This window comes from Melissospora conviva (assembly GCF_049523535.1).
GTDB lineage: Bacteria > Actinomycetota > Actinomycetes > Mycobacteriales > Micromonosporaceae > Melissospora > Melissospora conviva.
The window spans coordinates 182,064-236,264 of sequence record NZ_JBLLDT010000004.1; the positions used below are offsets into that span (position 1 = coordinate 182,064).

Consider the following 54,201-nt stretch of genomic DNA (forward strand, 5'->3'; position numbering starts at 1 on the left):
TGCCTACGGCCCGCCTGCCTACGGCCCGCCTGCCTACGGCCCGCCTGCCTACGGCCCGCCTGCCTACGGCCCGCCTGCCTACGGCCCGCCTGGGTACGGCCCGCCTGGACATGGTCCGGCCGGCTATGGTCCGGCGGGCCCTACGCCACCGGCCGGTGCGCCGACGTCCGTACCGCCACCGCCACCGCCACCGGCCAATCCGTGATCCGCCGGGGAGGATCCACGTGGGCTGCCGTCTCCGGGCTGCCCCTCAGCTGACCAGGCCGGTGAAGAAGTCACCGAAGCCCTGGAAGATCACCATCAACCCGCCGCCGATCGCTTTGAAGATCTGCGCGGCGCCGTCCGGCCGGTAGGCGATGTAGAAGATCACGAAGGCGAGAAACCCCCAGGTCAGCACCTTCTTGATTAGCTCCGGCATCTCGTCCTCCGCTACGGCTTCGGGGCTCGGCGCTGGCTTCCCGCAGGAGGGGGACGCAAACGCCGAATCCGGTCGAGCCGGGCGGCGGACAGGGGCCGGGCAGCCGCAGCCGCCGGCGGAGGGCGTCAGAGGTAGAGGCCGGTGGAGTCCGGCTCCACCCGCTGGGCCGCCACCGCGTGCACGTCGCGCTCGCGCAGCAGGACGTACTCGCGTCCGTGCAGTTCGACCTCGGAGCGCTCGTCCGGGTCGAAGAGCACCCGGTCGCCGGTGACGATCGACCGCACGTTGGGGCCGACGCCGACGGTGGTCGCCCAGGCGAGCCGCTTGCCCATGGTGGCGGTGGCGGGGATGACGATGCCGGAGGTGGAGCGCCGTTCGCCGTCGCTGCCCTCCATCCTCACCAGGACGCGGTCGTGCAGCATGCGGATCGGCAGGCCGGTGTCAAGGTTCTGATCGGCGGTCACACCGGAACGCTACCGCGCCCGGCGGACGAGCCGCGGGTTGCGGTCCCGGTGCTGAAATCGGACGCCGCACGGCGCGTCGATTCGCGATCGTGAAGTGGCGTTCGTGATTATGCGGATGCGCGAGTGGGCACGGTGTGGCAACCCGGGCACGCTCTGTCGGCGATGTGGTCGTCGCCGACTACCGTAGGGGAGCCCGTTCACGGCGAGGAGGTTCGTTTGAGCCGCAGAGAGCAGTTCCGCACCCGGTTCCGCCGCGCCTATGAGGCCGGCCGGGAATCGGTACGGCGCGCGGAGCGCCGGGCGGACGCACCGCTGCCGCCGCCGGCCGCCCCGGAGCCGGCGCCTCCGCTGCCGGGTCCCGAGCCGGTCAACGACGGTCATGTCTCCACCAACAGCCGGGACGACGCCGACGTGCCGCACAGCCTGCGGATCGCCGCGGCGTGGTCCTGGCGGCTGATCGTGATCGGGGTTGTCGCCTGGGGGCTGATCAAGGTCGGCGGCAGTCTGAGCATCGTGATGATCCCGCTGGCGATCGCGCTGCTGCTCACCGCGCTGATGGGCCCGGCGGTGCGCTGGCTGCTGCGGGCGCGCTTCCCCCGGTCGATGGCGACCGCCCTGGTGGTGGTCACCGGCCTGGCCGCGGTGATCGGCACGCTCACCCTGGTGGTCAACGAGTTCATCCGGGGCCTGCCGGACCTGACCCAGCAGTCATCCCGGGGCATCGAGCAGATCCAGGAGTGGCTCAAGGAAGGTCCGCTGCACCTCTCCGACGGTCAGCTGAGCAAATACATCGAGGAGGGGCAGCGCTGGGTGGAGCAGAACACCCAGGGGCTGACCAGCGGCGCCATCTCCACCGCCACCACTGTGGTGGAGGTCTTCACCGGCGCGATCCTGGTCCTCTTCGCGACCTTCTTCTTCCTGCGCGACGGCAACAAGATCTGGCGGTTCGTGGTCCAGCTCCTGCCGGTCGCCGCGCGCTGGCGCGTGGACGACGCGGGACAGGCCGCCTGGAACACGCTGGTTGCCTACGTCCGGGCGACAGTGCTGGTCGCGTTCATCGACGCTGTCGGCATCGGCGTCTTCCTCTACATCTTCGACGTGCCGTTCGCGTTGCCGCTCTCCGCGCTGATCTTCCTCAGCTCGTTCATCCCGATCATCGGTGCGACCCTCTCCGGGGCGGTCGCGGTGCTGATCGCGCTCGTCGACAGCGGCCTGGTCACCGCGCTGATCATCCTCGGTGTGGTGATCGGTGTGCAGCAGCTGGAGGGGAACGTCCTGCAACCGATAATCATGGGACGGGCGGTCGCCATCCATCCCCTGGTGGTTATCGTCGCCGTCACCAGCGGCGTGGTGCTGGCCGGCATCGTCGGCGCGCTGGTCGCGGTGCCGGTGATCGCGGTCCTGAACACGGCGGTGCGTCGGCTCAGCCGGCACCAGGTGCCGCAGGCCCCACCGGACGCGGTGGTCGTCGCAGCGACGAATCCGTGAGATGTGACCGTGGCGGCGGGACGACCCGCCGCCGCGGTCACCGCTCAGTTCTTGGCGAGCCGTTCCAGTGCGCCCCGGGCCACCTCGGGCCGGGTGGTGTACCAGAAGGGCGGCAGGCTGCGCCGCAGGAACGAACCGTAGCCGCGGGCGGTCTCCAGCCGTGAGTCGAGCACCGCGACCACCCCCCGGTCGCCGGAGGCGCGGATCAGCCGGCCGACGCCCTGGGCGAGCCGGACCGCGGCGATCGGCACACTGATCGAGGCGAAGCCGGAGCCGCCGGCGGCGTCCACGGCGGCGGCGCGCGCGGCCGCCAGCGGCTCGTCGGGCCGCGGGAACGGCAGCCGGTCGATCACCACGAGCTGACAGGCGTCGCCCGGCACGTCCACCCCCTGCCAGAGCGACATGACGCCGAACAGGCAGCTGGCACGGTCCTCGCGGAAGCGGCGTACCAGCAGCGGCAGCGCCTCTTCGCCCTGAAGCAGCACCGGCAGATCCGTCCGGGCCCGCACCAGCTCCGCGGCCTGCTGCGCGGCGCGTCGGGACGAGAAGAGCCCGAGGGTACGCCCGCCCAGCGCGTTCACCAGCGACAGCAGCTCCTCGCCGGCCGCCGCGGGCAGCCCGGAGACGCTGGGCCGGGGCAGGTGCGCGGCGACGTAGAGGATCCCCTGGCGGGCGTAGTCGAAGGGGGAACCGACGTCCATCGAGCGCCAGCCCGGCCCGTCGGTCGCCGGCTCCGCCGCCGCCGAGCCGGCGGTGCGGGCGGTGGAAGAGGCGCGGGCGGGGGCGGAGTCGCGGCCGGCCGCGGTGGCGTCGGCGAGCGCGGCCGCCGTCGGCGAGGGGGCCGGGGCAGCCGGCGGGTCGGCGAGTCCGAGCGACCGGGCCACCGTGTCGAAACGGCCGCCGAGGGTCAGCGTCGCGGAGGTGGCGACGACTGTGCGGTCGTCGTACAGGTGGGTGGCGAGGGTGCCGGCGACCGATAGCGGGGCGACCACCAGGGCCCGCCGGCCGTTGCCGATGTCGGACTTCTCCACCCAGGCGACGTCGTGCTCGGACTCCTCCAGCAGCCGCTGCGCGGTCTTGGAGAGCTCGTCGAGCACCGCCTTCGCCTGCTGCTTGCGGACCGGGTCGGGGTCGTCGGAGCGGACGTCGCCGATGCTCTCCAGGGCGCCACGGGTCGCGGAGTCCAGCAGCGTGCAGGCCTCCGTCAGCGCGGCGGGGAGCCCGGCGGTGAGCCGCCCGGCGGGGATCTCGGCCAGGCCGACGGAGAGCGCGTCGCCCGCCTCGACCAGGAGTTCGGCGGTCTCGGGCTTGAGCAGCGGCCGGGCCCGGCGGGCGGCCCGGTCGATCAGCTCGGGCACCAGCTCGGCCTGGGCGGCGGCCGAGACCCGGTCGACGAGCTCGTGCGCCTCGTCGATGACCAGCACCTTGTGCGGCGGGACGATGTGCCGGCCGGCGAGCATGTCGATGGCGAGCAGGCTGTGGTTGGTCACCACCACGTCCGCCTCCCGGGCCCGCAGCCGCGACTGCTCGGCGAAGCACTCGGTGCCGAACGGGCAGCGGGAGGCGCCGACGCACTCCCGGGCGGGCATCGAGACCAGCCGCCAGGCCTGTTCGTCGACGCCCGGGTCCAGCTCGTCCCGGTCACCGGTGTCGGTCTTGTCCGCCCAGTCCCGCAGCCGCTGCACCTGCTTGCCGAGCCGGCCCGTCTCACCCAGCCACTTCGTGCCGCCGCGTTGCACGGGAGCGTCGAAGAGGGTCTCCTCCGGCTCGTCCTCGGTCGAGTTGTCCAGCCGGGCGAGGCAGAGGTAGTGGTGCCGGCCCTTCAGCACGGCGAAGGTGGGGCGTCGCCCGAGCAGTGGTTCGACGGCGTCGGCGAGGCGCGGCAGGTCGTGCTCGACCAGCTGGGCCTGCAGGGCGAGGGTGGCGGTCGAGACCACCACCGGTCCGTCGACGGTCAGCGCCGGGGTGAGGTACGCCAGGGACTTGCCGGTGCCGGTGCCGGCCTGCACCAGGAGGTGCTCGCGGGAGGCGATGGCGGCCTCGATTGCGAGCGCCATCTCCTGCTGGCCGGGGCGGGAGATGCCGCCCGGCACCGCGCCGACCGCGGCGGCGAGCAACTCGGCCGTGCCGGGCCGCGAGCCCCGTTTCCGTCCCCGGGTCGCCGACTTCGGATAGCTGGTGAAGGTGCGGGGAGCGGTCACCTCGCAGACGCTACCGGTCGCCTCCGACGGCCGTTCCGCTGCCACACGCCGTCGTCGACGTCCCGTCAGCCGCCGGCCACTGTCCGTTTCGTTCTCGGCAGTGCACGCTGACCCGAATCGGTTAGGGTGCGGTAATGCCGAGCGACGTCGTCCGTGTCATCTACCGGAAGTACGACGGCAGCGCCCATCGTGACTATCCGGCCCGCCGGCTCGCCGAGGACGACCTGGGTGTCTGGCTCGGTGTGGTGAAGGGCACGAAGTCGGTCTACCACGGCCGGGCCTCCGTGGAGCGTATTCCGTTCGTGCTGCTGGTGCCGCACCAGGGCTGGTGGACCGCGATGTTCAACCCGCCGCCGCGTACCAGCGAGATCTACTGCGACATCACCACTCCGGCCCGCTGGGAGGGGGAGACGGTGCACCTGATCGACCTCGACCTGGACGTGGTGCGCCGCCGCGGCAGCGGCGTGGTCGAGCTGCGCGACGAGGACGAGTTCGCCGAGCACCGGGAGCGGTACGGGTATCCGCCCGAGGTGGTGGCCGCGGCAGAGGCGGAAGCACGGCGGCTCTACGCCTCCCTCGCCGACACCGAGCCCTTCGCCACCGCGTTCCGCAAGTGGCTGGCGCTCGTCACGTGAGTCGGCGGGCGGGTTAGCGGGCCACGCCGGTGGGTACGAGCACGGCGGGTCGGTGGGTGGTATCCGTCACCACGCGCCGAGCCCTGCGCCGAATTCGACGTAGCGTGAAATGGGTGGCGGCCGAAGGCACGATCCGGGCCGCTCCAGGTGGGTCAAGGTGAACAGCAGGTAAACGAGCGGTGAACCTGGCCTGGCCGGGGGTAGGCCGCTGAAAGCGGCCGATCCGGCTTCCCTAGCATTCCAGGGCGGGCTCCTGCGGGAGCCGGTCCCGTGCCCCACCGACGCGACGAGGTTTCGTCCTGTGAAGTTTTCCTTCCGTCCCACCGAGGGCGCCTTCTATGAGCTCTTCACCCGAGCCGCCCAGAACCTCGTCCGAGGCACGGAGCTGCTCAACGAGCTGGGGCTGCCCGGCGTCGACGTGCAGTCGGTCAGCGAGCGGCTGACCGAGGTCGAGCACGACAGCGACCAGATCACCCACGAGCTCTACCGAAAGATCAACTCTACCTTCATCACCCCCTTCGACCGCGAGGACATCTACGCCCTCGGGTCGCTGCTCGACGACGTGATGGACCACATCGAGGCCGTCGGCGAACTGGTCTACCTCTACGGCCTCTCCGAGCTGCCCAGCCTGCCCCGTGAGATGCACGAGATGGTCAACGTGCTCGACCAGCAGGCGCGGCTGACCGCCGACGCGATGCCCCGCCTGAAGTCGATGAAGAACCTCCAGGACTACTGGATCGAGTGCAACCGCCTCGAGAACGAGGGCGACCGCATCAACCGGATGCTCCTGGTACGGCTCTTCTCCGGTGAGTACGACGCGCTGACCGTGCTGAAGATGAAGGAGGTCGCCGACGAGCTGGAGGCCGCCTGCGACGCCTTCGAGCACGTGGCCAACACCGTCGAGACCATCGCCGTCAAGGAGTCCTGACCCCAGTGAACCTGGATCCGGAATTCATCGCCGTACTGGCGGTTATCGGCGTAGCTCTGATCTTCGACTACACCAACGGCTTCCATGACGCGGCGAACGCGATCGCCACCAGCATCTCCACCCGGGCACTCACCCCCCGGGTCGCGCTGGCCATGGCCGCGGTCGGCAACTTCATCGGCGCGCACTTCGGCGCCGAGGTGGCCAAGACCGTCGGCAGCGGCCTGGTCGATCTTCCCGGCGGTGTCTCCAGTCTCGGCATCGTCTTCGCCGGCGTCATCGGCGCGATCGTGTGGAACCTCGTCACCTGGTACTTCGGCCTCCCCTCCTCCTCGTCGCACTCGCTGATCGGCGGCCTGGTCGGCGCCACGATGGCCGCCTCCGGCACCGTGCTCTGGGGCGGGGTCGTGGGCAGCGTGATCCTGCCGATGGTCATCTCGCCGGTTGTCGGTTTCGTCCTCGGCTACATCGTGATGATCGCCGTGCAGTGGATCTTCCGGAAGGGGCACCCGGGTAAGCTCAGCCGCGGTTTCCGCTGGGCCCAGACCGCGTCGGCCGCCGCCATGTCGGTCGGTCACGGTATGCAGGACGCCGCCAAGACCATCGGTATCGTCGTGCTGGCGCTCTACGTCGGCGGTGTGCAGGGCAGCGCGACGCACATCCCGGAATGGGCGTTCTGGACCTCGGCCGCGGTCCTCGCCGCGGGTACGTACTCCGGTGGGTGGCGCATCATCCGCACCCTCGGTCGCAAGATCATCGACCTGAAGCCGCCGGAGGGCTTCGCGGCGGAGGCGGTCGCCAGCGGCGTGCTCTACTTCAACGCCCTGGTGCTCGGTGCCCCGATCTCCACCACCCACACCATCACCTCGGCGATCATGGGTGTCGGCGCCACCAAACGCCTCTCCGCGGTGCGGTGGAACGTGGCCGGCAACATCATCGGCGCCTGGATCCTTACCTTCCCGGCGGCCGGCTCGATCGGCGCGATCATGTACTTCGTGACCCGGCCGCTCTTCAGCTGACCGGCGCACCACTTCAGCCGGCGCAGACGACACAGGGGCGTCCTTCCCGACCGGAAGGACGCCCCTGTCTCATGCGTAGTCGACGCCGATCTGCGCCCGGATGTCGTCCAGCAGCCCCAGCACCTCCAGCGTGGCGCGCTGCGGCACAAGGGGGCTCTCCCGCAGCCCGGCCGCCAGACAGCGCTGCACCTCGGCCGCCTCGTGCTGGTAGCCCCATCCGCTCAGGTCGGCCCGGAGCACCTCCGGTGCGGCCCCGTCGCGGTGCAGGGTCGCGTACGGCGGACGGTAGAAGGGCGCGGGCAGGTCGATCCGGCCGGCGGTGCCGGTGACGCTCGCGACCAGCGGTGTCGCACCGACCATGCCGCAGCTGAGCGTGGCGAGGGCGCCGTCGGCGTACCCGAGGAGGATGCCGGTGTTCTCGTCGACTCCCTCCGGGCTCAGCTGCGCGAAGGCCCGCACCTGTTGCGGCACCCCGAGCAGCAGGTGCGCCAGGCCCACCGGGTACACCCCGAGGTCCAGCAGCGCCCCGCCGCCGAGGGTGCGCGCCCGCATCCGGTGCTCCGGCGGGAACGGCCCGGCCGCGCCGAAGTCCGCGGCGACCGTCGTCACCTGCCCGATCGCCCCGTCGGCGACGAGTTCCGCGACGCGCCGCAGCAGCGGATTGCAGCGCATCCACATCGCCTCCATCAGGAAGACGTCCCGCGACCGGGCCAGGTCGACCAGCTCCGCGCCTGAGCGGCGGTCCAGCGTGAAGGGCTTCTCCACCAGCACCGCGCGCCCCGCCTGCAGGCAGATCGTCGCCGCGGCGTGATGGGCGGCGTGCGGAGTGGCGACGTAGACGACGTCCAGCGAGTCGTCGGCTGCCAGTTCGGCCCAGGAGCCGTACGCCCGGGCGATGCCGTGCCGGTCGGCGAAGCGCTGCGCGCCCTCGGGTGAGCGGGAGCCGACCGCGGCCACCTCGGCGTCCGGCAGCAGCCGCAGGTCCTCGACGAAACGGGTGGCGATGAAGCCGGTGGCCAGGATCCCCCAACGTGTCATGCCGGGCACGGTAGCCCAGCCGCCGAGACTCCCGGCCGCCCGGCGGGCGCACTAGGCTCGCCGCATGTCCCTCGATCGTGGCTTCTTCCCCGCACCCCCCGCACTGGTCGAGCACGCCCGGCGGTTCGCCGACTCCGGCGGTGTCGCCGCCACCCCGAAGGTCGCCGCGACGGTCCTGCTGCTGCGCCCCGCCGGGACCGGCTTCGAGGTGTACATGATCCGCCGGCACAGCGCGATGGTCTTCGGCGGCGTGCACGCCTTCGTCGGTGGCGGGGTCGACGCCTCCGACTCCCGGACGGACCTGCGGTGGGCCGGGCCGGACGCCGCCGAGTGGGGGCGGCGGCTCGGGCTGACCCCGGAGGCAGCCCAGGCGGTTGTCTGCGCGGCGGCCCGGGAGGTCTTCGAGGAGGCCGGGGTGCTGCTGGCCGGTCCGACCGCCGATTCGGTGGTCGGCGACGTCAGCTCCGACGACTGGGAGGCGGTCCGGGCGGCGCTGGTGCAGCGCCGGCTGCACTTCGCCGATCTGCTCGCCGAACGGGAGCTGACGCTGCGCTCGGATCTGCTGCTGCCGTGGAGCCGGTGGATCACGCCGGAGTTCGAGCCGCGCCGCTTCGACACGTACTTCTTCGCCGCCCTGCTGCCGGCCGGGCAGCGGACCCGCGATGTCTCCGGCGAGGCCGACCAGACCGAGTGGGTACGCCCCGAGGACGTGATCGCCCGGCTGCACGCCGCCGAGATCACCATGCTGCCGCCGACGCTGATCACGTTGCAGCAGGTGGCTGCCGCGGGGGACCTGGACGGGGTGGCGCGGGCCGCGGCGCGGCGTCAGGTGGCCACACCGTTGCGGCCGCGGTTGGAGCAGCCCGCCGACGGACCGGCCCGGTTCGTGCTGGAGTGACCGGCAGCCCGGGCGGGTGGTGACGGCAGCAGGGAGCGCCGGACCCGGTCAGCCGAAGCGGCCGGTGATGTAGTCCTCGGTCTTCTTCTGCGCCGGGTTGCTGAAGATCTGCTGGGTGGTGTCGTACTCGATCAGCCGGCCCGGGTCACCGGTCTTCTCGATGGAGAAGAAGGCGGTCCGGTCCGACACCCGCGCCGCCTGCTGCATGTTGTGGGTGACGATGATGATCGTGTAGCGGTCCTTGAGCTGGCTCATCAGGTCCTCGATCGCCAGCGTGGAGATCGGGTCCAGCGCCGAGCAGGGCTCGTCCATCAGCACCACCTGTGGCTGGACGGCGATGGTGCGGGCAATGCAGAGCCGCTGCTGCTGGCCGCCGGAGAGCCCCGCGCCGGGCTTGCCGAGCCGGTCCTTGACCTCGTTCCAGAGGTTCGCCGCGCGCAGGGCGTTCTCGGCCGCCTCCTCCAGGATCGACTTCTTCCGTACGCCGTTGAGCTTCAGCCCGGCGACCACGTTCTCGAAGATCGACATCGTGGGGAAGGGGTTGGGACGCTGGAAGACCATGCCGATGGTGCGGCGTACCGCCGTCACGTCGACCTCGGTGTCGTAGATGTCCTGCCCGTCGATGGTGAGCGAGCCGTCGACGCGGGCACCGGGGAGCACCTCGTGCATCCGGTTGATCGACCGCAGGAAGGTGGACTTGCCGCAGCCGGAGGGGCCGATCAGCGCGGTGACGGTCTTCGGCTCGACGACGAGGTTGATGTCCTCGATCGCCTTGAACGCGCCGTAGTAGGCGCTGACGTTGGTGGCTTCGATGCGCTTGGCCATGACGGCGTTTCCTTTCATCGGCTGAGCGGGTTGCGGCGGGCCAGCAGCTTCGCGGTGACGGTCAGCAGCAGCACCAGGGCGACGAGCGTCAGCGCGGCGGTCCAGGCCCGGTCGGGCGCGTACCGGGAGGCGTCGCCGGCCTGCTGGTAGACGAAGAGGGCCAGGGACGACTGGCTCTCCTGGAAGGGGTTGAAGTTGATGGCCGCGCCGCCGCCGGCGACCAGCAGCACCGGCGCGGTCTCGCCGGCGGCGCGGGCGACGGAGAGCATGACGCCGGTGACGATGCCCGGCGCGGCGGTCGGCAGGACCACCTGCAGGATCGTCTTCCACTTCGGTACGCCGAGGGCGTAGGCGCCCTCCCGCAGCGGCGCGGGCACCAGGCGCAGCATCTCCTCGGTGGAGCGGACGATCGTCGGCAGCATCAGCACCGAGAGCGCGAGCGCCGCGGCGAAGCCGGAGAAGCCGGGGCGGCCGTCGTTGAAGACCGGCGAGACCACCAGCACCCAGAAGGCGAGGACGAACAGGCCCGCCACGATCGAGGGGATGCCGGTCATCACGTCGACGAAGAAGCGGATGGTGGCGGCGAGCCGGCCGCGGCCGTACTCGACGATGTAGATCGCGGCCGCGATGCCCAGCGGCACCGTGATCAGGGTGGCGACGCCGACCTGCATCAGGGTGCCGACGATCGCGTGGTAGGCGCCGCCGATGGCGTCCCGCGGCCCGATGTTGTTCATCGAGGTGCCGAAGAAGTTGGCGTCCAGCCGCGCCGATCCCTTCTGCACCAGGGTCCAGACCACCGAGAGCAGCGGCAGCACCGCCAGCAGGAACGCGGAGTGGATCAGGGCGCTGAAGGTGCGGTCGGTGGCCCGGCGCCGCCCTTCGACGGCGGTCGCGGCGGCGAAGAGCCCGGCCAGGTGGAGCAGGCCGGCGAAGGCGCCGGCGAGGACCAGCCCGCCGTTGTCGCCGGGACGGACCACGGCGACCGCGACGGCCAGCGCGGCGAGGGCGAGCGCCGGTACGGCGTACCGGGGCAGCCTGCGGGCCCGCAGGTCGGTGTCGGTGGTGGGGGCCGGCCGGGTCAGGGTTTCGGTGCTCATGCGGCGGTCTCCCGGAACTCGCGCCGGCGGTGGATGATCGCCCGCGCGGCGATGTTGACCAGCAGGGTGATCGCGAAGAGGACCAGGCCGGAGGCGATCAGGGCGCCCCGTCCGACGTCGTTCGCCTCTCCGAAGGCGTTGGCGATGTTGGCGGCGATGGTGTTGCCGCCGTTGGTGATCAGGTCCGCGGAGATGGTGAAGGTGATGCCGAGGGTCATCGCCAGGGCGATCGTCTCGCCGAGCGCCCGGCCCAGGCCGAGCATCACCGCGGCGATCACGCCGGGCTTGCCGTACGGCAGGACGGTGGTGCGGATCATCTCCCACTTCGTCGCGCCGAGGGCGAGCGCGGCTTCCTGGTTGGCCTGCGGGGTCTGGCGGAACACCTCGCGGGAGAGGGAGGTGATGATCGGCAGCACCATGATCGCCAGCACCAGCGCGGCCAGCAGCATGGAGCTGCCGTACGGGCCGTCGCCGGCGAAGAACGGCAGCCAGCCGGCATGGGCGTGCAGCCAGCCGGAGAAGTCCCGGACCGGGCCGCTGAGGATGTCCCGGCCCCAGAGGCCGAAGACGACGCTCGGCACGGCGGCGAGCAGGTCGATCAGGAAGCCCAGCGCGTTGCCGAGACGCCGCGGCGCGTAGTGCGACAGGTAGAGCGCGATGCCCAGCGACACCGGCACCGCGAGGAGCAGGGCGAGCGCGGAGCTGAGCACCGTGCCGAAGGCCAGGGCGCCGATGCCGAACCGGGGCTGCGGGTCGTTGGGGAACCAGCCGTTGAAGGTGAAGAAGTTCGCCGTGTTGGCGCCGAGCGCGGGGACCGCCTTGGCGATCAGGAAGCCGGCGATGGCCACGATGATGGCCAGCACCGTCAGGCCGGCGGTCAGCGTCAGGCCCTGAAATGCCCGCTCCGCGCCGAAGGCGCGCCGCCGCGGCAGGGCGCCGCCGCCGCCGAGGCCGAACCCGTCGGGGGGCGGGCTGTCGGTCGTGACTGTCGCCGTACGCGCCGAGGCGCCGGCGGTCCGGTCCTGACCAGTGGTCGGGTCCGAGCCGTCGGTGCCGGCGACGGGGGACTGGGGATCACCCATCTGCTCGCTCGCTTCGTTTCCGGGGGTGCGTCGGTCAGCTCAGGGACTCGACGGCGGTCGCGACCTTGGCACGGACCTCTTCGGGCAGCGGCGCGTATCCGAGGTCGGTCAGACCGGCCTGGGCGTCTGCGCTGGCGGCGTAGCTCAGGAAGCTCTTGACCAGCGGCAGCTTGTCGTCGGCCAGCCCGTCGCTGCAGACGATCTCGTAGGTGACCAGCACCAGCGGGTACGCCCCCGGAGTGTCGGTGTTGTAGTCGATCTTGAGCTTGAGGTCGTTGCCGCTGCCGGTGACCTCGGCCCCGGCGATGGCCTTGCCGGCGGAGTCGGCGGTCAGCTCGGCGAACTCGCCCGCGCCGTTGCCGATCCTGGCGATGGCGAGGCCGGCGTTCTCGGCGTAGGACCACTCCAGGTAGCCGATGCTGCCTTCGGCGCCGGAGACGCGGCTGGCCACACCGTCGGAGCCCTTGGCGCCGGTGCCGCCGGGGGCCTTCCACTCCTTGGCCTTGTCGAAGGTCCAGGCGTCACCCGCGGTGGCGGTGAGGAAGGCGGTGAAGTTGTCGGTGGTACCGGAGGAGTCCGAGCGGTGGATCGTCTGGATGGTGGTCGACGGCAGCTCGGCGTCGGCGTTGTCGGCCTTGATCTCGGCGTCGTCCCACTTGGTGATCTCGCCGGCGAAGATCTTGGCGAGGGTCGCGGGGCGGAGCTGGAGACCGTCCACTCCGGGAACGTTGTAGGCGACCGCCACCGGGCCGATGACCATCGGCAGGTGGATCGCGGCACCGTCGGTGCACTTCGCGTCGGCCTGCGGCTGCTCCTGCGGCTTGAGCGCGGAGTCGGAGCCGGCGAAGTCGGCGGTCCCGGCGATGAGCGCCTGGATACCGGCGCCGGAGCCGCTGGGCTCGTAGTTGATGCGGGCGCCGCCGCACTGCTGCTGGTACGCCTTGATCCACTCGGCCATCGCGTTCTTCTGGGCCGAGGAGCCCTGGGCGTTGAGGGTGCCGGTGGCGCAGTCCACGTCCGGGCCGGCCGCGGCGTCCGCGAGCGACTCGTTGTCGGACCCGCAGGCGCTGAGCACGAGTGCCGCGCTGAGCGCGAGGCAGGCGATCCCGCCGTGCCGCTGGAGCTTCACCTGTTCGGTTCCCTTCAGCTTTCGTCAAGGCTCCCGAGGGGTTCGGGGCCCGGCCGCGCAAGCGGCGCTGAAAAGGAAGCTACGGAGGCGAGGTAGCCGGTTTGCCGGGGTGAAGTGAACGGGGGATGAACAGCCCCCACCAGTCAGATGACCGAGAACCAAGCGAAGAATGTCGGTTTTGTGAACTGCTGGCCGCTGCTGCGCCGGATCGCCGGATCCGCCCCGCGCGGCCGCCCCGGATCCGCCCCGCGCAGCCGCCCCGGGTCAGCCGCGGCGGTACTCCACGTGCGCACACCAGCGGGCGAAGCCGAGCCGCTGATAGAGGGCCATCGCCGCGGCGTTGGTGTCGTCGACGTAGAGCATCACCCGGTCCAGCCCGCGCGAGCGCAGATGGGTCAGCCCCGCGGTGGTGAGCGCCCGGCCCAGTCCGCCGCGGTGGGCGTCCGGGTCCACGCCGAGCACGTAGACCTCGCCGATGGGGCGCCCGCCCGGGGTGTCGTGCACCTTCGTCCAGTGGAAGCCGACCAGCCGGCCGGTCTCGGTGGAGACGGCCAGCAGGAACCCGTCCGGGTCGAACCACGGCTCCGCCATCCGCGCGCGCAGGTCGTCGGCCGTCCAGCGCCCCTGCTCCGGATGCTCGGCGAACGCCCGGGCGTTGAGCGCGAGCCACTCCTCGTCGTCGCGGCCGGGCCGGAAACCGCGCAGCGCGATCCCCTCCGGCAACTCCGGGGCGAACAGATCGGGCAACTCGGGCGCGGTCAGCGGCCGGCGCAGCTGCCAGAGCATCCGCTCGCGGCGGAAACCGAGGTCGACGGCGAGGGCCGCCGCCGAGGGGTGGTCGCCGTGCGACCAGATCCGCAGCGGGACCTCGGTCTCGGCGCCGACCGCCGCCAGCAGTGCCCGGCCGTGCCCCTGGCCCCGGTGGGCCGGGTGCACCACGAGTTCGACGCCGATGCCCGCAGCGGGGTCGGTCAGATCCAGATTGGCGTAGCCGGCCAGCTCGCCGGCGGGTCCGCGCAGCAGCAGGTGCCGCAGCCGTGCCTGCGGCCGGCGCAGCAGGAGCAGGACGTGCTCGGCGATCGGCGCGGCCCCGTCGGTCCGCGTCGCCAGACCGGCCAGGGCGACCACCTCGTCGACCACCTCCGGACCGAGGTGGTCGAGGCGGGTCATCGGGTACGGCGCGGAGGTCTGCGGACGCATCCGTCCACCGTAGCCGTTCGAGCCGGTCGGCTCAGACGGTCACCGCAGCGGGCTCGCTGTCGGGCAGGCTCCGGCTCGGCGGGACGACGAACTTGTAGCCCACCTGCCGCACGGTGCCGATCATCGACTCGTACTCGGAGCCGAGCTTGGCCCGCAGCCGGCGGACGTGGACGTCGACGGTCCGGGTGCCGCCGAAGTAGTCGTAACCCCAGACCTCACGCAGCAGCTGGTCGCGGGTGAAGACCCGGCCCGGGTGCTGGGCGAGGAACTTCAGCAGCTCGAACTCCTTGTACGTCAGGTCCAGCGGGCGGCCCTTGAGCTTGGCCGCGTAGGTGTCGGGGTCGATGGTCAGCTCGCCGGCGCGGATGGAGCCGCCGGCCGCGGCGGTGGCGCTGGCCATCCGGCCGGTCGCCAGGCGCAGCCGCGCCTCGACCTCGGCGGGGCCGGCGGCGGCGAGGATGACGTCGTCGACGCCCCAGTCGGCGTTGAGCGCGATCAGGCCGGCTTCGGTGACGACAGCGATCAGGGGGACCCCGAGTCCGGTGGCGTGCAGCATGCGGCAGGTGGCCCGGGCCTCGCTGAGCTCGGCGCGGGCGTCGACGAGGACGGCGTCCGGGCTGGGGCCGGAGATCAGCGTGCGGACGTCGCGCGGAGCGGTCCGGACGGAGTGCGGCAGCAGGTCGAGTGCGGGCAGTACCGCAGAGGGTTCGCCGCCACGGGGGCTCACCAGCAGCAGGATTTCCACACGATCACCTCCGGTCCCACGGCCGGCGGGCCGCGGTGGCCAGCGAGGCCCGCAGTGGGCCTGGCTTTGCAGAATGCGGGGGTCCCGGCGACGCTGTCGGGGCGGTCAGCGCTGAGCGTAGCGGACGTCAACCGGCGCAAGGTCGTTACTATTTCCACATTGTCGGCTTTGTCACCCAACACGGGGATGCTTTTTACCTCACCGAAACCGGGATCCGCGCAACCCCGGTTGAATCTGGCACGATCGGGGCGTGCATCCCTCGACGCCTTCCGAGACCGGCCGCGGCTCCTGGGGCGGCGCCGGCCGCCCCGAACCCTCCGGCGCGTACCCACCGCCCGGTCGTCCGGGTCACGGCGCCCCCGAGGAGCCGTACGAGCCCGCCCTGCGCCACGACGACGAACCGGTCGACGACGACCTCGACCTGGTCGAGGAGGTGCCGGTCCGCCGGCCGCTCTCGCTGGCCGTGGCCGGCTTCTCCGCGCTGCTCGGCAGCGGCCTGATCCTCTCGGCCTTCGCCTCCGGCCCGTCCGAACGGCTCCCCCTGACGCTGACGATCTTCGCGGTCCAGGTGCTCTTCGTGCTGGCCTGGACGATGGCGGTCCGGCCGCCGGCGATGTGGCTGATCGCCGGTGTCGCCCTGGTCGTCGCGGCCGGCGCCGACTACGCCGCCGTCACCTCCGAGGTGGCGGCCCTCGCCCCGCTCGGCTACGTCGCCGTGGGCGGCTTCGCCGCCGCCGTCATCGCCCAGCTGGCCCGGCGCGCCAACCGCAGTGAGGTGACCGAGTCGATCGGCAGCACCCTGGTGATCGTGGTGGGCGTGGTGGCCTTCGCCGCGCTGATCGTGCTCAGCCGGCACCCCGCCGGCACCCAGGCGATCCTGGTCTGCCTGACCGCGGCGGCGGTGGCGCTGACCGTGGCCCGGCTCGTCGACGCGTTCTGGGCCCGCCCCCGGCTCGCCCCGCAGGTGCCCCGCGGCGCCGCCGGGGTGGTCGCCGGAGCGATGACCGGCACCCTGACCGCCGCGGTGCTCGGCAGCTACATCGTCCACCTCACCCCGACCTCCGGAGCGGTCATCGGACTGGTCACCGCCGCCGCGGCCGTGCTGGTCGACCTGAGCACCGGCTACGCCGAGGCGGGCCGGCTGATGGCCGGCGAGGCGCCGACGATGTGGCTCGCGCGGCACCTGCAGGGGCCGCTCGGCGCGTTCGCCCTGGCAGCTCCGGTCGCCTACGCGACGAGCATGATCTTCCTCTGAAACCACGGCGCCACAACGGAATCGCCGTTTCGCGGTAGGCGATTGAGCAAGGTCCGGCTCGGGTACATTCGTCTGCCCGGTCACGGATCGTTCCGTGATGCGATCAACAGGAGGCGCGCGTGTCGGAGACCCACCCGGCCCAGGCCCGGCCCCGGCGCCGCGGCCGCAAGGTGCTGATCACGCTCGTCGTCCTGGTGCTGATCCTGGGCGGGCTGCTGGTGCTCGCCGACCGGGTCGCCCTGGGGGTCGCCGAGCGGGCGATCGCCCGGCAGGCCGAGCGTGAGGTCGCCAACCAGAACGTCTCGTCCTCCCCGCCGGAGGTGAGCATCGGCGGGTTCCCGTTCCTGACCCAGGTGCTGGCCGAGAAGTACGACTCGATCACCATCGTGGCGCACGACGCCTCCGGCGAGGTGCAGGGCGAGACCGTCGAACTGCCACGGCTGGAGATCGTCGCCCGCGACGTGCACGCCTCGCTGGAGACGATCCGCTCCGGCCAGGGTGACGTCATCGCGCAGACCGTCGACGGCACCGGCGTGGTCGGCTACGACAGCGTCGCGCGCTTCGTCGACCAGCCCGGGGTGGTGCTCGGCGAGCAGAACGGCAAGCTGACCGTCACCGCCCCGGTGGAGCTCCTCGGGCAGCAGTTCACCCTCCACGGCGTCGGCGAGCTCGTCGTCGACGAGGCGGGCAAGGTGCGGATGCGCTTCGAGAACCTCACCGCCGAAGGGCTGCCCGACATCCCGGTGGCGCAGACGCTGCTGACCAACTACGCCCGGCAGCTCTCCATCCAGATCCCGCTGCCGGAGCTGCCGTACCAGATGCGGGTTACCGAGGTCCGTCCGCTGCCGGAGGGCCTGGAGGTCTCCGCCACCGCCAAGGACGTGCCGCTCAACGCCCTCTGACCGGCGCTGACCAGCACCTGCGCGCCCCCGGGGCAATCCCGGATGGTGGTCGGTCCGGTGCTGGTCACGGCGGTGGCTGGTAGCCTCCCTCGCATGGGGATGCACCTCACCAAACGGCGCGCGGTCGACCTGTGCCGCGTGGCCACCTGCCTCTGTCCCGCCGTCATCTGACGGCGGGCTGCCTCCGACCGCTTTTCTCAGCGGCTTTCGGCGCAGGGTCTTCGCACCCTCGGTAAAACCCCCTTCGGCTCGGCAGTGCCGCCGTCGCACAAAACCCCCGTGATCCGTTTCCTTCTGGGTCCGGCGCGTGGTGCGACGAAGACGTCCAGCCCTCCGCGTTTGGCTCACCACACCATCCTCTACAGGAGTGATCTGATGAGTCGCGACACCGCACTCGTTTCGGCCGACTGGGCCGAGAAGAACCTCGGCACCGACGGGATCGTCTTCGTCGAGGTCGACGAAGACACCGCCGCCTACGACCGGGGTCACCTGGCCGGGGCGATCAAGCTCGACTGGCGTACGGACCTGCAGGACCCGGTACGCCGGGACTTCCTCAACAAGAGCCAGTTCGAGGCGCTGCTCTCCGAGCGGGGCGTCGCCAACGACGACGTCGTCGTCCTCTACGGCGGCAACAACAACTGGTTCGCCGCGTACGCGTACTGGTACTTCAAGCTCTACGGTCACCGCGAGGTCAAGCTGATCGACGGCGGCCGCAAGAAGTGGGAGCTGGACGCCCGTCCGCTCACCGACGAGATCGTCACCCGCCCCGCCACCCAGTACGTCGCGAGCGAGCCGGACCTGTCGATCCGCGCCTTCCGCGACGAGGTCGTCGAGGCGATCGGCGCCAAGGCGCTCGTCGACGTCCGCTCGCCCGACGAGTTCGCCGGCCGGCTGCTCGCCCCGGCGCACCTGCCCCAGGAGGCGGCGCTGCGCGGCGGCCACATCCCGACCGCCGTCAACGTGCCGTGGTCCAAGGCCGCCAACGAGGACGGCACCTTCAAGTCCGACGACGAGCTGCGGGCGCTCTACGCCGCAGCCGGGCTGGACGAGAGCAAGGACATCATCGCCTACTGCCGCATCGGCGAGCGCTCCTCGCACACCTGGTTCGTCCTGCGGGAGCTGCTCGGCCACACCAACGTCAAGAACTACGACGGTTCGTGGTCCGAGTACGGCTCGCTCATCGGCGTGCCGATCGTCCTCGGCGACGAGCCCGGGGAGGCGTGAGCATGGCTGCCGTCAACGTCTCCGGCTGCGCGGCCCCGGACCAGGCCGCCCCGCTGCCGGCGGGTATCGACCTCGAGAAGGAAACCGTCATCACCGGCGTCGTCAGCGCGACGACGGGGGAGACGGTTCCCGGGGCGTACGTCCGGCTCCTCGACGCCACCGGCGAGTTCACCGCCGAGGTGGTGACCTCCCCGGAGGGACAGTTCCGCTTCTTCGCCGCCCCCGGCGACTGGACGCTGCGGGCGCTCTCGCGGCACGGCAACGGCGACACCGCCGTCAGTGCCGAGCGTGGACTGAACCAGATCGGCGTCACCGTCGGCTGACCTGCCGATGCAGGTTGAAACGGCCGGGCCCTCTTCATCGAAGGCCCGGCCGTTTCGTGTCGTTCTCCTAGCTCGACCGCCGATTCATCTCAGCGGTCGATCGTGCCCGCCTAGATGCCGCCGTACGAGCTGAAGCAGCCCGACACGGGTTCCAGGGTGAAGTTGACCGTCGCCACGAACCCGGCGTCCACCTGGGTGCGCTGCACCTCGGGGACCCAGCCGTCCTTGGCGGCGATCACGTCGTAGCGCCCCTGCGGCACCCAGTACGTGAACTTGCCCTGGGCGTTGGCGGTGAGGGTGTAGCCACGGTTGCCGGAGTTGAGCCGGATCGTGGCCTGGACCGGGCCGGTGGCTCCGGCGCAGGTCTCGCCGATCACCGTTCCCTGCACCTTGCCCCAGGTCGCCGGCGGAGCGACGTTCATCTCCACCTGCACCGAGGGCGTCGGGTACGGGGTGTCAGCCCGCAGCCCGAGCTCCGCCGTGTACTTGCCGGGCTGGTCCACCCCGGCCGCAGCGGTCGCGGTCAGGGTCACGGTCACCGCCCGGGAGGCACCCGGGGCGAGGGTGAACGTGGTCGGGTCCGCCGAGAGCCACGGCACGTCCCGCGCCTCGTCGCAGAGCTCAAGACCGCCGAGCCGCTCGGTCTCGTTGGAACCGACGAAGGACGTCGGCGAGCCGCCGATCTTGTACGCCCCGCAGGACGCCGCACCCCGGTACCGGGCGAACTGCGCGTTCGGCAGGTCCCGCCACGCGCCGGCCGCCGGGTCGTACCCGATGGTCCGGTTGGTGACGGTGGTGGAGGCGGCGGTGACACCGCCGGCGAGGACCAGCAGGCCACCGGCGGCGGCGTACTGGGAGCCCCACATGTCCACCGGCATCGCCGGCAGCGCCGACCACTGGTTGGTGGCCGGAGAGTACGACCAGGCGTCGTTGTACTCGCTGGCCGCGGTGCCGCCGGCGCAGTAGACGGTCGCGCCGATGCCGCCGCATGCCATCCAGGAGACGGTGTGCGGGTAGTTGGCGCCGGTGCTGAACGTCCCCGACGCCGGGTCGAAGATGACCAGCTTGTTCGACTGCGTGCAGGAACTGTCGGTGCAGCCGCCGGTCAGGTAGACCTTGCCGTCGACCACGGCGGTGCCGGCCGCCGAGACCGGCGCCGGGTTGGTGGCGCCCAGCGTGCTCCAGGTGCCGCCGGCGATGTCGAAGACGTCGACCGTGGCGACCGGCACGCCGCCCGCGGACCAGCCGCCGATCACGTAGATCTTGCCGCCGACCGCCGCCGCGGAGGCCTTGGCCCGTGCGGTCGGCATGTTCGGCAGCGTGCTCCACGCGTCGGTGTCCGGGTCGTAGACGAACGCCTTCTGCTCGTTGCCGCTGCCGCTACCGCCACCGATGGAGTAGACCTTGCCGTCGACGGTCACCGCGGTGTTGTCGAAGACCGACGCCGGCAGGTTCGCCAGCCGCGTCCAGGCGTCGTCGACCAGCGGGGCCGCCCGGTTCACCGCAGCGTCCGCAGTGGCGGCCACCCCGGTGTGGGCGGTGCTGATCGCCTTGGTCTTGTGCTCGACCAGCTCGGCGCCGGAGCGGGAGAGCAGGTCGAAGCCGCCGGGCCGTTCCAGCACCTCCACGTTCGCCGGCGCGTTGCCGGTGTTCTTGACCGTCACCCGGGTGGTGCGGGTGCTGCCGTACGGCTGGTGCGACTCGATCTCCGTCGGGGTCACCGTGAGCCGGCCCGCGCGGAGCGCGAAGTCGAGCTTCTTGGTGCCGTCGGCGACCACCGTGGTGGTCTTGGTCAGCGACTCGTACGGGGCCTTCGACGCGGTGAACGACTGCTCGCCGACCGAGCTGGTGAAGAGCCAGTAGAAGCCGTCCGGGATCGCCTCGTCCTCCGGCGTGGCGGCGGAGACGCCCCGCTCGGCGGGGTTGGCGTCGGAGCTGACCGTCACCCCGTTGAGGGGCTCGCCGGCGAGGCGGTCGGTGGTGAAGCCGACGACCAGGCCACCGGGGATCGGGGTGCAGACCCGGTTGACGACCGAGACGTTGTCGACCTGCCACCACCAGTCGTAACCACCCTGGTAGCGGAAGCGCAGCTGCGCGGTGGCGGAGCCGGCCGCCGGGGTCAGCGGTACCTCCTCCAGCACCGGGCCGCGCCGGCTGGCGTTCTGCCGCCAGACGTTCTCCCAGGTCGTACCCCCGTCGACGGTGACGTCGATGTCGATGACGTCGCCGCTGAAGTAGCGGTAGTCGCTGTTGAAGCGCAGCGTCGGCGCGACCACCCCGGTCAGGTCGAGCACCGGGCTGATCAGGTCGCTGTCCTGGGTCTGGCCGCTGCCGAGCCGGTCACTGTCGACGATGGCGAAGCCGCCACTGCCGCCGGTGAGGTTGCCCCGGTTGCCGGCGTCGGTGAAGGTCCAGCCGCCACCGGCGGTGCGGTTGACCACCGACCAGCCGGCCGGCGTCTCGCCGCTGTCGAAGGTCTCGGTCAGCAGCGGGTCGCCGAGCACTGCGCTGTAGCCGGCGGCGTCGCAGGCGGCATCCACCGGGACCGCGATGTTCACGGTGCGGTTGGCGGCCGCGAGGGTGACCTCGGTGGTCACCGTCTGGTAGCCCGGGTACTGGGCGGTGGTGGTCAGCCGGTAGGTGGCGTTGCCCGGCACGGTCACCGAGTAGCGGCCGTTGACCGGGTTGGTGAAGATCGGGGCACCGGGTCGCCCGGCCACCTCGATCTTGGCGTAGAGCGGCCAGCCGTGTCCCGAACCGTCGGTGACCCGGCCGGAGATCGTGACCGTGGGCGCGGCGACCAGCGTGAAGTCGAGGGTCGCCGTTCCCGCTTCCGGCACCGTCACTGTCGCCGTCTGCGAGTGGTACCCGTACGCGGACACGGTCACCTCGACCTCGCCGGCGGGCAGGGTCAGGGCGTAGCGGCCGTTGTCGTCGGTGGTGGTGCCGCGGCCGCCAGAGGTCACGGTCGCGCCCTCGATCGGGCTGCCGTCGGCGGCGGTGACGGTGCCGCTGAGCCGGCCGGCCGCGCCGCGGGGCGCGGCGGTGACCGCCTGGTAGGCGTTGAGCCGTCCCTCACCGAAGACGTTGTTCTTTTCGATGGTGCCGCCGCAGGTGAGGGCATCGACGTTGGTGGCGGTGCTGTCGAGCAGCGCCGCGGTGGCGTTGATGTCGCTGCGCAGGCTCGGGGCCGCCGACCAGACCAGCGCCACGGCGCCGGCGACGTGCGGTGCCGCCATCGACGTGCCGTTGTAGGTGGCGTAGCCGCCGCCCGGAATGCTGGAGCGGACCGCGCTGCCCGGGGCGGCGATGTTCGGCTTGATGCCGCCGTCCACTGCGGAGCTGCCCCGGCTGGAGAAGCTGGAGATGTTGTTGTTGATGTCGTACGACCCCACCGCGTACGAGCCCGGGTTGTCGCCGGGGCTGCCGGCGGTGTTGCAGCTCGGGCCGCTGTTGCCGTTGGAGAAGACCGGGAAGATCCCGGCCGCCCGCCAGGCGTTCACGGTCTCCTCGTACCAGCGGTCGCCACCGCCACCGCCCCACGAGTTGTTGACGATGTCGGGGCGCAGCTCCGGTCGCGGGTTGTTGCCGTTGACATCGGTCGGGGCGAGCACCCACTGGCCGGAGGCCATGAGCGAGGAGAAGGAGCAGCCGCTGGTCTCGCAGCCCTTGGCGGCGACCCACTGCGCGGCCGGGGCCACGCCGATCTGGTTGCCGGCACCGTCGTCGCCGACCATCGTGCCCATGGTGTGGGTGCCGTGGCCGTTGTTGTCGCAGGGCGTGCCCGCCGGGCAGAGGCCGGACGGGTCGAACCAGTTGTAGTTGTGCTCGAAGCTGCCGCCGCCGAGGTTGCCCCGGTACTTGCCGACCAGCGCCGGGTGGTCGTACTGCACCCCGCTGTCGATGTTGGCGACGACGACGCCCTCGCCGCGGACGCCGTACTCGTCCCAGGCGCGTGGGGCCTCGATGTTGCCGATGCCCCACTCGACGGCGTCCGTGCCGGCCTTGGCCGGCTTCACCGGCTCGGGCTTGGCCAGCTCATAGCTGCCGACCGGGCTGATCCGCTCCACATCGGAGCGGCTCGCGATCGCGTCGATCAGCTTCTCGTCCCCGGTCACGATGAGGACGTTGGAAATCCAGAAGGTGTCGTAGGAGACCTTGCGCTGGTCCAGGTCGGCCCGCAGGCTCTGCTGGCTGCGCTCGGCGGTGCTGCGGAGTTCGGTGAAGACCTTCGCGGCGCGGTCGTCGGCGTCACGGACCTTCGCGGCGGCGCTGAGTTCGGCGCGCTCGGTCAGGTAGACCATGAAGGTGGCGCTGCCCTTGGCAGCGGCCTCGGCCCGGACCTGCGGGTCCACGGCGGCGGCACCGGCGGCCGGCGCGCCCAAGGCGAGCGAGGGCAGTGCGGTCGCGCCGAGAACCATTGCCACCAGTACGGCGAACGAACGCCATAACAGTGACCGGTCGGCTGGTCGTTGGTGCATGTGTTGCCTCCCCACATCGTTGTCGCCGCCGAGAGGTCGGCGGCGGAGGCGCGGATGCCGGGTCACCGGATGAGCACCCCGGTGCGGTGAGGCTGGTGATGACGGATGGTGACGGTGGCATCCGCTTCGGGTCATGCTGCCGCCGAACGGGTGAGTGATCAATGGAAGTATTCGGGCAGTATTCGGTCAATCGCGAAGGGCGCGGCAAGAAACCGCCGTCCTCGCATCTATCGATCCTCATCTTTGGTTGACTGTCTGAGGTGGAGGGAGTTTGCTGGGCGGGCAAGGGCCATTCGGGGGAGGGGCGCGATGACCGATGTGACGATGCCGCTGCTGGTCTGCGTCTCGCCGGACGCGGCGCTCCGGGAGCTCATCGGCGCGCGACTCGACGACCTCGGGCAGCTGCTGCTCTGCGCCGACCTGGGCGAACTGCACGACCGGCTCTTCGCGACCCCGGCCCCGCCGCTGGTCGCCACCCCGGCCCGGCCGGTCTCCGACAACGGCCCAGCCCACCCGCTCTCCGACACCGGCCCCGGCCGGCCGGGGCCGATCCGGTTCGGCGCGCTCGCGGTCGACATCGCCGGGCACCGCGTGACCTGGCAGGGCCGCCCACTGGAGGTGACCCGGCTGGAGCGGCGGCTGCTGGCCCGGCTCGCGAGCCCACCCGGACGGGTCTGGAGCTACGAGCGCCTCTTCGCCGCCGTCTGGGGCGGCGCCTACCTCGGCGACACCGCGATCCTGCACTCGGCCGTCAAACGGCTGCGCCGCAAGCTGCGCGCAGTGGAGGCCGGCCCGCAGGTGCAGACCGTACGCGGCGTCGGCTACCGGCTCGCCCTGCCCGACTGACCGACTTCCCGGCGGCGAGCAGGCCGCGGACGACCTCGACGTCGCGGATAGCTGCCCGGCTTTCCCGGCGGCTGTCCGGCTTTCCCGGCGGTTGTCCGGCGCGGCTGCCTGCCCGGGTGGCCGCCCGGCCCGGTCGTCGCCCGGCCGCTCCCGGTGGCCCGGAGGTGCCGGATCGCGCCGTCATGCCACCATTGCCGTCGTGGACGTACCCGCTCCGGCTCCCGAACCGACGTCGGCACCGCCGAAATGGCGCCGGCCCGCACTGGTGGCCGCCTCCGCCTGCTGGGCGTTGCTGCTGGTCGTACTCACCGGCCTGTCGATCCGCGACGACGAGCCGACCGTGCGCGAACAGCGCGACATCGTGCAGGCGATGCCCGTCGTGGAGCGCACTCTCGGGCACCTGGTCGCCGCAGCCGCCGGCCCGGAGGCCGTACTCGAACTCGGTGATCTCTGGCACGAAGAGTGCAAGGTCAACCCCGTGCTGACCGGCGCGCGGCTGCGCGGCGAGCTGATCGTCCGCACCGCCGGCGAGGACGTACGTCCGGTGCTGGAGTCGGTCGCGCGACGGCTGCCGGCGGAGTACCGGGCGGGCGTGGGCAACGGCGTCAACGGGGTGCGGCTCCGGGCCGACGCGGGGGAGTTCGTCAGCGTCCGCGGCGTGCCGGACGGGCCCGGCCGGGCCATTTTCAGCGTCGACACCGGCTGCCGGGTGGTCCCCGCCGACGCCGACCTTGACGCGCACCTGCTGCCCGACACGGCGCGGGAGGGCGATCTGTGGATGGCGCTCTGGACTCTGGACCGCGACAGCGCCGAAATTGGAGCACGGGTATGGGTGCCCTGCCCGGATCCGCGAACCACCGTCAGGAGGCAGCACCTGTTCGTTGCCGGCGACCCGGTGACCGCCCCCGGGGTCGCCCTGGCCGCGCTGCGCACCGCCGAGACCACCGTCGTCGTCGACGAGCCCGACCTGTACGCGGCGCGCACCGGCCCGGTCAACCTGGTGGCCCGGACCGTCGACGGTCAGACCCGCCTCAGCGTCACCCTCGACTGCACCCAGCCGATGGACTGAGCGGGGCTCAGTAGACGAGCGCCTGCGCCCCGTTGGCCATGCACTCCTCGACGAAGACGGCCGCGCCGGCGATGCGTACCCCCGGCAGGACGTCGTCCTGGCCGAACTCACGCCGGGCCGCGCACTGGGTGCAGACGGTCACCCGGCCGCTGCTGAGAATGACGTGCAGCAGTTCCGCCAGCGGCGCCGAGTGCGCCAGATCGAACTCCTGCGCCCGCCCCGGCAGGGCGTACCAGGCCGACTCGCCGGTGAGCCAGAGCGAGACGTCGACGCCGGAGGCGGCCGCGGTCGCGGCGACGGTGAACGCCTGCGAGCAGCGCTCCGGGGAGTCAGCCCCGGCAGTGGCTTTGACGACAAGAGTGCGGGCCATGTGAGCCAGCATAGGATGACCTTGTCATGGTTACCGAGATTGGGTTCGTCAGCCTGCTCGTCGCGGGTTTCGGCGTGCTCGCCGGTGGCCTGATCTATCTGGCTGTACGCATTTCGAGAGGACGTTGGTGAACCAGCAGTGAGCGAGAATCCCCTCGAGCCGCCGCCGTGGCTGACCGCTCCGCCGGTCGATCCGTACCCGTACGAGGAGAGCCACGACCTGCGGGTCGGTCCGCGGCTGCACCCGGCGCTGGACGGCCTGCTGCCCTACATCGGCATCTGGCGTGGCCGGGGCGTCGGCGGGTTCCCGACGATCGAGGACTTCGACTTCGCGCAGGAGATCCGGATCAGCCACGACGGCCGGCCGTTCCTGCACTACGAGTCGCGGGCCTGGCTCCTCGACGAGCAGAGCAAGCCGGTGCGTCCGCTCGGCCGCGAGGTCGGCTTCTGGCGCCCGGTGATGGACGGCGACAAGGCCACCGACGAGCTCGAGATCATGATGATGACGCCGGCCGGGGTGATGGAGCTGCACCTGGGCAGGCGCACCGGCACCCAGCTGGAGATGGCGACCGACTCGGTGCTGCGGACCGCCACCGCCAAGGAGGTCACCGCCGGCAAGCGCCTCTTCGGCATCGTCGAGGGCGCGCTGCTCTACGCCCAGGAGATGGCGGCGATGGGGCACGGGCTCTCCCCGCACCTCTCCGCCCGCCTGCTGCGCGTCGCGGGTTGAAGCTCTCAGACCGGAAAACCGAGCAGTCGCCGCAGTCCCGGGGTGTGCGGGGAGCGGGACAGTGCGGCGCCGTCGAGGGCGGTCACCTCGGCGGGGCCGCGTACCGATGAGAGCAGCCAGACCCCGGCGGCGCCGGACAGCTCCGCCGGGGTGACCATCCGCTCCTCGCCGCGTAGCCCCAGCTCGCCGGCGTGGGCGAGCAGCCAGTTCGTGGTGACGCTCGGCAGGATGCCGGTCCGCGCGGCCGGCACCGTGCAGAGGGTGTCCCCGTCGCACCAGACCAGGCTCGAGGTCGGACCCTCCAGGGCGTACCCGTCGGTGGAGATCCAGAGGATGTCGTCGAGGTCGTGGGCGGCGGCCCAGCGGGCGGCGGCGGTGCTCGCCCCGTACGACAGGGTCTTCATCCCGGCGGGCAGCCAGTCGAGGTCGGTCCGCGCGGTGGCCGCGACGCCGAGGCTGAGGGTGCCGACCCGGACGCCCTCGGCGCGTTGCCACAGGGCGCGCGGCGCGACAGCGGTGATGGTGGCGTAGATCGTCGGCGGGCCGCCGTGCTCCGGTCCCCGGGTGCAGACCAGCCGCAGCGCCGCCTCGGTCTCGGCCGGCCAGCCGTCGCAGGCCGCATCGAGCAGTTCGGTCAGGGCCGCCGCCGGTGGCAGTTCGAGCGCGATCGCCGCGGCGGAGCGGGCCAGCCGGGCCAGGTGCTCGGCGACCAGCCAGGGACGCCCGGCGCGCACGTGCATCGTCTCGAAGAGGCCGTCGCCGCGGAGCACACCGAGGTCGTCGGCGCGGATGAGCGGCTCTTCCCGGCCGATGACCCCACCGCCGGGAACGAAGACCTTCGCAGCTGGGTTCACCCCAGCAGGGTAATGGCGGCGGGGTGATCTGCGAGGCCCGCAGGCCGGGGCGGCCGACGCGCCCGGGACGGTCGCCGCCGCGACGGCCTATTATCGGACGATGTCCGATTCCTCGCTCGCCGAGCTGCTGCGCTCCCGTGGTCTGCGCCTGACCGCGCAGCGTCAGCTGATCCTGGAGGCGGTCTCGGAGCTGGGGCACGCGACTCCCGAACAGGTGCACAACGCCGTCAAGGAGGTCGCGGCCGGGGTCAACATCACCACCATCTACCGCACCCTTGAGCTGCTGGAACGCCTCGGCCTGGTCACCCACACCCACCTGTCGCACGGCTCGCCGACCTATCACGCGGCCGGCGCGAACGAACACGTGCACCTGGTCTGCCGACAGTGCGGCGCGGTCGACGAGATCGACCCGGAGGTGGTGGCGCCGCTGGCGGGCCGGCTCGCCGATGAGCGGGGCTTCCAGGCGGACATCGGGCACATGGCGATTTTCGGGATCTGCGGCGACTGCCGGAACGGGGACATTTCATGATCGAGGTTCCGGGCGCGGTGGCCACCGAGGCCATCGACGCCGAGACCCGTGACCAGCCGGAGCCGGCGCACGCCGCGGCCGGGGTCGCGCCGGTGGCGGCGCACTACGGCGATCCGCTGCGCGAGCAGCGGCTGCTCGACACCGCCGTCGGGCTGGTCGACCGCTCCCACCGCGGTGTCATCGCGGTGCCGGGCGAGGACCGGATCGGCTGGCTGCACACCATCACCACCCAGCACCTCAGCGAGCTGCGCGACGGGCAGGGCACCGAACTGCTCGTCCTCTCCCCGCACGGGCACATCGAGCAGCACGCCATGGTCGCCGAGGAGGGTGGGACGACCTGGCTGGACACCGAGCCGGGCGACACCGGTGCGCTCCTGGAATACCTGCAGAAGATGGTCTTCTTCAGCCGGGTGGCGCCGCGCGACGCCACGATCGAGTACGCGATGCTCGCCCTCGTCGGCCCCGAGGCCGACGCCGCGCTGGGCGCCCTCGGGGTCACCGGCCTCGCCGCGCCGGACGTGCTGCCGGTGCCGGGCCCGAAATTCGCCGCCGGCTCGGTCCCGGCCCGACCGGGCATCCGGTACGACGTACGCGCGTTGCCGGCCGGCGGCTGGGCGCGCCGGGTGGCGCTCGGAGTGGACCTGATGGTGCCGAGGGCCCAGCTCGCCGAGGTCGTCGGCGAGCTGCGCGGGGCGGGCGTGCCGCCGGCCGGGCTCTGGGCGTACGAGGCGGTGCGGGTGGCGGCCCGCCGGCCGAGGATCGGCGTCGACACCGACCACCGCACCATCCCGGCCGAGGTCGGGCTGGTCGGTCCGGCGGTGCACCTGGAGAAGGGCTGCTACCGCGGGCAGGAGACCGTCGCCCGGGTGCACAACCTGGGGCGTCCGCCGCGGCGGCTGGTGCTGCTGCACCTGGACGGCGTGGCGAGTGACCAGCTCCCCGCCGCCGGCACGCCGGTGACGGCGGATGGCCGCCAGGTCGGCCGCGTCGGCAGCGCGGTGCAGCACCACGAGCTGGGGCAGATCGCGCTGGCGGTGCTCAAGCGCAACGTGCCCGACGACGCCGCGCTGATGGTGGGGGAGTCGGCCGCCGCGATCGACCCGGACTGACCCGGCCGGGCTAGGATCCGGCCATGACGACAGGGACGTTGATCACGGTTGCACCCACCGGCGCGGAATCGGCCAAGGCGGACGTACCGGCCTTGCCGGTCACCATCGACGAGCTGGTGCTGACCGCCAAGGAGTGCGAGGCGCTCGGCGCGGCCGTCATCCACGTCCACATCCGCGACGACCAGGCAAAGCCGACGCTCGACCAGGGGCGGCTGCGGGAGACCGTCGCCGCGCTGCGCGAGAACAGCAACCTGATCGTGCAGCTCTCCACCGGCGGCGCGGTCACCGACCCGGAGGCCGACCGGCTCGCCGTGCTCGACGCCGGCCCCGACATGGCCTCCTGCACGATGGGGACGGTCAACTTCGGCGACGACGTCTTCCTCAACCGCTGGAGCTTCATCGTCGACCTGCACACCCGGATGCAGGAGCGGGGCATCGTCCCCGAGTACGAGATCTTCGACCTCGGTCAGCTCACCTCGCTCGCCCGGCTGCTGGACAGGCACGGGCTGCCGCACGGCGGGCACGTGCACGTCGACTTCGTGATGGGGGTTCCGGGCGGGATGCCGGGGACCACCGAGGCGCTGGTGGCGTGCCGCCAGGCGTTGCGGGACCTGCCGGAGGGCACCACTTTCTCGGCCACCGGCATCGGGCGCAGCACCATCCCGGTGATGCTCGCCGCGCTCTCGGCCGGCGGTCACCTGCGGGTCGGGATGGAGGACACCGTCACGTACGCCAAAGGGCGGCCGGTGGAGTCGAACATGCAGCTGGTGGCGCGCGCCGTCGGTTTCGCCCAGCTCGCCCAGCGCACCCCGCTGACGCCGGAGCAGGCCCGGACGCTGCTCGGCATCTGAGCCCTGATCTGAGTACCGTTCACCTCGTGGGAATGACGTACTCGGGCGGAGTGCCGCTCGTCGAGGTGGTCCGCTCCGGTTTCGCCGAGGGGCTGCACCGCGGTTCGGTGGTGGCGCTGGACGCCACCGGTACGCCCGTCGCGGCGGCCGGGGACGTCACCGCGCCGATCTTTCCCCGCTCGTCGAACAAGCCGATGCAGGCGGTCGGGATGCTCCGGGCCGGGCTGCGGCTGAGCGACCCGGGGGACCTGGCGATGGTGGCTGCCAGCCATTTCGGCGAACCGGCCCAGCTGACCCGGGTCCGCGCGCTGCTCGACTCCGGCGGGTTCACCGAGGCCGACCTCGGCTGTCCGCCCGAGCTGCCGATCGGCGAGGACGCGTGCGCGGCGCTGCTGCGTGCCGGCGGCACCGCTTCGCGGCTGGCGATGAACTGCTCGGGCAAGCACGCCGGAATGCTGCTGACCTGCCAGGCGGCGGGCTGGCCGGTCGAGAACTACTGGGCGCCGGCGCACCCGCTGCAGCAGCGGCTGCGTGCGGCCGTCGAGGAGTGTGCCGGCGAGCCGGCCGCCGCGGTCGGGGTGGACGGCTGTGGCGCCCCGGTGCTGGCGATCTCGCTGACCGCCCTGGCCCGGGCCTTCCTCCGGTTGGTCGAGGCGGACCTGGGCACGCCGGAGCGGGCGGTCGCGGACGCGATGCGGGCCCATCCGGAGCTGGTCGGCGGCACCGGAGGTCAGGACACCCGGTTGATGACCGCGGTGCCGGGACTGCTGGCGAAGGTGGGCGCGGAGGGGGTCTTCGCGCTGGCGGTGCCGCAGGTCGGGGCGGTGGCGCTCAAGATTGACGACGGTGCGGTCCGCGCCCGCCCGGCGGTGCTGGTCTCCGCGCTGCGCCGGCTCGGGCTGGACACGCCCGCCCTGGCGGAATTCGGCCGGGTGCCGCTCCATGGCCGCGGCGAACCGGTGGGAGCCCTCGCGTCGCTCTGGTGACCGGCGAGGGCGCGAGTTGCCGGCTGAACCGCGAGGCGAGTGGCGGAGGTCATAGGCCTTGATCTCAGATAGCGCTAACTCTCGCTAGCATTCCGCTTGCTGGAGCAAGCGCAGCGGGATACGTTGGGCTCATGGCCACTCCGAAGGATCTCCCCCGCGACATCGGCGGATTCATCCGCGATCTGCGCAACAACGCGCAGATATCGCTGCGGCAGCTCGCGGAACAGGCCGGTGTCAGCAACCCCTACCTGAGCCAGATCGAGCGAGGGCTGCGCAAGCCCAGCGCCGAGGTGCTCCAGCAGCTCGCGACCGCGCTGCGGGTCTCCACCCCCGCGATGTACCTGCGGGCCGGCCTGCTCGACGACAAGGAAGGGCAGGGCGTGCTCGCCGCCATCGCGGTCGACCCCGGCCTGACCATGGCGCAGAAGCAGTCGCTGACCCAGATCTACGAGACGTTCCGCCGCGAGAACGAACGCCTGGCGGCCGAGGCGGAGACCGGCACCGGGACCGCCGACGAGACCAGCACCACCGAAACCACCACCGGGACCGCAGACGACGTCACGTCCGCGGCCACGGCCGGAACCGGCGCCACCCCGGCGCCGGCGACGAAGCCGGCAGCGAAGCCGGCCCGTAAGCGCAGCACCCCCGCAGACCGGGCCGCCACCGCGGCCGAGGAGGAGAAGCAGTCATGACCGCCCAGAAGCAGTCCACCCGGATCCCGACCCCGCTCTACGCCGTCGCCGGAGTCGGCGCGCTCGCCTACGAGCAGCTGCGCAAGCTCCCCGCCGTGCTGAACGAGCTCAGCGACAAGGCCGCCGTCACCGGCGCCGAGCTGCGGGTGAAGACCGAGGAGCGGCTGCGTACCGCGAACCTCACCGCCGCCGAGCTGCGGGAGAAGGCCGAGGAGCGGCTGCGCGCCGCGAACCTCAGCGCCGCGGTGAAGGAGAAGAAGACCGTCGTCGACCTCGACGCCGAGAAGCTGCGCGAGCTGGCCGGCCGCAACGCCGCCGCGCTCGCCGCCGGCGCCCAGGTCGCACAGGAGCGCGCCCTGGCCGCCTACAAGGCGCTCGTGGCCGAGGGCGAGCGGGCCGTCGGCGCGGGGGTCGTGCAGGCCGCCGACACCGTCAACGCCGACATCGAGGTGACCGAGCCGGCGACCACCCCGGCCGCGGTCGAGGCCACCCCGGCCACCGTTGCCGAGGTCGTGGAGGCCAAGCCCAAGGCGGTCCGGCCGCGCAAGGCCGCCCCGAAGCCGCGCGCCACCACCGGCGAGACCGCCAAGCCCAAGAGCACCGCGAAGAAGGCCCGTCCGGCCGCCGAGTGACCCTCGCGGGTCGCCACCGCGCGGCCCGCACAGCTGCCGAGCCCCGGTACGTCTCGCGACGACCGGGGCTCGTCGGCATAAGCTTGCCTACATGGCCTACGCCGCGCCGATCTTTTACGACGATGTCGTCGCCGTCATCACGCTGATCCTGCTCGTCTTCGCGCTGATCATCCAAGCCGTCGCCCTGGTGCACGCAGTGACCCAGCGGGCCGAGGCATTCCCCGCGATCGGCACGCTCTCCAAGGGCGCCTGGATCGCGATCCTCGGCATCTGCTTCGTGCTGACCCTCTTCCTCAGCGGGCCGATCAACATCGCCAGCCTGATCGGCATCGCCGCCGCCCTGATCTATCTGCTCGACGTCCGGGTCGGGCTGAAGGAGCTGGGCGACGGCCGAGGCGCCTGGTGAGGGACTTCCGCTGGCCGCCACCACCCGACGGCGGCCCCCGCACCTACGGCCCGGGACCGAGCGCGCCCCGTACCGGCCGCCCGGCCCTGCCGGAACCGGAGACCGAGCTGGTCGCCACCCCGCACGGCGTGGCACTGGAACGGCTCACCACCGGGGTGGGCGAACCGGTCACCGTCTTCGCGCACGGGCTGGCGAACGGCATCGCCAACACCCGCCCCTTCGGCAGCGGGGTGACCGGGCGGAAGGTCTTCTTCCAGTTCCGTGGACACGGCCGCTCCGACTCCCCCGAAGGCGAGTGGACGTACGCCGATCTCGCCCGTGACCTGCGGGCGATCGCCGACCTGAGCCGGGCGACGCGGGCGTTCGGGGCGAGCCTCGGCGCCGGGGCGCTGGCCCGGCTGCTCACCGAGAGCCCGGCCCGCTTCGAGCGGGTGGTCTTCTTCCTCCCCGCCGCGCTGGACCAGCCCCGACCCGACGTGGCCGGACAGCGGCTCACCGCGCTGCTGGAAGCGGTCGAGGAGGGCGACGCCTCCGCGATGGCCGAGGCGGTCGAGCTGGAGATGCCGCCGGCGGTGCGGAACACCCCGGCGGGCTGGTCGTACCTGCGGCAGCGGCTCGACCAGCTGATGCGCGACGGGCTCGGCGCGGGACTGGCGAGCCTGCCGGAGCACGCGCCGCTGGCCGACCGGGCCGCGCTGGCCGCCGTCGACGTCCCGGCCCTGGTGATCGCCAACGCCGGCGACGAACTGCACCCCGTCGAGGTGGCAGAGGAGCTCGCCGCCGCCCTGCCGCAGGCAACCCTGCACGTCTACGACAAGCCGGGTGTCCTCTGGACCGACCGCGCCGACCTGCGCGAGCGCCTCACCACCTTCCTCAACCCCTGACCCGCTGGCGCCCCGCGCCGACGCGTACCCCAAGCTCCGCGACCCCAGCGTCCCCCGCGGGCCGGCCCTCGCCAAGATCCACGCCCCCGGCGTCGTGCTGGCCAAGATCCACGCCCCCGGCGTCGTGCTGGCCAAGATCCGCACCTCCGCCGCCGACGCGCTGGCCAAGATCCGCACCTCCGCCACCGACGTGCTGGCGAAGATCCGTGCGCTCCCGGCGACGTGCTGGCCAAGGTCCGTGCGCTCCCGGCGTCCCGCGCGCACCCCGACGCACGCCAAGATCCGCGCAACTTCAGGGATGTTGCTGTGTCCGGGGGCGTTGAGGCAGCAATATCCCTGAAGTTGCGTCCTGGGGAGAGGGCGCGGGAGAGGGCGGGGGGAGAGGGCCCGGGAGAGGGCGCGGGAGAGGGCGCGGGGGAGAGGGCGGGGGGAGAGGGCGGGGCACGGCGGGGCCGGCCGGGTGGGGACGGGCGGGTGGGGGACGGCCGGGTGGGAGATGGGTACGGGTCAGGGGGTCGCGGGGAGGTGGGCGGCGCGGACGGCGAGGAGCCAGCGGTCGATCGTGGGCTCGTCGGGGTGGCTGGGCAGCGGGGTGCGGATGCGGGCGAAGTCGGCCTCGGCGTCGGCCAGCAGCACCTGGGCACGGGCGAGGTCACCGTCGGCGACCTGCTCGCCGAAGTCGAGGAACCATCCCGGATCGGCCAGCCGGATCGGCAGCACTCCGCTGGCATAGAGGACCCGCCCCTGGTGCAGCAGCCGGGCGAGGTGACGGGCGTGCTTGGCCGTACGCCGACGGGTGTCGGACGAGAACGTGCCGTCGCCGCGGGAGACGAGCTTGCGGAACTGCTGCCCCGCATAGCCCAGGTACGCGTCGCGGACCCGGGGTGCGCTGAGGAACGCCGTACGGATTCCGATCAGCTCGTCGCCGAAGCGGGTGCGGGTGAGATAGAGGTCGTCGGGGAGCCAGACGAGTTCGCTCGCGGTCGGGTTGCCGCTCATCGCCAGCCGGCACCACTTCGCCGCCTCGTGCAGCGTGACATCCGGCGCGGTGGTGACGATGGATTCCTTCGGCCGGTGCAGTCCGTGGAAGGCGACGGTCGGTGCGGCGAAGACCCCGACGCGGTCCACGTCGGAGCCCGGCCCGGCCAGCCCGTACGCGACCGATCCGACAATTCCCTCCAGCAGCACCTGCACCCCGAGATGATCTCAGCATCGCCCCGGCGCCCGCCCCCGGATTAACGGTGCCCGACCGATGATGTGCGGTGCCCGGCCAATGATGTGGTGCCCGACGGCGGTGCGTTCCGCACCGCCGTGCGGTTCCTGACCCGCACCGGGGAGGGCGGCCGAGGTTTTCCGGAAATCGGACAGCTGCTGTCAGGTATGCCTGTCAGGGTCGAGGGATGAGTGGAGAACTGAATGGCAGGGTGGCGCTGGTGGCCGGGGCGACCCGCGGCGCCGGCCGGGCGATCGCCGTGCAGCTCGGCGCGGCCGGCGCCACCGTCTACGCCACCGGCCGCAGCACCCGCGCCCAGCGCTCGGAGATGGACCGGCCGGAGACCATCGAGGAGACCGCCGAACTGGTCACGGCGGCCGGCGACACCGGCATCGCCGTACAGGTCGATCATCTGGTGCCGGAGCAGGTCCGGGACCTCATCGCCCGCATCGACGCCGAGCAGGGGCGGCTGGATGTGCTCGTCAACGACGTCTGGGGCGGCGACCCGCTGGTCACCTGGCACAAGCCGATCTGGGAGCAGCCGCTGGAGAAGGGCTTCCGGCTGCTGCAGCTCGCCGTGCACACCCACATCATCACCAGCCACTACGCGCTGCCGCTGCTGATCCGCCGCCCCGGCGGGCTGGTCGTGGAGATCGGTGACGGGACGCGGGCGTACAACGAGAAGAACTACCGGATGTCGCTCTTCTACGACCTGGCGAAGACCTCGGTCAACCGGCTGGCCTTCAGCCAGGCGCACGAGCTGCGCGAGCACGACGCCACCGCGGTGGCCGTCACACCGGGCTGGCTGCGGTCGGAGATGATGCTGGAGATCTACGGAGTCACCGAGGAGAACTGGCGCGACGCCATCGCCAAGGAACCGGACTTCGCGGTCTCGGAGACCCCGGCGTACGTCGGGCGGGCCGTCGCGGCGCTCGCCGCCGACCCGCAGCGGGCCCGCTGGAACGGCAAGTCCGTCGACAGCGGTGAGCTGGCGACCGCGTACGGCTTCACCGATGTCGACGGCAGCCGTCCACAGGGCTTCCGCTACATCACGGAGGTGGTCGAGGGCGGCAAGAAGGCCGACGTCAGCGAGTACCGCTGACCCGGACACGGCGCACTCGGCGGGCAGCCCGTCTGGTCAGTCCCGGTAGTGGGCGGCCAGCCGCCGCGCCGCGCCGGCCATCAGGTCGCGCAGCGCGGCGGGGGCCAGCACCTCGACCTCCGGCCCGAGTCGCAGCAGCACGTGGTACGCCACCTCCACCGACTCGACCGGCAGCTCGGTGACCACCCGCCCCTGGCTGTCCGGCGGGGCGGCGGCCGCCAGGGCATGCGCGTACGCGAAGGGCGCGTCGACGGCGTACCGAAGGTCGTGCAGCCCGACGTGGCTCAGCCGCACGGTGACCCGTTCGGCGAGCATGCCGCGGACGAAGCCGTCGGCCGATGCCCGCCAGTGCGCCACCAGGTCGAAGCTCTCGTCGCGGGTGAAGCCCGCGCCCGCGTCGCGGACGTCGCGCACCCGGTCCACCCGGTAGGTGCGGTAGTCATCGCCGACCTGCCCGGTCAGGTACCAGACGCCGTTCTTGAGGACCAGCCCGTACGGGGCGACGGTCCGCGCCACCTCGCGGTCGCCGCGCCGGTAGCGGAACTCGACCAGCCGGTCCCGCCACACCGCTCGCGCCAGATCGGCCAGCCACGCCGGCCGGTCCGCGGTGTCGAACCAGCCGGGTACGTCCAGGTGGAACCGCTGTCCGGCCCGATCCGAGGCGTCCCGCAGCGGGGCGGGGAGGGCGGCGAGCACCTTGAGCTGGGCGCTAGCCACCGCCTCGGCGAGCCCCATGTCGCCGGCGGGCCCGGGGAGTCCGGAGAGGAAGAGCGCCTCGGCTTCCGTACGGCTCAGCCCGGTCAACCGGGTCCGGTAGCCGCCGAGGAGCCGGTACCCGCCGGCGCGTCCACGGTCGGCGTAGACGGGGATCCCGGCGGCGTTGAGCGCCAGCACGTCCCGGTAGATCGTGCGCTCGGAGACCTCCAGTTCGGCGGCGAGTTCGGCGGCGGTCATCGTCTCCCGGGACTGCAGCAGCAGCACCAGTGAGATCAGTCGGGCGGCACGCACCCGGTCATCCTGCCGGGCCGGTCCGACATCGGAAGCCGACGCACGCGGCGACTGCATGGCATTACGATTCCCCGTCGTGAACGTCTCGCAGGTAACCGCCCCCGTCGTCGGAGCGGGTAACCAGTTCTTCGCCGGTGCCCGTCTCTTCGCCCGCGGTGTCGGGCTCTGCTTCCGCAACCCGCGGCTGATGCTGCTCGGGATGATCCCGGCGCTGATCACGGGGGTGCTCTACCTCGCGGCTTTCGTGGCCCTCGCCTGGAACGTCGTCGATCTCGCCGCCTGGCTCACCCCCTTCGCCGACGACTGGTCGGCGGCTGCCCGGAGTCTGACCCGGGTGGTCGCGGGGGCGGCGGTCTTCGGGGTGGGGCTGCTGGTGGGGGTGCTGACCTTCACCACGGTGACCCTGGTGATCGGCGACCCGTTCTACGAGTCGATCTCCGGGCGGATCGAGCGGGGGTGCGGCGGCACTCCGGACGAGGTCGAGACGTCCTTCTGGACGTCGCTGGGGCGCGCCATCGTGGACGCGCTGCGGCTGATCGGGCTCTCCGTGCTCTTCGGTGTGCTGCTCTTCATCGCCGGCTTCATTCCGATCCTGGGCCAGACGGTGGTCCCGGTCCTCGGCGCGATCGTCGGTGGCGGGCTGCTCGCGCTGGAGCTGACCGGTTCGCCCTTCTCCCGGCGCGGCAAGCTCTGGGCCGAGCGGCGGCAGGTGCTGCGCCGCAACCGCACGCTGGCGCTGGGCTTCGGAGTGTCGGTCTTCGTGGTCTTCCTGATCCCGCTCGGCGCGATCCTCTTCATGCCCGCGGCGGTGGTGGGCGCCGCCCTGCTCACCCGCCGCTGCCTCGGCCAGCCGATCCCGGACCAGATCGTCGTGGCACCGAAGCCGAGCAGCGCATGAAGGCCACCCTCGTGCGGGCCGTCCCCGTGCCCCCGGCGTGGACGGCGTTTCGACCGCACTAACCTCTGGCGATGCGACACCCCACCGCCGAAGCAGGCACCGTCACCACGGCCGAACGTGCGATCGATGCCCGCTTCCGCGTCGCGCTGGCCCGGCTGCCGCGGCACGGGCCGGGCGGGTGGCTGACCGAGTTCCTGGCCTTCGGGCTCAAACAGGCATGGGCATGTGTGTTCGGTGCTGCCATGCTCGCGGTCATCTGCGCCGCGCACCTGTGGTATCCGGATGACGCCGCGCTCGCCCGAAACGATGCGCTCACCATCGCCGCCGTCGGCATCCAGGTCGCGATGGTCGCCGGGCGCCTGGAGACCCTGCGCGAGCTACGGGTGATCGTCCTGTTCCACCTTGTCGGCACGCTCATGGAGCTGTTCAAGACCCAGATCGGTTCCTGGGTCTACGAGCCCGACGGCGTGCTGCGCATCGGTGGAGTGCCACTGTTCAGCGGATTCATGTACGCCGCGGTCGGCTCCTACCTGGTCCGGGTGGACCGGTTGTTCGACCTGCGCTTCACGCGCTACCCGAAACGCTGGGTGACGGCCGTGGTGGCGGCTGCGATCTATCTCAACTTCTTTGCGAACCACTACCTGCAGGATCTGCGGTGGCTGCTCATCGCAGTCGTCGTGCTCGTGTTCGGACGCTGTGTCATGCACTTTCGCATCTTCCGGCAGCGGTGGCGGATGCCTCTGCTGCTGGCCTTCCTCCTCGTCGCCTTCTTCATCTGGCTCGCGGAGAACATCGCCACCTGGTCGAACGCATGGCTCTACCCGGGTCAGGTGGGCGGATGGGAGCCGGTGTCACTGGCGAAGCTGGCGTCGTGGTTCCTCCTGATGATCATTTCGGTCGTGCTGGTCACCTGGATCTCGCCGCCGCAACCGCCCGACGACCGGCAGCCGCCACCACCGGCCCGACACGGAGCCGGCACCGAGACCGGCAGCCCACATCAGATTGGCGCAGTCCGGCGGGTGGCGGCTCAGCCGACGCGCAGCCCGTCGATCAGGTGGCGGTCGCCCTGGACCCCCAGGCTGTCGAGGCCGACCCGGCCGTAGAGGGCAAGCAGCAGGTCACTGGCGGTGCCGGTCACCTGGACCAGCGCCGGGTGGGCGTGGTTGTCGAGGATGGTGCCGGTGTCGAGGAGGGCGACCCCCCTGCCGCGCAGCCGGACGTACCACTCCTGGTGGGCGTCGGTGGAGGTGAGGCGTACCAGGCCCTGCCATTCGCCCTCGGCCCGGCGGTGGCCGGCGGGCAGGAAGGTGTCCAGGACCTCGGTGATGCCGTCTGCGGCGAGCTTCGTCTCGATCGGCTGACCGGCCGCGATCGCCATCTCGGCGTCCCAGCGGTGGATCGCCGTTTCGTGCGCCATGCGCCGCGCCCAGAAGGCAACCTTCTTCGGCTGGGGCGCCCAGTTCCAGGCGGGCTGTTCCGGGTCGACGCGCTCGAGCAGTTCGAGGAGCCGGTCGTACTCGCGCTGCCAGAACTCCAGGGCGGTCAGCCCGTCGGGGATCTGCGCGCTCTCCGGGGGCGCGGGACGCTGAGCGGGCGCGGTGGTGTCGGCCCGGTCCGCGACGGAGACGACCCAGGCGTAGAGGGTCGCCAGGTGGGTGGTGAGGTCGGCGATTGTCCAGCCCGGACAGGAGAGCACCGGTGTGTCGGGCGCCGCCTCGGCGACCGCCGCCCGGAACGCCGGGCCCTCGGAACGCAGCGCGCCGATCCAGAAGTCCTTGCTGCCGTGCACTCTGTTCATCCCGATCTCCTCCGGGGTCACCAGCCGACCTGCGGGCGGCGGCGTTGTCTTTCAGCCTAGGGTTGACGGCGTGTCAGACGTTAGTGCCCAGTCGGCGACCGCAAATATCCCGCAATCGCATTCTCTGGCGAGTTATACGACTTTGCGACTCGGAGGACCCGCCCAACGAGTGATTTCTGCCGTCAATCAAGATGAAATCATACGATTTGTGCGCGAAGCGGAGGAACGGCGTGAACCCCTCCTCCTCCTGGCCGGTGGCAGCAACGTCGTCATCGGCGACGACGGCTTCGCCGGCAGTGTCCTGCTGATCCGCTCCCGGGGTACCGAACAGCTCCCCGCCGACCCAGCCGAGCCCGATCAGGTCACCGTGCGGGTGCAGGCCGGCGAGCCCTGGGACGAGTTCGTCGCCGGCACCGTCGCCGCCGGGCTCTCCGGGCTGGAGTGCCTCTCCGGCATCCCCGGGTCGGCCGGCGCCACCCCCATCCAGAACGTCGGCGCGTACGGCCAGGAGGTCGCCGAGACCGTCGCCGCTGTCGAGGCGTACGACCGCAGCACCGGCGCCGTCACCCGGATGACGGCCGGGGAGTGCGACTTCGCGTACCGCTCCAGCGTCTTCCGGCACAGTGACCGCTACGTGGTGCTCAGCGTCGACTTCCGGCTCACCCGTTCGCCGCTGTCGGCCCCGGTGCGCTACGCCGAACTGGCCCGCAAACTCGGCGTCGAGGTCGGCGACCGGGTGCCGCTGGCGCAGGCCCGCGACGCGGTCCGGGCGCTGCGCGCCGGCAAGGGAATGGTCCTCGACCCGGACGACCCCGACACCCGCTCGGCCGGATCCTTCTTCACCAACCCGGTCCTCGACGCCGCCGGCTGGGAGCGGCTGCGGGAGCGGGCCGGCGAGGCGGGGGAGCCCCCGCACTGGCCGCTGCCCGACGGGCGGGTCAAGGTCAGCGCTGCCTGGCTGATCGACAAGTCCGGCTTCGGCAAGGGCTACCGCAGCGGCGGTGCCGCCATCTCCGGCAAGCACACCCTGGCGCTGACCAACCGCGACGCGCACTCCACCGCCGAGCTGATCGCGCTGGCCCGGGAGATCCGCGACGGCGTACGGGAGCGTTTCGGGGTCACCCTCCACCCCGAGCCGATCCTGATCAACTGCGTGATCTGACCGGCCGGGCCGGGCGGCGCCGCATGCGCGCCGGGCGGCACCGCACGGCCGGTCGGTGAAGTCCCGTCGTGGATGTCAGAGCGGGGCGACCGCCGCCCACGGCACGGTCACCTCGCCGAGCCGCCAGCGCCCCGGCCGGTCCCGTACCGGCCAGCCGGCGTCGCGTACCGCCGTCACCGCGCGCACCCAGCGCTGCCGCGGCCCGAAGGTCGCGTACGGCGCCGCCGCCTGCCAGGCGTCGTCGAGCGCGGCGATGAAGGCGTGCACCGGCTGGCCGGGCACGTTGTGGTGGATCAGCGCCTTCGGCAGCCGTTCGGCGAGGGTGGCCGGGGTGTCCAGGGTGGCCAGCCGGGCGGCCAGGGTCAGGGTGTGCGGGCCGGCCCGGTCCAGCAGGAGCCAGGACGCCAGCCGCCCCAGCTCGTCGCAGGTGCCCTCGACGAGCACACCGTCGGGGGCGAGCGCGTCGGTGATCGTCTCCCAGGCGGCGCGGACCTGCCCCTCGTCGTACTGGCGCAGGACGTTGAAGGCCCGCACCAGCACCGGCCGCAGCCCGGCCAGCTCGAACCCGCCGCGGGCGAAGGTCAGCCCCGGTGGATCGGCGGCGTACGCGGCGGCGGCGACCCGGGCCGGGTCGATCTCCAGCCCGACCACCCGGACGTTCGGCACGGTACGCGCCAGCCGGGCCCGCAGCTCGACGGCGGTGACCGGGGTGGCCCCGTACCCGAGGTCCACCACGAGCGGATCGGGCGCGGCGCGCAGCAGGTCCGCGCAGTGCACCGCGATCCAGTTGTCGACCCGGCGCAGCCGGTTGGGGTTGGTGGTGCCCCGGGTGACGACGCCCAGCGGGCGGGGCGGTCCGCCCCGCGGCCGCCGGCCGGTGCCCGTCACGCCCCGGGCGTCCGGTGCACCTTGTGCTGCGCGGCCTGGGCCAGCGGCCGGACCACCATCCGGTCGATGTTGACGTGGTGCGGCCGGGTGGCCGCCCAGGCGACGCAGTCGGCGACGTCGTCGGCGACGAGCGGGTCGGCCACCCCGGCGTAGACATCGGCGGCCTGGCCGGCGTCGCCGCGGTGACGGACCAGCGCGAACTCGTCGGTCTTCACCATTCCCGGGTTGATCTCGACGACCCGGACCGGCCGGCCGCAGAGCTCCAGGCGCAGGGTCTCGGTCATCGCCGTCTCGGCGTGCTTGGCGGCGGTGTAACCCCCGCCGCCCTCGTAGACGACCAGCCCCGCGGTCGAGCTGATCATGACGAGGGTGCCCGCGCCGGAGGCTTCCAGGGCGGGCAGCAGGGCCTGGGTGACGCGCAGCGTGCCGAGCACGTTCACGTCGTACATCCACTGCCACTCGTCGATCCGGCCGCGCTCCACCGGGTCGGAGCCCTTGGCGCCACCGGCGTTGTTGACCAGCAGCGTGACGGGCCCGCCGGCGGCGGCGGCCGTGGCGGCCAGCGCAGCGACGGAGGTGTCGGAGGTGATGTCACACTCGACCGCGGTGGCGGCGCCACCCGCGGCGGTGATCTCGGCGACCAGGGCGGCCAGCCGGTCGGTACGGCGGGCCGCGGCCAGCACGTGGAAGCCCTCCCGGGCGAGCCGGCGGGCGGTGGCCGCCCCGATTCCGCTGGAGGCGCCGGTAACGATCGCGACAGGGGTCATGGGGTGATTCTCGCCGATCGGCCCGGCGCGGCGGCCGGGTCCCCCGCCGGAGCAGGTCGCGACGGCCGGTGGGGCGGCATGAAGTGGATCACCTTCGGCGCCACGGGGTGGTGCATGTGACATCCACGATCGGGAAGATGTGAGCCGGCGGGGAGGTTCTCCTCTCCAGGCGCCGGTAGTGCGGTCGCGCTCTCCATGGCTGAAGGAGTGGATGTGTCGGAATTGCACACCGGTGTGGCGCGTCAGCGGACGGGATCGCCCCTGCCCCGCCGGATCGCCACCCTCTCCGTGCACACCTCTCCGCTGCACCAGCCGGGCACCGGCGACGCGGGCGGCATGAACGTCTACATCCTGGAGGTCGCCCGCCGGATGGCCGACGCCGGCGTCGAGGTGGAGATCTTCACCCGGGCCACCTCCGGGGACCTGCCGCCGGTGGTGGAGGTTGTCCCCGGCGTGCTGGTCCGGCACGTGATGGCCGGCCCCTTCGAGGGGCTCACCAAGGAGGAGCTGCCCGGACAGCTCTGCGCCTTCACCGCCGGGGTGCTGCGCGCGGAGGCGGCCCGGCCGCCCGGCTGGTACGACCTGGTCCACTCCCACTACTGGCTCTCCGGTCAGGTCGGCTGGCTCGCCAAGGACCGCTGGGGCGTGCCGCTGGTGCACACCGCCCACACCCTCGCGAAGGTGAAGAACGCCCGGCTGGCCGCGGGTGACCGGCCGGAGCCGAAGTCCCGGGTGATCGGCGAGGAGCAGGTGGTCGCGGAGGCGAACCGGCTCGTGGCCAACACCACCGTCGAGGCCGGCGATCTGATTGCGCGCTATCAGGCCGACCCGCGGCGGGTGTCGATCGTCGAGCCCGGTGTGGACCTGGAACGCTTCCGTCCCGCGTACGGCGACGCCGCGAAGGCCCGGCTCGCCGCCCGGCGGCGCCTCGGCCTGCCCGAGCAGGGGTACGTCGTCGCCTTCGTCGGCCGGATCCAGCCACTGAAGGCCCCCGACGTGCTGGTACGCGCGGTGGCGGCGCTGCGTGAGCGCGATCCCGCCCTGGCCGAGGAGGTCACCGTCGTCATCGCCGGCGGACCCAGCGGCAGTGGCCTGGACCGGCCGACGGCCCTGATCGAACTCGCCGCCTCGCTCGGTGTCGACGACCGCGTACGGTTCCTGCCGCCGCAGACCGGGGAGAACCTGCCGGCGCTCTACCGGGCCGCCGATGTGGTCGCCGTGCCCTCGCACAACGAGTCCTTCGGGCTGGTGGCGCTGGAGGCGCAGGCCTGCGGCACGCCGGTGCTGGCCGCGGCCGTCGGCGGTCTGGTCACCGCTGTGCAGGACGGGGTCAGCGGTCTGCTGGTCGACAGCCACGACCCGGTCGACTGGGCGCGGATGCTGGCCCGGTTGCTGCCGGCGGCCGGCCACCGGGCGGAGCTCTCCCGGGGCGCGCTGGGCCACGCCCGCAACTTCTCCTGGTCGCGTACGGTCGCCGGGCTGCTCGCCGTCTACCAGGAGGCGATCGCCGAGCGCCGCAGCGACCTCGCGGCCCGCTTCGCCGGCGACGCCGTCGTCTCCTCCTGACCGCCGTCGGGTCAGGCCCTCGTCTTGTCCCGACCGCCGTCAGGGCGGCTGCCCCCGGCGTCGCGTCGCCGGGCACAGGCGATCGACCGGCCGTAAAGTAGGGGCGATGAGCCGGATGAGTGAGATCGGGGCCCTGATCGAGTCGGTCTGCGCCGAGCGGGAGCTGCCCTGCGAGCCGACCGGGGAGCACTCCTACGCGATCACCCTGCCCGGGACCCACAAGCTGAAGACGGTCTGCAACCTGATCGTCGGCGAGCACGCGCTGCGGGTCGAGGCGTTCGTGATGCGCCAGCCCGACGAGCGGCGTGAGGAGCTCTGGGCCTGGCTGCTTCAGCGCAACGCCCGGATGTACGCCGTCGCCTTCTCCATCGACAGCGTCGGCGACGTCTACCTCACCGGCCGGGTCAACCTGACCGGTGTCGACGCCGACGAGCTCGACCGGCTGCTCGGCGCGGTGCTCACCTACGCCGACGAGTCCTTCGACACCATGCTGGAGATCGGGTTCGGCAGCTCGATCCGCCGGGAGTGGGAGTGGCGGGTCAAGCGGGGCGAGTCGACGGCGAACCTCGCGGCGTTCGCGCACCTCTTCGAGCCCTCCGGCGCGGGTTCGGCCGCTGCCGCCGCCGGTGACGCGGAATCGTCGTAGGCGGCGGGTTCAGAGCCTTTCGTTGGGGTAACCGCCGCCGGTGCGGCGCTGCGCCGCGCATCCGAGGAGACCACTTCGAGGAGCGTGAGCACTCATGGTTCAACGGAACAGCACCGGTCGCGGCGCCACGCGGACCGCGACCAAGAACCGGCCGGGCAACCAGACGCCGGGCACTCCGCGTGTGGCCGAGTCCGACATCAGCCGGCTGCGCGTGGACGAACTGCGTGGACAGCTGCGCGATCGCGGGGTGCGCGGGACCTCCGGGCTGCGCAAGCCCGAGCTGGTGCAGACCCTGGTACGCACCCTGCGCACCGAGCAGCGCCGCGGCGACCAGCGGCGTCCCTCCGGGCGGGAGTCGTCGGCGCGTACCGACCGGCGTACCTCGGCGGGCCGGTCCCGTTCGGAGACCCGGTCCCGCTCCGAGGCCCGCTCGCGGCCTGAGAGCCGGTCGCGGACCGCGGAGAGCCGGTCGCGGACGGCGAGCAGGTCACCGGCGGAGAGCCGCTCGCGAGCCGCGAGCCGACCGCGCACCGAGAGCCGCGCCCAGGTCGAGAAGCGGGCGCAGGCCGAGCGGGCGCGGGTCGAGAAGCGGACCCAGACCGAGCGGGCGCGGGTCGAGAAGCGGGCCCAGGCCGAGAAGCGCTCGCAGGCACAGAAGCGGGCGCAGGCGCAGAAGCGTGTGCAGGCCGAGAAGCGCTCGCAGGCGCAGAAGGCGTCGCAGTCTCGGGCGCAGACCCGCAAGCGCGCCGAGAGCCGCAAGGCCGCGCCGGCCGCCCGGTCGACTACCTCGCGCGGCAAGGCCGAGAGCCGGGCGCCGTCGACGCGGGCCGTGAGCCGGGCGCCCTCGGCGCGGGCCGCAGGACGGTCGCCGTCGGCCCGTTCGGCGTCGTCACGCCGGGAGGGTGCCCGCGAGGGCGGGGCGTCGTCGCGCTCGCTGCGGTACGCCCAGACGATCACGTCGCCGCAGGACCGGCCCGAGCGTCCCGGGCGCAGCCTGGTGACCACCAACCACGACGTGATCCAGCGCTGGGCGCGGGAGCGCAAGGCGAAACCGTCCACGATCGCCGGTACCGAACACGACGGTCACGCGGGCGTGCTCACCTTTGATTTCCCGGGCTACAGCGGCAGCCGCCGGCTGCAGCACATCACCTGGGCGCAGTGGTTCCAGGCCTTCGACGAACGCGAGCTGAACCTGATCTATCAGGAGACGCTGCGCAGCGGCCGGCAGAGCAATTTTTTCCGTACGGAATCCCCGAATCGGGAGGATGGATGACCTCATATGGGGAATGCTCGACCCGTACGGAGATGTTGCTCATGGCATCATTGGTCACCCTCCGGTTGTTACCGAACGGTGTGACCAGCAAGACAGCCGGTGAGCTTGTTTCCGCAAAGTGGTACAACTAGCTTTATTGCACCACGCTGCGTTCGGAAACGTTCGGGGGAGCGGCGGATCGATCAGATCCGTACACCGAGCGGAGGCGTGGGGACAGGTGGATTGCTGTTGGGGGACGGCGTCCACCTGTTGACCGGCGGCGCGAGCGGGCGACGCTTACGGGGGTGAGTGTCGCCCGCCGCCGCCGGTGCCTGAGACAGCCGCGGATGTGCCCCGGGATCAGTTCCCGGAGGCCGCCGCGGCTTTCGTCTGTGCGGCTCCGGGGATCGGCACCTGCGGCAGCGTCGCCGTGCCGAGTGCGGCGGCCCGCAGTTCGGCGGCGCGCCGCTCGCGGGCCGGGCGGGCCAGCAGGTGCCCGAGCGAGACGAGCGCGGTGAGCACGAAGCAGCCGAGCCAGAGCGTGGCGTCGCCGGCGGTCTCGCGCACCAGGCCGCCGAGGGTCGGGGCGAGCGCCCCGGCGAGCTGCCAGGAGAGCGAGAAGACGCCCTGGTACCGGCCGCGCAGCGCGGCCGGCGAGAGGGTCGCGACCAGGGTGGAGTTCGACGGCGAGTTGATCATTTCGCCGAGCGTCCAGATCAGCACCGTGAGGGCGTAGAGCCAGGCCAGGTCGGCGAAGGCGGTCAGGCCGAAGCCGACGCCGGAGAGCAGCACGCCGAGCGCCACCACCCGGGAGTGGCTGCTGCGGCCGATCAGCCGGGGGACGAAGAGCTGTCCGGCGACGATGAGCACCCCGTTGAGGGCGATGATGTAGCCGTACGTGGTGGCGTCCAGGCCGTCGTCGGTCATCGCGATCGGCAGCATGGAGCTGGCCTGGAGGAAGACCAGGGCGCTGAAGAGGTTGAGTCCGGTCAGGCCGAGGAAGACCCGGTCGCGCAGGATCGTCCGCAGGGCGCCGACCGGGGCCGGGCCGCCGCCACCGGCCGGTACGACGGGCGGCAACGCCCCGCGGCGCCCCGGATCGACCTCGCGCACCTTCACAAAGATGATCACGGCGGTGATCACGATGGTTACCGCGTTGATCAGGAAGAGCAGCAGGTAGTCGATCCGGGCGGCGAAACCGCCGAGGATGGCGGCGGCGGCGAAGCCGACGTTGACCGCCCAGTAGTTCAGCGAGAACGCGCGCACCCGGTCCCGTTCGGGAACCACGTCGATCATCATCGCGGAGAAGGCGGGCCGGGCGGCCTCGGCGAAGAGGCCGAGCAGCAGCGCGCAGCCGGCGAGCGTCGGCAGGTCGCGGGCGAAGCCCATGGCGACCATCAGGGTCGCGGCCCCGAGGTGGGCGGTGAGCAGGGTGGGGCGGCGTCCCCAGCGGTCGGCGAGGTAGCCGCCGAGCAGGCTGCCGGCCGCACCGCCGGCGCCCCAGAGCCCGATCACCAGGCCGGCCCGGGCGTCGGAGAAGCCGCGCTCCTGGGTCAGGTAGATGGCCATGAAGACCAGCACGGCCGAGCCGAGCCGGTTGATCAGCGAGCCGGTCCAGAGGTACCAGAAGGCGCGCGGCAGCCCGCCGATGAGATTGTCGAGTACCCGCCGCGCCGAACCCATCCAGTCGCTCCCCTGTGTAATGATCGCTCTCGGAGCGAGACCTTACATCCAGGGGGTGACGGCAGCACCCGGATATCCGGGTCCCCAGTGGCGCCGATCACCGGGACTTCCCGCGTGTCCGGCGCCCGGTTCCGGCAGGATGAGGCCATGACTGAGAGCCCCACGAGCGCGTCGGCCGTCGGCACGGCGCAGCAGCCCACGGTCGGCACCCTGGTCCTGCTCCGCCACGGCGAGAGCGACTGGAACGCCAAGAACCTCTTCACCGGCTGGGTCGACGTCGACCTCACCGCCAAGGGCGAGGCCGAGGCCCGCCGCGGCGGCGAGCTGATGCTCGCCAACGACCTGCTCCCCGACGTGGTGCACACCAGCGTGATGCGCCGCGCGATCCGCACCGCGGAGCTGTCCCTGAACGCGGCGAACCGGCACTGGATCGCGGTGCGGCGCAGCTGGCGGCTCAACGAGCGGCACTACGGCGCGCTGCAGGGCAAGAACAAGAAGGAGACGCTGGAGGCTTACGGCGAGGAGCAGTTCATGCTCTGGCGCCGCTCCTACGACGTCCCGCCGCCGCCGATCGCCGACGACGCCGAGTGGTCGCAGGTCGGCGACCCGCGCTACGCGCTGCTGCCGCCGGAGCTGATGCCGCGCACCGAGTGCCTCAAGGACGTCGTGCACCGGATGCTGCCGTACTGGTACGACTCGATCGTGCCGGACATCCTCGCCGGCCGGACCGTGCTGGTTGCCGCGCACGGCAACTCGCTGCGCGCCCTGGTCAAGCACCTCGACGGCATCTCCGACTCCGCGATCGCGAAGCTGAACATCCCCACCGGCATTCCGCTGCGTTACGACCTGACGCCGGAGCTGAAGCCGGTCACCGCCGGCGGCACGTACCTGGACCCGGACGCGGCCCGCGAGGCGGCCGCCGCAGTCGCCAACCAGGGCCGCTGAGCAGGGGTCGCCAACGAGGGCCGCTGAGCGGCGTCGGCAAGCCCGGTCGCGCGCCGGGGCCGTTGACCGCCGGCCGGCAGCGCCGAGCCCGCAGAAACGACGGCCCGGCCGGGGAACCACCCGGCCGGGCCGTCGTCTGTTCGCCGCGCTCAGCCCACCGGCTCGCCGGTGATCAGGTAGACCACCCGCTGCCCGGCGCTGACGGCGTGGTCGGCGTAGCGCTCGTAGAAGCGGCCCAGCAGGGTGGCGTCGACGGCGGTCTCCACCCCGTACGGCCAGTCGGGGGCCAGCAGCAGGGTGAAGAGGCTGCGGTGCAGTTCGTCCATCGCGTCGTCCTCCAGGTCCAGCCCGGCGGCCAGGTCGGCGTCGGGCTTGGACAGGACCGTGGTGATGAGCCCGGCGATCCGGTCGGCGACGGCGGCCATGTCGGTGAAGACCGGCCGCAGCTCGGCCGGCACGGCCGGCGACGGGTGCCGGCGCAGCGCGGTCTTGGCCACGTGGTCGGCCAGGTCGCCCATCCGCTCCAGCGACGCCGCGACGTGCAGCGCGGTGATCATCGCGCGCAGGTCCTTGGCGACCGGCGCCTGCCGGGCGAGAACGTCCTGGACACGCTCCTCGACCTGCCGGTACCGGCTGTCGATCTCCTCGTCGTGGACGATCACCGCCTCGGCGGCCCGCCGGTCGGCGGTCAGCAGGGCCCGCGTCGCGTCGCGCATCGCGGCCCGGCTCGCCTCCGCCATGTCGACCAGCAGCTGGCTCACCACGTGCAGTTCGGCCCGGAAATCGTCGCGCATCGTTACGTCCTGTTGGTCTCGGTGTGCCGCGGCGCCGGGGCGCGGCCCGCGGTCGGGGTGGCGGGTGCGTGCCGGGCAACCGTAGATCCGTCAGGCGGCCCCCAGGTGAACGCCGGTGAACGTCAACCGGCCGGAAAGTGAATTCTCTCCCTACCGTGCCGGATTTGTCCTTTCCGAGGGCTGTCGCGTCCGATCCTGACCCTACGATCGCCACGTGGACCTGGGGATTGTCGTCGGCATCTGCGCCGGACTGCTGGCGGGCATCGGCATCACGCTGCTGCCCGCGACGCGCCGCGCCGTACGCCGGGCACCGGGGCTGATGCGCCGCGGCGCCGACCAGGGCGGTGGTGCCCTCCTCGGCCAACGGGTGATCGACCACCTCTCCGCCGGCGTGGTCGTGCTTGATGACGCCGATGTGCCGATTCTGGTCAACCCGGCGGCCCGGAGCCTGGCGCTGCTGCGCGCCGGCACCGAAGCCGGCACGGTGATCGCGCATCCGATGATCCGTACCCTCGCCGGCCAGGTGCGCCGCACCGGCGTGCGCCGCCAGGTCGAGCTGGAGCTGCCCCGCAACCACGCCGGCGCCGACGCGGAGCCGCTCGGGGTGCAGCTGCGCGCCGCCGGGCTGGGCGGCGGGTACGTGGTCGTGGAGGCCATCGACGCCACCGACGCGCACCGGCTGGCCCGGGTCCGGCGGGACTTCGTCGCCAACGTCAGCCATGAGCTGAAGACTCCGATCGGCGCGCTGCAGCTGCTCGCCGAGGCGCTGCTGGACGCCACCGAGATTCCGGCCGGCGGTCCGGGTGCGGTGCCGGCCGAACGGGCCGAGGAGGATCTCGCCGCCGCCCGCCGTTTCGCCCAGCGCATCCAGCACGAGTCCGGCCGCCTCGGCCGTCTCGTGGAGGAGCTGCTGGAGCTGACCCGGCTACAGGGCGCCGACTCGCGGGCGATCTACGAGCCGGTGGCGGTGGACTGGGTCGTCGCCGAGGTGCTGGACCGCACCCGCACCACCGCGGCCGCGGCGAAGATTGGCGTTCTCACCAGCGGCCAGCCGGGGCTCAAGGTCTATGGCGACGCCAACCAGATCGCCACCGCACTGGGCAACCTCGTCGGCAACGCCATCAAGTACTCCGGCGCCGGCACGACCGTCACCGTCGACGTGGCCGGCGTGGACGACTACGTCAAGATCGCGGTGACCGACCAGGGCTCCGGAATCGCCCCCGACGACCTGCCGCGCGTCTTCGAACGCTTCTACCGCACCGACCAGGCCCGCTCCCGGGCGACCGGCGGCACCGGCCTGGGTCTGGCCATCGTCAAGCACATCGCCGGCAACCACGGCGGTCGCATCGAGGTCGCCAGCACGCTCGGTGGTGGCACCACCTTCACCCTCAGCCTGCCGGTGCGCCCGCCGGAGGAGCTGCTGGCCGCGGTGGTGCCGGACTGGAACGAGCTGCCCGGCGATACCGGGGCGCACCCGCAACGAGGAGAGGAAGCCAGTTGAGCCGAGTTCTGGTGGTCGAGGACGAGGAGTCGTTCTCCGACGCCCTGTCGTACATGCTCCGCAAGGAGGGTTTCGAGGTGTCGGTGGCGGCGACCGGCAGCGCGGCCCTGACCGAGTTCGACCGCTCCGGCGCGGACATCGTGCTGCTGGACCTGATGCTGCCGGAGATGTCCGGCACCGAGGTCTGCCGCGAACTGCGGCAACGCTCCACTGTGCCGATCATCATGGTCACCGCCCGGGACACCGAGATCGACAAGGTCGTCGGGCTGGAGATCGGCGCCGACGACTACGTGACCAAGCCGTACTCGCCGCGGGAGCTGGTCGCCCGCATCCGCGCGGTGCTGCGCCGGCGCGCCGGCGAGGGCGGCGAGGACAGCGCGGCGATGCTCAGCGCCGGCCCGGTCCGGATGGACGTCGAGCGGCACGTGGTGACCGTCGCCGGCACCCCGGCCCAGCTGCCGCTCAAGGAGTTCGAGCTGCTGGAGCTGCTGCTGCGCAACGCCGGCCGGGTGCTGACCCGCGGGCAGCTGATCGACCGGGTCTGGGGCGCGGACTACGTCGGCGACACCAAGACCCTCGACGTGCACATCAAGCGGTTGCGCTCCAAGGTCGAGCCGGAGCCCTCCGCCCCGCGGCACATCGTCACCGTGCGGGGACTGGGCTACAAGTTCGAGCCGTGACCGGTGTCGTCGCCCCCGGCGCTCGCCGGGTGCGGCGCCACCAGGCCGGTCCGCTCCCGCGCCACGCAGAGTTCGACGAGCCGGTCGTACGCGTCCTGGCCGATCAGCTCGGTCAGCTCGGCGGCGTAGGAGACGTACATCGGTTCGGTGCCGACGTGTGCCTCCGGCGAGGAGGTGCACCACCAGTGCAGGTCGTGCCCGCCGGAGCCCCAGCCCCGGCGGTCGAACTCGGTCAGCGTGCTGATCAGGATCTTGCTGCCGTCGGGGCGCTTGCTCCACTCCTGGTCGCGGCGGACCGGCAGCTGCCAGCAGACGTCCGGCTTGTAGCGCAGCGGGTGCACGCCGTCGCGTAGCGCCTGGGCGTGCAGGGCGCAGCCGCCCCCGCCGGCGAAGTCGAGGTCGTTGAGGAAGACACAGGGCCCGTCCTCGCCCTGGGTGGCGGTACGCCGCGCCGGGCTCTTGCCGTCGATGGTGTCCTGCTCGGTGTAGTTGGCGAAGCCGCGCCGGTAGTGCTGCCAGGTCGCCGGGCTGAGCTTGCCGGCCGCCGCCCGGACCCGCTTCTCGTCGTCGGCGTCGGTGAAGAAGGCACCGTGTGTGCAGCAGCCGTCGGCGGCCCGGCCGGCGGCGATGCCGTGGCAGCCGCGGCCGAAGATGCAGGTCCAGCGGGAGAGCAGCCAGGTCAGGTCGGCGCGGACCAGGTGCTCGGAGTCGACCGGGTCCAGGAACTCCACCCACTCGCGGGGAAAGTCGAGGTCGACCTCCCTGCTGCGCGGATCGTCCTCGAACGGATCGTCCGGCTCATCCCCATTAGCGCCAAGATCAACCATTACGTGTAGTTCGCCAGCCACCCGGCCAGCGTACGCCGGGTGACGCGCCGCGGCCCGGTGGCGGCGCAAATGGGCATGTGCCACCGGTGTTCGCCGGCCGCGACCTCTAGGGTGCTCAGCATGCGCCTCGGGGTGATCGACGTCGGTTCCAACACCGTCCACCTGCTGATCGTCGACGCCCACCACGGCGGACATCCCTGGCCGGCCCACTCGGAGAAGGTGGCGCTGCGGCTGGCCGAGCGGATCGGCCCCGACGGCGCCCTCACCCGCGACGGCGCCGACGCGCTCGTCGAAACGGTACGGGCCTTCCGGGAGTCCGCGGCCCGGCACGGCACCGGCGAGCTGCTCGCCTTCGCCACCTCCGCGGTCCGCGACGCCACCGACGCGACCGCCGTGCTGACGCGCGTACGCGAGGAGACGGGGGTGCCGCTGGAGGTCCTTCCCGGCGCGGACGAGGCCCGCGCGACCTTCCTCGCGGTCCGGCGCTGGTGCGGCTGGTCCGCCGGCCGGCTGCTGACGATGGACATCGGCGGCGGCTCGCTGGAGCTGGCCTCCGGATTCGACGAAGTGCCGACGGTGGCGCTCTCCCTGCCCCTGGGCGCCGGGCGGCTGACCCGCGAGCACCTCGACGTGACACCGCAGACCGCCGAGCCGGTGCCCGCCCAGACCGTCGACGCGCTGCGGGCGTACGTGCAGGAGCAGTTGGACCCGGTGCTCGGGCAGCTCGCCGCGGACGGCTGGGACCGGGCGGTCGCCACCTCCAAGACCTTCCGCATGCTGGCCCGGCTGGCCGGGGCGGCGCCGGCCAAGGCCGGACTCTGGACACCGCGCAGCCTGACCCACCGCGGGGTGCGGCAGGTCCTCGGCTTCATCCGGCACATCGCCCCGGCCAAGCTCGGCGAGCTGGAAGGGGTCGGCACCTCGCGGGCACACCAGCTGCTCGCCGGGGCGCTGGTCGCCGAGACACTGCTGCGCCGCCTGGAGATCGACTCGGTCGACATCTGCCCGTGGGCGCTGCGCGAAGGGCTGATCCTGCGCCGACTCGACCAGCTCGCCGACAACGGAGCGTGACGCGGCGCAGGGCCCTTGTCGTCTGCGCTCCGGGTGCGGGGGGCGGACGGAAGCTACCCTGATGGATGTGACTTCCGCTGTGCCCGTGCTCCTGTCCAGCTCCTCGGTCTTCCCCGAGCCCACCTCCGCGACCTTCCAGCTCGCCGCCGAGCTGGGCTATGACGGCATCGAGGTGATGGTCTGGACGGACGCGGTCAGCCGGGACGTGGGGGCGCTCGCCGGGCTCGCCGAGCACTACGGCGTACCGGTGCTGTCGGTGCACGCCCCCTGCCTGCTGGTCACCCAGCGGGTCTGGAGCCCGGACCCATGGGTACGGCTGCGCCGCTCGGCGGAGCTCGCCGAGGAGCTCGGCGCGTCGACCGTGGTGGTGCACCCGCCCTTCACCTGGCAACGGGACTACGCCCGCACCTTCAGCGAAGGGCTCGCCGAGATCGGCGAACGCTTCCCGGGCATCCGTTTCGCCGTGGAGAACATGTTCCCGGTCCGGATGGCCCGGCGCGAGTTCGTCCCGTACGCGCCCGGCTGGGACCCGACCGATACCGGGTACGCCGCGTACACGCTCGACCTGTCGCACTGCGCGGCGTCCCGCACCGACGCCCTGGCGCTCGCCGACCGGATGGGGCCGAATCTGGCGCACGTGCACCTTGGCGACGGCACCGGCGAGCACCGCGACGAGCACCTGGTGCCGGGGCGGGGCAATCAGCCCTGCGGTGAGCTGCTCGCCTCCCTGGCCGGCCGGGGCTTCACCGGCTCGGTGGCGGTGGAGGTGGCGACCCGGGGCGCGGCGAGCCGGTCGGCGCGCGAGGCGGACCTGCGGGCCGCGCTCGATTTCGCCCGCGAGCACCTGAGCGCCGCCACCCCGGTCCAGGCCTGATCCCGGTCCCGGCCTGATCCTCGGCCCGAACCTGATCCCTGGCCCGGACCTGGTCCCCGGCCGGGTCTGGTGTCCGGCCGGGGACTGGTCTGGTCTCCGGTCAGGAGACCGATGCCAGGTTTTCCTGCTGCGGTGCGGCTTCGGCGGTGTTCCGGTCGTCTCCGGCGGCCCGCTTGCGGGCCCGGTGCGCGGCCACGTGCGAGCGGGTCGCGCAGCGTTC

The 54,201-nt window shown here is 72.3% G+C and carries 57 protein-coding genes (1 of these 57 cut by a window edge); 35 read left to right on the plus strand and 22 right to left on the minus strand.

Annotated elements, in window-relative coordinates; translation table 11 throughout:
- Window positions 1–250: 250 nt before the first annotated feature.
- Window positions 251–418 carry a hypothetical protein gene (locus ACK8GG_RS12195; protein ID WP_440349421.1) on the minus strand — a complete coding sequence of 56 codons (168 nt, stop codon included), beginning with the start codon at window positions 416–418 and terminating at the stop codon, window positions 251–253.
- A gap of 125 nt (window positions 419–543) precedes the next feature.
- On the minus strand, window positions 544–882 hold the full coding sequence (locus ACK8GG_RS12200; RefSeq protein ID WP_440349422.1) for a GroES family chaperonin: 339 nt from the start codon (window positions 880–882) through the stop codon (window positions 544–546).
- 162 nt (window positions 883–1,044) lie between these two features.
- On the opposite strand from ACK8GG_RS12200, the gene ACK8GG_RS12205 reads away from it, so the two are divergent.
- The gene (locus ACK8GG_RS12205) at window positions 1,045–2,370 is read left to right on the plus strand and encodes an AI-2E family transporter (protein ID WP_440353324.1); all 1,326 of its coding nucleotides are present in this window, start codon (window positions 1,045–1,047) and stop codon (window positions 2,368–2,370) included.
- Window positions 2,371–2,414: 44 nt separating this feature from the next.
- On the opposite strand, the gene ACK8GG_RS12210 is transcribed toward ACK8GG_RS12205, so the two are convergent.
- Window positions 2,415–4,571: an ATP-dependent DNA helicase gene (locus ACK8GG_RS12210; protein ID WP_440356339.1), complete on the minus strand. Its 2,157-nt coding sequence runs from the start codon at window positions 4,569–4,571 to the stop codon at window positions 2,415–2,417.
- 134 nt (window positions 4,572–4,705) lie between these two features.
- Here ACK8GG_RS12210 and ACK8GG_RS12215 point away from each other — a divergent pair, with 134 nt between their 5' ends.
- From ACK8GG_RS12215 to ACK8GG_RS12225, 3 genes are all read left to right on the plus strand, one after another.
- Complete coding sequence (locus ACK8GG_RS12215; protein WP_440356340.1) at window positions 4,706–5,206, plus strand: DUF402 domain-containing protein; 501 nt, start codon at window positions 4,706–4,708, stop codon at window positions 5,204–5,206.
- A 301-nt stretch (window positions 5,207–5,507) separates the two neighbouring features.
- A complete protein-coding gene (locus tag ACK8GG_RS12220) occupies window positions 5,508–6,134 on the plus strand; it encodes a DUF47 domain-containing protein (RefSeq protein ID WP_440349425.1) in 627 nt (208 codons plus the stop codon).
- 11 nt (window positions 6,135–6,145) lie between these two features.
- On the plus strand, window positions 6,146–7,150 hold the full coding sequence (locus ACK8GG_RS12225; protein WP_440349805.1) for an inorganic phosphate transporter: 1,005 nt from the start codon (window positions 6,146–6,148) through the stop codon (window positions 7,148–7,150).
- 69 nt (window positions 7,151–7,219) lie between these two features.
- On the opposite strand, the gene ACK8GG_RS12230 is transcribed toward ACK8GG_RS12225, so the two are convergent.
- Complete coding sequence (locus tag ACK8GG_RS12230) at window positions 7,220–8,188, minus strand: Gfo/Idh/MocA family protein (RefSeq protein WP_440356341.1); 969 nt, start codon at window positions 8,186–8,188, stop codon at window positions 7,220–7,222.
- Between the two features lie 64 nt (window positions 8,189–8,252).
- On the opposite strand from ACK8GG_RS12230, the gene ACK8GG_RS12235 reads away from it, so the two are divergent.
- A complete protein-coding gene (locus ACK8GG_RS12235; protein WP_440356342.1) occupies window positions 8,253–9,086 on the plus strand; it encodes an NUDIX hydrolase in 834 nt (277 codons plus the stop codon).
- 48 nt (window positions 9,087–9,134) lie between these two features.
- Here ACK8GG_RS12235 and pstB read toward each other — a convergent pair whose 3' ends face one another.
- From pstB to ACK8GG_RS12265, 6 genes are all read right to left on the minus strand, one after another.
- On the minus strand, window positions 9,135–9,911 hold the full coding sequence (gene pstB, locus ACK8GG_RS12240) for a phosphate ABC transporter ATP-binding protein PstB (protein ID WP_440349428.1): 777 nt from the start codon (window positions 9,909–9,911) through the stop codon (window positions 9,135–9,137).
- A gap of 14 nt (window positions 9,912–9,925) precedes the next feature.
- Complete coding sequence (pstA, locus tag ACK8GG_RS12245) at window positions 9,926–11,008, minus strand: phosphate ABC transporter permease PstA (RefSeq protein WP_440356343.1); 1,083 nt, start codon at window positions 11,006–11,008, stop codon at window positions 9,926–9,928.
- On the minus strand, window positions 11,005–12,090 hold the full coding sequence (gene pstC / locus ACK8GG_RS12250) for a phosphate ABC transporter permease subunit PstC (protein WP_440356344.1): 1,086 nt from the start codon (window positions 12,088–12,090) through the stop codon (window positions 11,005–11,007). Before pstC ends, pstA begins: the two co-directional genes overlap by 4 nt.
- 34 nt (window positions 12,091–12,124) lie before the next feature.
- Window positions 12,125–13,219 carry a phosphate ABC transporter substrate-binding protein PstS gene (gene pstS, locus ACK8GG_RS12255; protein WP_440356345.1) on the minus strand — a complete coding sequence of 365 codons (1,095 nt, stop codon included), beginning with the start codon at window positions 13,217–13,219 and terminating at the stop codon, window positions 12,125–12,127.
- 264 nt (window positions 13,220–13,483) lie between these two features.
- A complete protein-coding gene (mshD, locus tag ACK8GG_RS12260; RefSeq protein ID WP_440349432.1) occupies window positions 13,484–14,419 on the minus strand; it encodes a mycothiol synthase in 936 nt (311 codons plus the stop codon).
- 31 nt (window positions 14,420–14,450) lie between these two features.
- Window positions 14,451–15,164: a winged helix-turn-helix transcriptional regulator gene (locus tag ACK8GG_RS12265; RefSeq protein WP_440349433.1), complete on the minus strand. Its 714-nt coding sequence runs from the start codon at window positions 15,162–15,164 to the stop codon at window positions 14,451–14,453.
- Window positions 15,165–15,414: 250 nt separating this feature from the next.
- Between ACK8GG_RS12265 and ACK8GG_RS12270 the strand changes: the two genes are divergently transcribed.
- The 5 genes from ACK8GG_RS12270 (at window position 15,415) to ACK8GG_RS12290 (ending at window position 18,868) form a co-directional block, all read left to right on the plus strand.
- Window positions 15,415–16,419 (plus strand): hypothetical protein, encoded by a 1,005-nt coding sequence (locus ACK8GG_RS12270; protein ID WP_440352423.1) that lies wholly within the window; start codon window positions 15,415–15,417, stop codon window positions 16,417–16,419.
- A 119-nt stretch (window positions 16,420–16,538) separates the two neighbouring features.
- A complete protein-coding gene (locus tag ACK8GG_RS12275) occupies window positions 16,539–17,321 on the plus strand; it encodes an LmeA family phospholipid-binding protein (protein ID WP_440349435.1) in 783 nt (260 codons plus the stop codon).
- Window positions 17,322–17,420: 99 nt separating this feature from the next.
- Entirely contained in the window at window positions 17,421–17,492 is a 72-nt protein-coding gene (locus ACK8GG_RS12280; RefSeq protein WP_440349806.1) for an Ms5788A family Cys-rich leader peptide, read from the plus strand.
- A gap of 204 nt (window positions 17,493–17,696) precedes the next feature.
- Complete coding sequence (locus ACK8GG_RS12285) at window positions 17,697–18,545, plus strand: sulfurtransferase (RefSeq protein ID WP_440356346.1); 849 nt, start codon at window positions 17,697–17,699, stop codon at window positions 18,543–18,545.
- Between the two features lie 2 nt (window positions 18,546–18,547).
- A complete protein-coding gene (locus ACK8GG_RS12290) occupies window positions 18,548–18,868 on the plus strand; it encodes a DUF1416 domain-containing protein (RefSeq protein ID WP_440349437.1) in 321 nt (106 codons plus the stop codon).
- A 110-nt stretch (window positions 18,869–18,978) separates the two neighbouring features.
- On the opposite strand, the gene ACK8GG_RS12295 is transcribed toward ACK8GG_RS12290, so the two are convergent.
- Window positions 18,979–23,349, minus strand: coding sequence for a S8 family serine peptidase (locus tag ACK8GG_RS12295; RefSeq protein ID WP_440356347.1), 4,371 nt, complete (start codon window positions 23,347–23,349; stop codon window positions 18,979–18,981).
- Window positions 23,350–23,658: 309 nt separating this feature from the next.
- Here ACK8GG_RS12295 and ACK8GG_RS12300 point away from each other — a divergent pair, with 309 nt between their 5' ends.
- Complete coding sequence (locus ACK8GG_RS12300) at window positions 23,659–24,195, plus strand: winged helix-turn-helix domain-containing protein (RefSeq protein ID WP_440349439.1); 537 nt, start codon at window positions 23,659–23,661, stop codon at window positions 24,193–24,195.
- A gap of 199 nt (window positions 24,196–24,394) precedes the next feature.
- A complete protein-coding gene (locus tag ACK8GG_RS12305) occupies window positions 24,395–25,264 on the plus strand; it encodes a hypothetical protein (RefSeq protein WP_440356348.1) in 870 nt (289 codons plus the stop codon).
- 7 nt (window positions 25,265–25,271) lie between these two features.
- Here the strand turns inward: ACK8GG_RS12305 and ACK8GG_RS12310 are convergent, their stop codons facing one another.
- Window positions 25,272–25,646: a DsrE family protein gene (locus tag ACK8GG_RS12310; RefSeq protein WP_440356349.1), complete on the minus strand. Its 375-nt coding sequence runs from the start codon at window positions 25,644–25,646 to the stop codon at window positions 25,272–25,274.
- Window positions 25,647–25,660: 14 nt separating this feature from the next.
- Here ACK8GG_RS12310 and mtfM point away from each other — a divergent pair, with 14 nt between their 5' ends.
- Together mtfM and ACK8GG_RS12320 are read left to right on the plus strand one after the other, a co-directional pair.
- On the plus strand, window positions 25,661–25,765 hold the full coding sequence (gene mtfM / locus ACK8GG_RS12315; RefSeq protein ID WP_440349442.1) for a small membrane protein MtfM: 105 nt from the start codon (window positions 25,661–25,663) through the stop codon (window positions 25,763–25,765).
- Between the two features lie 7 nt (window positions 25,766–25,772).
- On the plus strand, window positions 25,773–26,363 hold the full coding sequence (locus ACK8GG_RS12320) for a heme-binding beta-barrel domain-containing protein (protein ID WP_440356350.1): 591 nt from the start codon (window positions 25,773–25,775) through the stop codon (window positions 26,361–26,363).
- 5 nt (window positions 26,364–26,368) lie between these two features.
- On the opposite strand, the gene ACK8GG_RS12325 is transcribed toward ACK8GG_RS12320, so the two are convergent.
- Window positions 26,369–27,217 carry an aminotransferase class IV gene (locus ACK8GG_RS12325; RefSeq protein WP_440356351.1) on the minus strand — a complete coding sequence of 283 codons (849 nt, stop codon included), beginning with the start codon at window positions 27,215–27,217 and terminating at the stop codon, window positions 26,369–26,371.
- A gap of 100 nt (window positions 27,218–27,317) precedes the next feature.
- On the opposite strand from ACK8GG_RS12325, the gene ACK8GG_RS12330 reads away from it, so the two are divergent.
- The 9 genes from ACK8GG_RS12330 (at window position 27,318) to ACK8GG_RS12370 (ending at window position 33,646) form a co-directional block, all read left to right on the plus strand.
- Window positions 27,318–27,746 carry a Fur family transcriptional regulator gene (locus tag ACK8GG_RS12330; protein WP_440349445.1) on the plus strand — a complete coding sequence of 143 codons (429 nt, stop codon included), beginning with the start codon at window positions 27,318–27,320 and terminating at the stop codon, window positions 27,744–27,746.
- Complete coding sequence (ygfZ, locus tag ACK8GG_RS12335; protein ID WP_440356352.1) at window positions 27,743–28,855, plus strand: CAF17-like 4Fe-4S cluster assembly/insertion protein YgfZ; 1,113 nt, start codon at window positions 27,743–27,745, stop codon at window positions 28,853–28,855. The genes ACK8GG_RS12330 and ygfZ overlap by 4 nt, the downstream gene beginning before the upstream one ends.
- A gap of 23 nt (window positions 28,856–28,878) precedes the next feature.
- Entirely contained in the window at window positions 28,879–29,706 is an 828-nt protein-coding gene (locus ACK8GG_RS12340; protein ID WP_440349447.1) for a beta-keto acid cleavage family enzyme, read from the plus strand.
- A 32-nt stretch (window positions 29,707–29,738) separates the two neighbouring features.
- A complete protein-coding gene (locus ACK8GG_RS12345; RefSeq protein ID WP_440356353.1) occupies window positions 29,739–30,692 on the plus strand; it encodes an asparaginase in 954 nt (317 codons plus the stop codon).
- Window positions 30,693–30,823: 131 nt separating this feature from the next.
- Entirely contained in the window at window positions 30,824–31,384 is a 561-nt protein-coding gene (locus tag ACK8GG_RS12350; protein WP_440356354.1) for a helix-turn-helix domain-containing protein, read from the plus strand.
- Window positions 31,381–32,016 carry a hypothetical protein gene (locus ACK8GG_RS12355; RefSeq protein WP_440356355.1) on the plus strand — a complete coding sequence of 212 codons (636 nt, stop codon included), beginning with the start codon at window positions 31,381–31,383 and terminating at the stop codon, window positions 32,014–32,016. The genes ACK8GG_RS12350 and ACK8GG_RS12355 overlap by 4 nt, the downstream gene beginning before the upstream one ends.
- Window positions 32,017–32,107: 91 nt before the next feature.
- Entirely contained in the window at window positions 32,108–32,422 is a 315-nt protein-coding gene (locus ACK8GG_RS12360) for a DUF2516 family protein (protein ID WP_440349450.1), read from the plus strand.
- Entirely contained in the window at window positions 32,419–33,306 is an 888-nt protein-coding gene (locus tag ACK8GG_RS12365) for an alpha/beta fold hydrolase (protein WP_440349451.1), read from the plus strand. The genes ACK8GG_RS12360 and ACK8GG_RS12365 overlap by 4 nt, the downstream gene beginning before the upstream one ends.
- A complete protein-coding gene (locus tag ACK8GG_RS12370) occupies window positions 33,245–33,646 on the plus strand; it encodes a hypothetical protein (protein WP_440356356.1) in 402 nt (133 codons plus the stop codon). Before ACK8GG_RS12365 ends, ACK8GG_RS12370 begins: the two co-directional genes overlap by 62 nt.
- Window positions 33,647–33,813: 167 nt before the next feature.
- On the opposite strand, the gene ACK8GG_RS12375 is transcribed toward ACK8GG_RS12370, so the two are convergent.
- Window positions 33,814–34,500, minus strand: a complete 687-nt coding sequence (locus ACK8GG_RS12375) for a nucleotidyltransferase domain-containing protein (protein ID WP_440356357.1) — start codon at window positions 34,498–34,500, stop codon at window positions 33,814–33,816.
- A 206-nt stretch (window positions 34,501–34,706) separates the two neighbouring features.
- Here ACK8GG_RS12375 and ACK8GG_RS12380 point away from each other — a divergent pair, with 206 nt between their 5' ends.
- Complete coding sequence (locus ACK8GG_RS12380; RefSeq protein WP_440356358.1) at window positions 34,707–35,621, plus strand: SDR family oxidoreductase; 915 nt, start codon at window positions 34,707–34,709, stop codon at window positions 35,619–35,621.
- Between the two features lie 36 nt (window positions 35,622–35,657).
- Here ACK8GG_RS12380 and ACK8GG_RS12385 read toward each other — a convergent pair whose 3' ends face one another.
- The gene (locus tag ACK8GG_RS12385) at window positions 35,658–36,629 is read right to left on the minus strand and encodes a helix-turn-helix transcriptional regulator (protein ID WP_440356359.1); all 972 of its coding nucleotides are present in this window, start codon (window positions 36,627–36,629) and stop codon (window positions 35,658–35,660) included.
- 55 nt (window positions 36,630–36,684) lie between these two features.
- On the opposite strand from ACK8GG_RS12385, the gene ACK8GG_RS12390 reads away from it, so the two are divergent.
- Both ACK8GG_RS12390 and ACK8GG_RS12395 read left to right on the plus strand, forming a co-directional pair.
- A complete protein-coding gene (locus ACK8GG_RS12390; protein ID WP_440356360.1) occupies window positions 36,685–37,527 on the plus strand; it encodes an EI24 domain-containing protein in 843 nt (280 codons plus the stop codon).
- A gap of 71 nt (window positions 37,528–37,598) precedes the next feature.
- Window positions 37,599–38,630, plus strand: a complete 1,032-nt coding sequence (locus ACK8GG_RS12395; protein ID WP_440356361.1) for a DUF817 domain-containing protein — start codon at window positions 37,599–37,601, stop codon at window positions 38,628–38,630.
- Here ACK8GG_RS12395 and ACK8GG_RS12400 read toward each other — a convergent pair.
- On the minus strand, window positions 38,555–39,325 hold the full coding sequence (locus tag ACK8GG_RS12400; RefSeq protein ID WP_440349456.1) for a maleylpyruvate isomerase family mycothiol-dependent enzyme: 771 nt from the start codon (window positions 39,323–39,325) through the stop codon (window positions 38,555–38,557). The two genes, ACK8GG_RS12395 and ACK8GG_RS12400, sit on opposite strands and share 76 nt — an antisense overlap.
- Before the next feature lie 70 nt (window positions 39,326–39,395).
- Here ACK8GG_RS12400 and ACK8GG_RS12405 point away from each other — a divergent pair, with 70 nt between their 5' ends.
- The gene (locus ACK8GG_RS12405; RefSeq protein WP_440356362.1) at window positions 39,396–40,487 is read left to right on the plus strand and encodes a UDP-N-acetylmuramate dehydrogenase; all 1,092 of its coding nucleotides are present in this window, start codon (window positions 39,396–39,398) and stop codon (window positions 40,485–40,487) included.
- Between the two features lie 75 nt (window positions 40,488–40,562).
- Here the strand turns inward: ACK8GG_RS12405 and ACK8GG_RS12410 are convergent, their stop codons facing one another.
- Both ACK8GG_RS12410 and ACK8GG_RS12415 read right to left on the minus strand, forming a co-directional pair.
- Complete coding sequence (locus tag ACK8GG_RS12410) at window positions 40,563–41,375, minus strand: class I SAM-dependent methyltransferase (RefSeq protein WP_440356363.1); 813 nt, start codon at window positions 41,373–41,375, stop codon at window positions 40,563–40,565.
- Window positions 41,372–42,142 (minus strand): SDR family oxidoreductase, encoded by a 771-nt coding sequence (locus tag ACK8GG_RS12415; protein ID WP_440349459.1) that lies wholly within the window; start codon window positions 42,140–42,142, stop codon window positions 41,372–41,374. Before ACK8GG_RS12415 ends, ACK8GG_RS12410 begins: the two co-directional genes overlap by 4 nt.
- Before the next feature lie 213 nt (window positions 42,143–42,355).
- Here ACK8GG_RS12415 and mshA point away from each other — a divergent pair, with 213 nt between their 5' ends.
- The 3 genes from mshA to ACK8GG_RS12430 all read left to right on the plus strand — a co-directional run bounded on the left by mshA (window position 42,356) and on the right by ACK8GG_RS12430 (window position 45,627).
- Entirely contained in the window at window positions 42,356–43,708 is a 1,353-nt protein-coding gene (mshA, locus tag ACK8GG_RS12420) for a D-inositol-3-phosphate glycosyltransferase (protein ID WP_440352438.1), read from the plus strand.
- A 106-nt stretch (window positions 43,709–43,814) separates the two neighbouring features.
- On the plus strand, window positions 43,815–44,354 hold the full coding sequence (locus ACK8GG_RS12425; protein WP_440349461.1) for a type III secretion system chaperone family protein: 540 nt from the start codon (window positions 43,815–43,817) through the stop codon (window positions 44,352–44,354).
- A gap of 94 nt (window positions 44,355–44,448) precedes the next feature.
- The gene (locus ACK8GG_RS12430) at window positions 44,449–45,627 is read left to right on the plus strand and encodes a hypothetical protein (RefSeq protein ID WP_440356364.1); all 1,179 of its coding nucleotides are present in this window, start codon (window positions 44,449–44,451) and stop codon (window positions 45,625–45,627) included.
- A 339-nt stretch (window positions 45,628–45,966) separates the two neighbouring features.
- On the opposite strand, the gene ACK8GG_RS12435 is transcribed toward ACK8GG_RS12430, so the two are convergent.
- On the minus strand, window positions 45,967–47,289 hold the full coding sequence (locus ACK8GG_RS12435) for an MDR family MFS transporter (RefSeq protein ID WP_440356365.1): 1,323 nt from the start codon (window positions 47,287–47,289) through the stop codon (window positions 45,967–45,969).
- A 147-nt stretch (window positions 47,290–47,436) separates the two neighbouring features.
- Here ACK8GG_RS12435 and ACK8GG_RS12440 point away from each other — a divergent pair, with 147 nt between their 5' ends.
- On the plus strand, window positions 47,437–48,234 hold the full coding sequence (locus ACK8GG_RS12440) for a phosphoglyceromutase (protein ID WP_440352442.1): 798 nt from the start codon (window positions 47,437–47,439) through the stop codon (window positions 48,232–48,234).
- A gap of 149 nt (window positions 48,235–48,383) precedes the next feature.
- Here the strand turns inward: ACK8GG_RS12440 and phoU are convergent, their stop codons facing one another.
- A complete protein-coding gene (gene phoU, locus ACK8GG_RS12445) occupies window positions 48,384–49,028 on the minus strand; it encodes a phosphate signaling complex protein PhoU (RefSeq protein ID WP_440349465.1) in 645 nt (214 codons plus the stop codon).
- 214 nt (window positions 49,029–49,242) lie between these two features.
- Here phoU and ACK8GG_RS12450 point away from each other — a divergent pair, with 214 nt between their 5' ends.
- Together ACK8GG_RS12450 and ACK8GG_RS12455 are read left to right on the plus strand one after the other, a co-directional pair.
- Window positions 49,243–50,529, plus strand: coding sequence for a sensor histidine kinase (locus ACK8GG_RS12450; RefSeq protein ID WP_440356366.1), 1,287 nt, complete (start codon window positions 49,243–49,245; stop codon window positions 50,527–50,529).
- Window positions 50,526–51,209, plus strand: a complete 684-nt coding sequence (locus ACK8GG_RS12455; RefSeq protein WP_440349467.1) for a response regulator — start codon at window positions 50,526–50,528, stop codon at window positions 51,207–51,209. Before ACK8GG_RS12450 ends, ACK8GG_RS12455 begins: the two co-directional genes overlap by 4 nt.
- Here the strand turns inward: ACK8GG_RS12455 and ACK8GG_RS12460 are convergent.
- On the minus strand, window positions 51,191–52,036 hold the full coding sequence (locus ACK8GG_RS12460; RefSeq protein WP_440349808.1) for a DUF3109 family protein: 846 nt from the start codon (window positions 52,034–52,036) through the stop codon (window positions 51,191–51,193). The genes ACK8GG_RS12455 and ACK8GG_RS12460 overlap by 19 nt on opposite strands.
- 120 nt (window positions 52,037–52,156) lie before the next feature.
- On the opposite strand from ACK8GG_RS12460, the gene ACK8GG_RS12465 reads away from it, so the two are divergent.
- Complete coding sequence (locus ACK8GG_RS12465) at window positions 52,157–53,107, plus strand: Ppx/GppA phosphatase family protein (RefSeq protein ID WP_440356367.1); 951 nt, start codon at window positions 52,157–52,159, stop codon at window positions 53,105–53,107.
- Window positions 53,108–53,174: 67 nt separating this feature from the next.
- Window positions 53,175–53,981: a sugar phosphate isomerase/epimerase family protein gene (locus tag ACK8GG_RS12470; RefSeq protein ID WP_440349469.1), complete on the plus strand. Its 807-nt coding sequence runs from the start codon at window positions 53,175–53,177 to the stop codon at window positions 53,979–53,981.
- A 100-nt stretch (window positions 53,982–54,081) separates the two neighbouring features.
- Here the strand turns inward: ACK8GG_RS12470 and ACK8GG_RS12475 are convergent, their stop codons facing one another.
- A protein-coding gene (locus ACK8GG_RS12475) for a CGNR zinc finger domain-containing protein (RefSeq protein ID WP_440356368.1) crosses the window boundary here: on the minus strand, window positions 54,082–54,201 show its 3' end. It continues 453 nt past the right edge of the window; 120 of the gene's 573 nt are visible here — the last part of the coding sequence; its start codon lies off the right edge, out of view — the gene reads right to left on this strand; the stop codon is at window positions 54,082–54,084.

Excerpts from the sequence above, each read along its gene's own strand:
- ACK8GG_RS12195 (WP_440349421.1), bottom strand. The coding sequence starts at position 418 with ATGCCGGAGCTAATCAAGAAGGTGCTGACCTGGGGGTTTCTCGCCTTC.
- ACK8GG_RS12205 (WP_440353324.1), top strand. The coding sequence starts at position 1,045 with ATGTGGTCGTCGCCGACTACCGTAGGGGAGCCCGTTCACGGCGAGGAG.
- ACK8GG_RS12215 (WP_440356340.1), top strand. The coding sequence starts at position 4,706 with ATGCCGAGCGACGTCGTCCGTGTCATCTACCGGAAGTACGACGGCAGC.
- ACK8GG_RS12230 (WP_440356341.1), bottom strand. The coding sequence starts at position 8,188 with ATGACACGTTGGGGGATCCTGGCCACCGGCTTCATCGCCACCCGTTTC.
- ACK8GG_RS12235 (WP_440356342.1), top strand. The coding sequence starts at position 8,253 with ATGTCCCTCGATCGTGGCTTCTTCCCCGCACCCCCCGCACTGGTCGAG.
- pstB (WP_440349428.1), bottom strand. The coding sequence starts at position 9,911 with ATGGCCAAGCGCATCGAAGCCACCAACGTCAGCGCCTACTACGGCGCG.
- pstA (WP_440356343.1), bottom strand. The coding sequence starts at position 11,008 with ATGAGCACCGAAACCCTGACCCGGCCGGCCCCCACCACCGACACCGAC.
- pstC (WP_440356344.1), bottom strand. The coding sequence starts at position 12,090 with ATGGGTGATCCCCAGTCCCCCGTCGCCGGCACCGACGGCTCGGACCCG.
- mshD (WP_440349432.1), bottom strand. The coding sequence starts at position 14,419 with ATGCGTCCGCAGACCTCCGCGCCGTACCCGATGACCCGCCTCGACCAC.
- ACK8GG_RS12285 (WP_440356346.1), top strand. The coding sequence starts at position 17,697 with ATGAGTCGCGACACCGCACTCGTTTCGGCCGACTGGGCCGAGAAGAAC.
- ACK8GG_RS12290 (WP_440349437.1), top strand. The coding sequence starts at position 18,548 with ATGGCTGCCGTCAACGTCTCCGGCTGCGCGGCCCCGGACCAGGCCGCC.
- ACK8GG_RS12295 (WP_440356347.1), bottom strand. The coding sequence starts at position 23,349 with ATGCACCAACGACCAGCCGACCGGTCACTGTTATGGCGTTCGTTCGCC.
- ACK8GG_RS12300 (WP_440349439.1), top strand. The coding sequence starts at position 23,659 with ATGACCGATGTGACGATGCCGCTGCTGGTCTGCGTCTCGCCGGACGCG.
- ACK8GG_RS12310 (WP_440356349.1), bottom strand. The coding sequence starts at position 25,646 with ATGCTGGCTCACATGGCCCGCACTCTTGTCGTCAAAGCCACTGCCGGG.
- mtfM (WP_440349442.1), top strand. The coding sequence starts at position 25,661 with ATGGTTACCGAGATTGGGTTCGTCAGCCTGCTCGTCGCGGGTTTCGGC.
- ACK8GG_RS12330 (WP_440349445.1), top strand. The coding sequence starts at position 27,318 with ATGTCCGATTCCTCGCTCGCCGAGCTGCTGCGCTCCCGTGGTCTGCGC.
- ygfZ (WP_440356352.1), top strand. The coding sequence starts at position 27,743 with ATGATCGAGGTTCCGGGCGCGGTGGCCACCGAGGCCATCGACGCCGAG.
- ACK8GG_RS12340 (WP_440349447.1), top strand. The coding sequence starts at position 28,879 with ATGACGACAGGGACGTTGATCACGGTTGCACCCACCGGCGCGGAATCG.
- ACK8GG_RS12345 (WP_440356353.1), top strand. The coding sequence starts at position 29,739 with ATGACGTACTCGGGCGGAGTGCCGCTCGTCGAGGTGGTCCGCTCCGGT.
- ACK8GG_RS12350 (WP_440356354.1), top strand. The coding sequence starts at position 30,824 with ATGGCCACTCCGAAGGATCTCCCCCGCGACATCGGCGGATTCATCCGC.
- ACK8GG_RS12355 (WP_440356355.1), top strand. The coding sequence starts at position 31,381 with ATGACCGCCCAGAAGCAGTCCACCCGGATCCCGACCCCGCTCTACGCC.
- ACK8GG_RS12360 (WP_440349450.1), top strand. The coding sequence starts at position 32,108 with ATGGCCTACGCCGCGCCGATCTTTTACGACGATGTCGTCGCCGTCATC.
- ACK8GG_RS12380 (WP_440356358.1), top strand. The coding sequence starts at position 34,707 with ATGAGTGGAGAACTGAATGGCAGGGTGGCGCTGGTGGCCGGGGCGACC.
- ACK8GG_RS12390 (WP_440356360.1), top strand. The coding sequence starts at position 36,685 with ATGGCATTACGATTCCCCGTCGTGAACGTCTCGCAGGTAACCGCCCCC.
- ACK8GG_RS12395 (WP_440356361.1), top strand. The coding sequence starts at position 37,599 with ATGCGACACCCCACCGCCGAAGCAGGCACCGTCACCACGGCCGAACGT.
- ACK8GG_RS12400 (WP_440349456.1), bottom strand. The coding sequence starts at position 39,325 with ATGAACAGAGTGCACGGCAGCAAGGACTTCTGGATCGGCGCGCTGCGT.
- ACK8GG_RS12415 (WP_440349459.1), bottom strand. The coding sequence starts at position 42,142 with ATGACCCCTGTCGCGATCGTTACCGGCGCCTCCAGCGGAATCGGGGCG.
- ACK8GG_RS12425 (WP_440349461.1), top strand. The coding sequence starts at position 43,815 with ATGAGCCGGATGAGTGAGATCGGGGCCCTGATCGAGTCGGTCTGCGCC.
- ACK8GG_RS12430 (WP_440356364.1), top strand. The coding sequence starts at position 44,449 with ATGGTTCAACGGAACAGCACCGGTCGCGGCGCCACGCGGACCGCGACC.
- ACK8GG_RS12435 (WP_440356365.1), bottom strand. The coding sequence starts at position 47,289 with ATGGGTTCGGCGCGGCGGGTACTCGACAATCTCATCGGCGGGCTGCCG.
- ACK8GG_RS12440 (WP_440352442.1), top strand. The coding sequence starts at position 47,437 with ATGACTGAGAGCCCCACGAGCGCGTCGGCCGTCGGCACGGCGCAGCAG.
- phoU (WP_440349465.1), bottom strand. The coding sequence starts at position 49,028 with ATGCGCGACGATTTCCGGGCCGAACTGCACGTGGTGAGCCAGCTGCTG.
- ACK8GG_RS12460 (WP_440349808.1), bottom strand. The coding sequence starts at position 52,036 with ATGGTTGATCTTGGCGCTAATGGGGATGAGCCGGACGATCCGTTCGAG.
- ACK8GG_RS12465 (WP_440356367.1), top strand. The coding sequence starts at position 52,157 with ATGCGCCTCGGGGTGATCGACGTCGGTTCCAACACCGTCCACCTGCTG.